Origin of the sequence: Zwartia panacis (assembly GCF_030410395.1) — a bacterium.
GTDB classification, from domain to species: Bacteria; Pseudomonadota; Gammaproteobacteria; order Burkholderiales; family Burkholderiaceae_B; genus Zwartia; species Zwartia panacis.
The window spans coordinates 115,343-172,491 of record NZ_JAUHHF010000006.1; the positions used below are offsets into that span (position 1 = coordinate 115,343).

Here is a 57,149-nt window from a genome sequence, read left to right on the forward strand (position 1 = left end):
TAGACGGGTATTAAGATCACAGTCATCAAAATGACCCCATAGGCAGAGGCGCGGGCAAGATAACCCGAATCGATCTGTCGATACATTTCAATTGGCATCGTTTCCATACCGCCAAAATACAAAACAATGGTAGCTGATATTTCTGATAACGATGTAACCCACATCAGGATGGCAGCCGCCAGAATGGCGGGTTTCATAATGGGCAAAATGACTTTGAAAAAACTTTTGATGGGTGGCACCCCAAGATTGATCGATGCTTCCTCGATCGAGTCTGGGATGCTGTAGAGCGAGGCGGAAGCCGAGCGGATGGAAAAGGGGACTTTGCGGACAAAGTAGGCGGCTGCCATGATCGCCCATGTCCCCGTGAGAATAATCACGCCACTGTTATAAGTTTGAATCAGGGCAATACCCAGTACTGTCCCGGAGATCGCTAGTGGCAACATGACGACATAATCCAGAATGGATACGAGCCACATTCTTTTTTTGACAATCAGGTAACTCACGATCGTGGCGAAGCAGGTACCGATCAGTGTTGCAATGCTTGCAAGTGACAGAGAATTAAAAATGGGACCTGGGGCTTGTCGCAGGGCACGATCCATGTTTTCAAGTGTGAAGGTTCCATATTGCATGACTGGACCACTTGCTTTGGTGAACGCTCCAATCAAAACAATGATGGCGGGAATGAGAGACAAGGCAACAAAAAGCAGCACCATGACTGTTAAGAGCCCTGCGGCAAAGCCTTTGGCCCGTATGGGCTTAGGCGCTCGTCCCTGCTGCATTTGATAGGTTTTCCGCTCCACAATGGTCTTTTGTAAAAAGAGCACCAGACCAACTAGCAGGATAGACAGCACGGCAAGTACGCTTTGCATCGTGGGATCCGAACCCATTTCTGAAAGAAAGGTCGTGTAAGTCAGGGATGACAATACATCGACTGAACCTCCTAAAATCATCGGTATCGAAAAGTTATCAACAGCCAGAGTAAAGACCACCATGGCATTGATCAACAGCGCAGGCGCCAGCACGGGCAAAGTGACAGTCAGTGTGCGTCTAAGCCCGCTTGCACCCAAATTGGTGGCAGCCTCTTCGATTGTGCCATCAATCGCTTTGAGGGCGGCAAGCATGCCAATATAGGCGTAGGTGTAGTCATTCAGAATCAGTGTATAGGTCATGCCAAACCAGCCATAAAAGCTGGGTAGTTCTATCCCAACAAACTCCAGCGCTCGACGCGCCAAACCGTTGTTGCCCAGCAGCATCAGCCAGGCTTGTGAAACGACAATATCTGGTAATACGATGGTCGCAAGTGGCAGAAGCGCGACTATTGATTTCCCTGGGAAATCAAAACGGGTGACAACATAGGCGAGCGGTGCGCCGATGAGCATGCACCCAAGCGTTGCACTCACACCAAGTCGTAAGGTGTTGAAAAAAGCATCAACGTAGCGTGGATTATCCAGAAAAGCTTGAAAGCCGGCCAAACTGAAGTCGCCAGTTTTGATATCCACCACGCTGAAATAAAAAAGTGAGAGCAGTGGCCATACGACAAAAAATGTCAGTACGCCCAGGCATAGGAGTGCAGGCAGGAACCAGGGTGATATGCTTTTTTTAAAAAAGAGGTTCATGTGTGTCGACCTATACCAGAACGAGTCGACATTCAGGAGAGAAGTTCAGAAATACAGCCTCTCCAGCTTGTTTGCGCGGATCGTCAGCCGCAGCAACGTCCGCCATCAGCGTGTTGCCATCCACAAGCTTCACGCAGTAAGTGACTTTGAATCCCAGGTAACGTCTGAATACGACATGCGCAGGCACGGAATGGGTGCTTGTTTTCGAGGCGGTCTGAATGTGAATGTGTTCAGCCCGCACCGCGAGTTGATACGTTGCTTGCAAAGACTTGGCCGATGCTTGCGCATGTGCGGTGATTGTCGGATCGCTATCAATCAACACGACGCCTCCAGCAATCGCAACTTCAGTTTGTGTGCCGCGTGAAGTCCAATCAGTGATGGGAATCAAGTTTGCGCCACCTATAAAGTCCGCTGCATAGGCTGTAAGCGGACGCGAGTATAGGCCTTCGGGTGTGTCGAGCTGATCAATTCTCCCACTGCGTAACAGCGCGATCCGGTCTGACATGGAAAGTGCCTCTTCCTGGTCATGCGTCACGAAAATCGTTGTGATTTTGGCCTCTTGCTGGAGCTCACGGATGACATCGCGCATTTGAATGCGTAATTTCGCATCCAGATTTGAGAGGGGCTCGTCCATCAACAGGATTCTGGGTTCGATCACCAGTGCTCGGGCCAGCGCGACACGCTGACGCTGACCGCCTGACAGTTCTCCGGGGTAGCGTTTTTTGAGATGAGCGAGTTCGACGCGCTGCAAAATACGATCGACTTTCGTGTCAATAAGTTGACTTGAAAATTTTCTTACACGTAAACCGTAGGCAACGTTATCAAAGACAGTTTTATCAGGAAACAAGGCATAGTCTTGAAACACCATGCCTGTTTCTCTTTTGTGCGCGGCAAGGTGGGTGACGTCTTTTTCCCCGATATGAACCTGACCTGCATCAGGGATGATAAAGCCCGCAATCATGCGCAGCAATGTCGTTTTGCCGCAGCCACTCGGACCCAGAAGTGTGAAAAACTCACCATGCGCCACCGCGAGAGAAAGCTGATCAATGATGGTGACATCGCCATATTTTTTGACGACGTTGCTGAGTTTAATTTCTGCCATGTGTGCCGAAGAATAAAAAAATTTGAGCCTCAGGTGACTCGAGACGATTTTCCCTGAGATCTTAATGGTAGCCTATTCGTTTTACGTACGACCTCTCATTGAACATAACGAGAAATAGACATGTCACCTTGGAAAGCCGCGCATCCCGGAGATGCTTTTGAAGATATCGATACGCCCGCCCTGGTTCTGGACCTTGATGCGTTCGAGCGCAATCTTGCTCGCATGACACAGGCGCTCGCTGGCAGCAAAATGCGCCTGCGACCGCATGCGAAAAGCCATAAGTGTCCGGATATTGCACTGCGGCAGATCCAGCAGGGTGCGATCGGGATTTGTTGCCAAAAGGTCAGCGAAGCCGCCCGATTTGTCGAGGCGGGGGTCAAGGATGTCCTGATCACCAATCAAATCGTCGGCGCCAGAAAAGTGGCTCACGCGATGGATCTCGCCGCGCGGGCGACAATCGGTGTGTTGGTCGATCACCCGAGTCAGGTTGCGCAGTTCGACCATGCTAGTCAGGAACGCAAAACGACGATTGATGTCTACATTGAGGTCGATGTGGGGATGGGGCGCTGCGGCGTGAGCTCAGTCCAGGAGGTCACCGACTTGGCGCAGCAAATCACTGCTGCGCCTTATCTGCGTTTCATGGGTCTGCAGTGTTATCACGGGAGTGCACAGCACTATCGCGAGCCCGAGCAGCGTCAGGCTGCGATCCGTCAGGCCAGCGATATTGCCGTGACGATGCGTCATGCCCTCGAAAAGCTCGGGATCAAGGTCGAAAGGATCACTGGAGCTGGAACAGGCTCAGTGGCTTTGGAGCGAGACTCTGGTGTGTTCAATGAAGTGCAATCCGGTTCTTATGTTTTTATGGATGCGGATTACGCAAAAAATCATCAAGGTCCGCAAGACGTCCAGTTCGAACACGCGCTATTTGTGAAAACTGGCGTGATGAGTCGACCAACCGCCGATCGCGCGGTGGTGGACGCGGGTCTCAAAGCTTCAAGCGTGGACTCAGGGCTGCCGGTCGTTTGGAAAAAGCCAGGAGTTCATTACACCAAAGCGAGCGATGAGCATGGCGTATTGCAAACTGAGCAAGCCAATGACCCGGCGCTTGGAGATTTTGTTTTGCTGATCCCGGGACATTGCGATCCAACGGTCAATTTGTATGACGAATTGATTTGTTATCGAGCGGGTAAGGTTGAAGCGGTCTGGCCCATCACCGCACGCGGTGCCGCACTTTAAAGTGAGTATTTAAAACAATATCCAGGAGACAAATGTGTATATAAATAAGACTGTAGTGCGTTTTGCAGGGATGAGAATGGTCATGGCTGCGTCGACAATGATTGTGCTCGGCGCGTCCCAAATTTCAATGGCCCAAAATGCCGCCGCCTATCCCCAGGAACCCGTCAAATTCATCGTGCCTTATCCCGCGGGAGGTGTGAGCGATGTATCTAGTCGTGCGATTGCTTCGGCCCTGGGCAACAAGATTGGCGCCAATATGGTGATCGAGAATAAGGCGGGTGCCGCCTCGACTGTCGCCAGTACGTATGTTGCAGGTCAAAAACCTAACGGATATACGCTCTATGCTGCGCCGGTCTCCATCGTCATTAATCCCGCTTTGCAAGGAGCCGTAAGCTACAAGCCGTATGAGAGTTTTACGCCGATTTCAATGATGATGACGGCACCGTTTGTCTTGCAAACGAATAAAGATTTGCCAGTCAATAACGCCAAAGAATTAGTTGAACTGATCAAGAAGAATCCCGATAAATACGCGATTGGTACCTCTGGAGTGGGATCGATCAATCACCTTGCGGCTGAGTACTTTATCAAGCAGTTCGGTTTGAAAATGGTCGTGGCACATTACAAAGGGGGTATGCCCGCTGCACAGGACATGATTGGCGGACAGGTGCAGATGATGTTCTCGGCCGCAAGCGAGGCCATGCCTTTTATCAGTAGTGGCAAGACCCGAGGTTTGGCTGTGACCTCCATGGAGCGTATGTCGACGCTTCCTGACTTGCCGACTATGAACGAAGCTTTGGGTACCAAAGATTTTGAAGCGACATTCTGGCTGGCATTGGTGTCACCTGCTGTTCTGGACCCAGCGTTGCAAGCGAAATTGTCGAGTGCGATGCAGTCATTGAGTCAGGATGATGAGTTACGCAAGCGTTTGGGTCAGCTTGGCATCGAGCTGAATACTTCAGCCCCCGAAGTCGTCACGGCGAATCTCAAGCGTGACGAGGTGAAGTGGACGACCCTGATTAAAGAACTGAATTTGAAATAAAGAGATCAAAAAAAACTGCGCATCATGCGCAGTTTTTTATTCATGATAGTTTTGAATTCAAGTTCAATTTATTTCGTGGTTTTAAATCGTCTGTACAGACTCGGTGCAACGATGACCACGACTGCCGCGATCCAGAGTCCGATGCTGATTGGGCTCTGGAACAAAATGCCAAGTTCCCCATTGGTAATGGAGAGTGCTCGGCGTAAATTCTGCTCCATCATTTCGCCTAGCACGACCCCTAGAACCAGCGGCGGCATGGGAAGTCCCATTTTGCGCAAAATATAGCCGATCACACCGATTGCCACGACCAGACCCAGATCAAAGGTCGCCGAGTGCAACGCGAAAACACCCACAAAGCTGATCGTCAAAATGCCGGGGACGAGCAGCCACGGCGGTACTTTCAGCATCGAAGCAAACACACGAACCATTGGGATATTCATGAACAACAACATGAGGTTTGCGACGAACAGGGAAGCGATCAAACCCCAGACGAGTTGTGGTTGCTGGTCGAACAATACGGGTCCAGGCGTGATGTTGTAGAGTGAAAGCGCGCCCATCATCACGGCTGTCGTGCCTGAGCCAGGCACACCGAGTGTCAGCATGGGAATGAACGATCCTGTTGCCGCGCTGTTGTTCGCGGCCTCTGGAGCAGCCAGCCCTCGCAAATCGCCGCGTCCGAATTTTGCGTCGGGATCCCTGTTTTCATAATGCTTCTTTTCATAGGCGTATGTCACCGCCGATGCGACGCTTGCCCCTGCTCCAGGCAAAACACCGATAAAGAAACCCATGACTGAGGCTCTCAACGTACTCCACCAGGTAAACACTAGTTCTTTGAAATTGAACATTTTGCGTGTGCTCGGCGGCACATCGATCGAGACACCCGTTAAAGAGTTTTCAAGCATTTGGAGCATTTCGGCAACAGCAAACAAGCCTATCACCACCACGACGAACGCAATGCCATCCGATAAATTGGGGTGATCAAAGGTGTAACGGTAAACCCCGGAGTTGGCGTCCACACCGACTGTTGAAATCGCTAGCCCAATCATTGCGGCCAGCACACCTTTGACAGGTTGATCGCCTAGCAGGCTTGTCAGTGCGCAAAAGGCAAAAACCATTAGCACAAAATATTCGGCCGGACCGAAGGCAAGTGCCCAGTTCGCCAGTACTGGCGCGAAGAATACAATTCCAATCACACCGATCAATGAGCCTACAAAAGAAGACCAGGCTGAGATTGAGAGCGCGACGTTGGCCAGACCTTGACGGGCAAGTGGGTAACCATCGAGCGTCGTCATCACCGCGGCGGCCTCGCCAGGCACATTCAGCAAAATCGAAGTGATCCGGCCGCCATATTCGGCGCCCACATAAACCGCAGCGAGCAAAATCAGAGATGTTTCTGGTGGAAGGTTCATCGCAAAAGCGATCGGGATGAGCATCGCTACGCCATTGATGGGCCCTAGACCCGGCAAGACGCCGACGATCGTCCCGAAAAACGAGCCAATTGCCGCGACCAAAAGATTGAGCGGGGTAAATGCAACACCAAAACCGATACCGAGCTGTTCAAAAATGCCGCTCATAAAAATGCTCCCAGAACACCTGCAGGAAGAACGACATCCAATAATTTGTCGAAAATCACAAAAAACAAAATACCCATTCCAGCGCCACCGATCAGTGCTTTGATCCAGGTGCCGCCAAACAAACGTGCGACCAGCGTTGTCATCAGCGCGGTTGAAATAATGAAACCCAGCAGCTGGAATGTCGCGGCATACGCACTGAGTATCGCGATCATCAGCCAGATTCGGGCGTTTGCCGCGCGACTGTTGGGCTCGACACGGTGACCACCCTTGATCACGAGGATGAGTCCGCACAATGCAATGATTGCCGAGATCCCAAGCGGGAAAGCGCGTGGACCGATTGGCTCGTAAGAGAAGGCCGCCTCAAGGCTGTGTCCGTACCACGCTAGAAAAGCGGCGAGTGCCAGCGCCAGCGCGCCCAGTTTTCGATCATCAAGAGCCATCTTGCACCTCAATTTCTTCAAATAAAAAAGCGCTGAACAGACCTTGTGGTCTGTCCAGCGCATGGACTTCATTTACTTCTTAATTAGACCAAAGGTGTCTGCAAGCTCGGCATACTCTTTGACTTGTTGCTTGACATAGCGGTCAAGCTCGGCACCCGTCATATCGAAAGGAAACAGACCTTGCTGCTCGCGCAGCTTGGCGTACTCGGGGGAAGCCATCGTCTTTTTGAAGGCGTCCACCCACCAGTCGTAGTCTTTATCGGAAACTTTAGGTCCGAGATAAAAGCCACGGATGATCGGCCAGTTGATTTTGTAGCCTTGTTCAGTCGCTGTCGGAATATCGGCGAGTTTGCCTGGCAAACGCTTGTCATGATAAATGGCCAAGACGCGAAGGGGAGCGCCGCTGTCCAGCAATGTTGCGGCCTCGGCTGCATCGCCCATCATGACTTGAATATGACCACCACGCAACGCTGTTGCGGTTTCACCGCCGCCTTCAAAGGCGACAAAGCGCATTTTCTTGTAGTCGACGCCAGCGGCTTTTGCGGTCAAAGCGGCTTTCATCCAGTCCTGGCTGCCCACGGAGCCGCCTGCACCGAACACAACCTTGGTCGGATCCTGCTGAAGAGCCGTCATGACACTCTTGAGATCTTTGAAAGGAGAATCATTGCGCACGATGATCACACCAAAATCGGCACCAATCGCGGCAAGCCAGCGCACATCATTGACGTTGTATTTGCCAAACTTACCTTGCGCGAGGTTCAGCAAGGAGCCACCAGAATAGGCCACAATCGTGCCGCCTTCGGCAGGGCGCTGCGTGACAATGGTGTTGTAAGCGACCGCACCGATACCGCCGGGCATGTAGGAAATGCGCAGAGGGTCCTTGAGCACTTGAGAGTCTTTCAGGGCCGCTTGGGCGAGTCTGCAAGTCAGGTCAAAACCGCCGCCTGGTTTGGCGGGCGCAATACATTCTGGTTTAGCTGGTTGGGCGACTGCGCTGAAAGAAGTCACAGAAAGCGCAGCAGTCAGGGCAAGAGCGCCCATTGATGCCATAGTTTTCATTAGCACGAAGGCCTCCGATTGAAGATGTCTGGACGCCTATTATCTCGCAAGTGTTGACGCTTATGGAAACGGATCCCTAGTGACTTTCCCTTGTTGCGGTGCACCAAATTCTTGATCAAAAAGGGTTTATCCCGGGAGTTGAGGTCGGTCTCTCCTATACTAAGAGCACCCTTAACCGTTTTCAGGTGACCCTTTTGTTTACATCTTTCTCCAAGCGCCGGATTTCTCGCGCAATGACTGTCGCCACGATCACAGTCGCCACTTTTTTAGCTGGTGTCTCTCATGCTCAGCAGGTTCTGCGCGTGACCACCATCCCTGAAGAGGCCGCGACCGAGCAAATGCGTAAGTTTGGTCCGCTGACCAAGTATCTGGAGCAAGCGGTGGGCATGAAGGTCAGCTTCGTGCCAGTCAATGATTATCCGGCCGCTGTCGAAGCTCTGGTTAACAAACAGGTTGATCTGGTGTGGTTTGGAGGGTTCACTTATGTTCAGGCGCAAATCCGCTCTGGTGGAAAAATCGTGCCGATCGCTCAACGCGAAGAGGACACCAAGTTTCGTTCCGTATTCATCACTCAAAAGAATTCCGGCATCACAAGGCTTGCCGACCTGAAAGGCAAACAGGTGAGTTTTGGATCCCAGTCCAGCACCTCGGGTCACTTAATGCCGCGCTCGTTCTTGCTCGAAGCCGGCTTGGACCCCGACCGCGATTTCAAGCGCGTGGCATACTCTGGCGCCCATGATGCGACGATTGCATCAGTCGTAAGCGGCCGGGTGGATGCCGCTGCGCTTGACATCACGGTCTGGCAAAAGTTCGTGAATGAAAAAAAGGTCGACACCAGTAAAGTCGATGTGTTTTACACCACCCCGCCTTATTTCAATTACAACTGGTCAGTCAACGCGGATATGCCGGTTGAATTACGCGACAAAATTACCAAGGCTTTGCTTGCCCTCGATATGAACACGCCGGAGGGTAAAGAGATCCTGACCTTGAACCGCGCCAGCAAATATATCCCTACGACACCAGACAATTACAAAGGTCTTGAGTCCGCTGGTAGAAGCGCAGGTTTGATCAAATAATGTCTGGGTTGCGGATTGAGCTGGAGGACGTCACTGCTCGCCATCCTGCTGCCAGTGCCAACATGCGTGCAGCGATTGATCAATTGTCTCTGACGATCTCTCCGGGTGAACACGTTGCGGTGATTGGTCCTTCAGGCGCGGGTAAAACGACCTTGCTTCAGTTGCTGGGCGCTGCGCTGAAGCCTTCCCATGGGAGAGTGCTGATGGATCGCGACCCGGTCTGGTCGCTCTCCACGAGAAATTTGCAGCGTCAACGTGGACAATTGTTTTATGCGCCCCAGAGCCCTCCATTACCTCCCAGGCAGCGCGTGATTGTCTCTCTTCTGGCCGCAAAGTTGCCAGAGCTATCACTTTGGGGCAGCATCAGGAATCTGATCTATCCGCAACATGTTGACGAAGTCGCGCAGGCTCTTTCCCAGTTTGATTTGAAAGAAAAGTTATGGGAGCGCGTCGATCGTCTCTCGGGCGGGGAGCGGCAGCGCGTGGGGTTGGCGCGAGCTTTGCTTGCGCCTGCAAAACTGTGGCTGGTCGATGAACCTTTGTCCGCACTCGACCCCACTCGCGCTCGCCAGGCTATTGCGACACTTGTACGCGAGGCGCGCGCACGACAAGTGACATTGGTGACCAGCTTGCATCAGGTGAATGTGGCGACTACAGAGTTTCCTCGTGTCCTCGGACTGCGTGATGGTCGTCTGGTATTCGATCTGCTCGGTCCTGAAGTGACACAAGAGCGATTATCTGAACTTTACGCGCAGTTTGAGTACGAACTTGCCCAAGTTGAAACCCCTCACGCCTTGCATGAAGTCCCTGCGGTGAAACGGGAGATTCGCGTTGGTTGCGCTTAAGGCTCCTGAGCTGCGTGACCCCGCGTGGTCGCGACGCGTGTTCTGGTTTGTCGCAGCCTGTTTGCTGATGTGGCCCGCACTCGTGACAACCGAGTTCAGGCCATGGGTTTTTTTCGAAACCGATAATTTAAAAGTTACGGTACGTTTTCTGGCGGATTTTTTTCCACCCGCATTGAATTCTGAGTTTTTACAGTTAGTCGCACGCGAAGCTTGGCGTACCGTTGCGATCGCGACGGCAGGGACTTTTTTGGCGCTTGTGTTGGCGATTCCACTCACGCTGCTTTCAACGACAGTCTTGTCTGTTTCTTCTTTGTCCGGACGCATGCAGGCTTTGCCATTTGTGCTGAGACAGCTGATCAGGTGGATATTGATACTGATGCGCAGTGTCCCTGAGCTCATTTGGGCGCTTGTATTTGTCCGCGTCGTGGGCCTGGGGCCCGCAGCGGGTGTGCTTGCCATTGGCTTGACCTACGCGGGCATGCTGGGCAAGGTATACGGTGAAATTTTAGAAAGTGGTGAACGCGAACCCGCGACTGCGCTCTTGCGTAATGGCGCTGGCAGATTGCAGACATTTTTTTACAGTGTGTTGCCAGGTAATGCGACTGAATTGACGAGTTACACAATTTATCGCTGGGAGTGCGCGATCAGGGCATCGACTGTTTTGGGCTTTGTCGGTGCTGGCGGCCTGGGACAGCAGATGGACAATTCGATGCGAATGTTCAATGGTTCCGAAGTCGCCACCATGTTGATTGTTTTTATTCTGCTGGTCGGGCTTGCCGACTTGTTGAGTACCTGGATGCGAAGGGCGCTCCAATGAGTCAGCAATCGACAGAATCTTCTGCGCGGATGCGCCCGAATAATGTGCCCAAGCGTCCAAAGCATTGGATGCGGCTGAGTTCCCCTGTTTTCTGGGCATTATCTGGTAGTTTCGTTCTCATTTTCCTGAGTTTTTGGTCTCTCGATTTACAGCTTGCACGGGTCTTGTCTGTTGAGAGTATCGCTCGCATGGGTAAATTTTTAGGCGAGTTGCTCTCACCCAATTTTGAGCCGGTATTTCTTCACAAGCTGTGGCGCGCCAGTCTCGAAACTTTGGCTATGTCCGCGGTCGGTACTTTGATCGCGACTATTTTTGGCGTCTTGTTAGCCGTGCCTGCGAGCCGGAGTTATGACGGCGATCCTGCCCGCTGGAGATTTCCGACCCGTTTGCTTCTGAATGCATTGCGCGCCATCCCCGAGTTGGTTTGGGCGGCTTTATTGTTGATTTCCGCTGGTTTGGGTCCATTCGCAGGCACGCTCGCACTTGCCCTGCACACCACGGGCGTGTTGGGTCGGTTATTCGCCGAATCTATCGAAAACGCGCCTCAGCAAGCCGCTGTTGCGCTGAGGGTTCAGGGGGTGGGCGAGGGACGGGTGTTCCTCTATGCAACACTCCCTACGGTTTCTCCACAGTTGATGTCCTATGCGTTGTATCGTTGGGAAAATAATATTCGCGCCGCGGCCGTGCTTGGTGTGGTCGGTGGTGGTGGATTGGGTCAAATGTTGTCTTTTCACATGGGCCTGTTTCAAATGCAGGAAACAAGCAGTGTGCTGGCCGCTATGATTGTGTTGGTCATTCTCGTGGATACGCTGTCCTATTTCGCTAGACGTCTACTGTCTCGCTGAGGTGAATGAGGACTTCCGATATTTTGTTTTGACAAAAAATGGATGAATGAATATGTTTAGTATGCCGAATTCCCTTCGCATGGGTGCAGCTCTTGCGCTCACGGCGCTATGTGCATCAGTTGTCGCCCAGCCGCGTCAATCGCCCGGCGAAACCAGCGTATCTGTGGGTCTCACGGGTTTGAATCAATTCAACACCCGCATCGTGGATGGTGGAAGTTTTAACTGGCAGGATGCGTCAGCCAACGTCAATGTCACCAAACAGTTCACAAGCGCTTTTTCCGCAGGTGTGAGCGCCCGTTACAACTATCAGAACTGGTCATGGAGTGATCCTCAGGCGTTCGGTGGTCAAGCGCCTTGGACAGCGATCAGTACTCCCGCCTTGGGGATGAACTTTGGCTATTCCCCCAGCCCTGAGTGGCGTTTTGGTTTCGCACCGACTGTGGAGTGGTCTGGCGAGACGGGGACCGGTACCGGCGGTACGGCGACTTATGGTGCCGTGATGAGTGTCGCGAGAACATTCTCCAAAGATTTGACGCTTGGAGTTGGAGCTGGAGTATTTCGCCAGATTGACGAGACGAAAGTATTTCCATACCTGTTGGTTAATTGGAATATCACTGATAAATTGCGACTCGGTAACTCCCTGCCTGCCGGTCCTGCCGGTGGCGCGGGCCTCGAGCTCTCTTACGCATTGACGGAACAGTGGAGTATTGCAGGTGGAGGCGCGTATCGTTCCTACCGCTTCCGCCTAAACGAAAACAGTCCTGTGGCCAATGGCATTGGTCAAAACAGTTTCGTCCCCGTCTTTGCAAGACTATCCTACGCGATTGACCGTACGACTCGTATTGACTTGTATGCCGCAGCGACAACTGCGGGTCGTTTGTCCGCGACAGACAGTTCTGGAACGACTCAGTACAGCACCAACTATCAAACCGGTTTTGCGATGGCGCTGTCGCTCTCCAAACGCTTCTGAACGGATTATCCTGCTGAGAAAACCTGTTGAGGATCGGGCATGCCCTTCACCTCAACAGCGTTCCCCGAGAAGTCAAAGACAAGAAAAACCGATTGTTCGCGAGGTGTCCCGATGAAAATTCTGTCGGGAGCCATCGCAAAGTCGACCTTGGCGGCGATCAGGCTTGAGAGCATACGATCGTACACATCAGGTGTGACGATCACACCAAAGTGACGCAAAGGATAGTTTCCACGTCCAATGGTGATTGATTTGTGCGAGGCTTCAAGTTCTGAGAGCTGCGCGACAAGGTGGTGACCAAAGAAATCGATATCGAGTCTGTCGGTCTGTTGTCTCGTGACAGTGCATCCCAAAATATCCCGATAGAAACGCACCGTTGAGGCGATATCTTTGATCGGAATCGAGAGATGAATCATGGCCATGCTCATGGCTGTCCCCTAGGCTGTGGCCGATGCGTTTCTTTTATTTTGGTACCACTGCGTGATCGCTACAAACGCAAGTAGTCCGAAACCGATCGTGTCGGTGATGAGACCGGGCTTGATCAAACAAACCGCTGAAATGAAAAGTAATACGCGCTGGTACATGGTTGCATAACCGACAAGCCACCCAAAAAATCCGCCAGCCAGGGCAATCACACCAATCATCGCAGTCATGACTGACCAGAAAACGGTCAGATAGGACGTGTCGTCTTTGAAAATCAGCAGCAAGGAAGGCTCATACACGAACATAAAAGGGACGATATAGGCGGGCGCGGCCGCCCGCATCGCGGCAAAACCTGACTCCCACATATTTGCCTTTGCCAGGCTGGCTGCCGCGAACACCGCCAGTGCGACCGGTGGAGTGATTGCAGAAAGAATCGCGAAGTAGAGTGCAAACATGTGGGCCGCTGGCACTTCAACGCCGAGCTTGATAATCGCAGGAATCAGCAATGAGACCATGACGATGTAGGCTGGCGTGGTGGGCATGCCCATTCCAAGCACAATGCCCGCGGCGGCAGTCAACAGCAAGGCAAGGAATAAGGAGTTGTTCGCAAGTTCGATCACGACTTGTGTGAAAACAATACCCAGTCCCGTGATGGTGACGCAACCGATTACGATACCTGCGCAAGCGCAGGCCATTGCAACGGACAAAGCGTTACGTGCACCCTCTTCGAGGGCGTTAATCACCGTCATCCATGTGATGCCTTGTCGTGTCAGTTTGCGGGCAAGCGCAACGGGCAGGCAACTGAGCGCTGCAACCAAGGCACACAGTGGCGCCGAGAAGCCCATGAACAGACCAATCAGGATAATCAGAATCGGAATGAACAGGTGACCCCGTTGCATCATGACCTGTCCAAACTTTGGGAGCTCGCTTTCGGGGACACCGCCCAATCCATGGCGTTTAGCTTCGAAGTGAACCGCGAAAAACACGGATGCGTAGTAAAGCAAAGCGGGGATCACGGCCCACAAAGCAACCTGCGCATAGGGAACCGACAAGAATTCAGCCATCACGAAGGCTGCTGCACCCATGACCGGAGGCATGAGCTGTCCGCCTGTGGAGGCAACGGATTCCACAGCTGCTGCAAAAGGGGGTCTGAAGCCTGTACGCTTCATCAGGGGTATCGTGATGGGACCATCCACCATGACGTTGGCCACAGCGCTTCCTGAAACAGTACCAAAGAGTGAGGAGCTCACGACTGCGACTTTTCCAGGACCGCCCGCACTCCGTCCGGTCAGAGCCATGGCAAAGTCCATGAACAATTGCCCCGTGCCGCTCTTTTCCATGAACGCGCCAAAAATCACGAAAAGCATGACGTAGGAGGCAGAGACACCGAGTGTCGAGCCAAAGATACCTTCGGTAGACAGGTAGAGCTGCTCCAGGAGAACCGGAAGCTTGACCTGAGTAAAAAACGCAGCGTAAGCGACGAATAAAATTGCTGTGATCGGCAGTGCCCAGCCAATGACGCGTCGTGTGCCTTCGAGAACGACGACGACCATGACAAAGGAATAAAACACGTCCGCTTTAGAGAGTTCATCGATGTAGATGATTCTGTTCGTGAAGTTTTCGTAATCCACGAAAATATGCCCGATTGCGGCAAGGCCGAGAGCAAGAATCAGCATGTCGTATGACCGCGGAATCAAACCTCCCTCTGCTTTCGACGGGTACAGTAAAAAAACCAGCGCCAACGCAAACATCAAGTGCGTACCGCGGAAAATCACTGCCTCAGGCGGGCCAAATCCAGCGACATACATGTGATACAGAGACATCGTCACAGCGATGACAGTGATCAGTTTTTTGAGTATCTTGGAACTTGGATCTACGGCAATGCTTTCGTCGGAAATTACCTGCATATTGATATCCTTGGGTTTGGGCTGATTCAGTGACCGCTCCATGTCGACTTAAAATTTTCGGAGCAAAGGGATCAGCATTACCGATTAAGGCTCAATGATTCTACACAGGCAACCCGCTGTATTGGAGGTGTTTTCCTCAAATACAGGGTTTTCCTTAAGGTGCAAGTAAGTGGCGTATGGAGATCAATCAGTTTTGATCGGAAAAGGTCACGACGTGATCGACGCCGAGCCGTATGCCAATTTTTTCGCCTAGCGAGTGGTCGTGATGACTGGGAACATAGGCCAAAACTTCCTGCCCTGATTGAAGACGCAAGGTATACAAAAAATCGGCGCCTCGAAAAGTTTTACGGAGGACTTCGGCCTGTTGTAGGCTCGCATCGTCGTGCTGGATATCATCCGCGCGCAGCAGCACATCCACTTCTGTGCCGATCGGATCATGATGATCGTGATCGAGCTGAAGTTGACCCAGTTCGATCTTTACCATGGCATTGGGCTGGATGATGCCTTTGACAAAGACGCCACGGCCGATAAAGTCTGCGACGTAGCGATTGACGGGCTCGTGGTACAGATCATAGGGGGTGTCCCACTGTATGATCCGACCTTCCGACATCACACCAATCTGATCGGCGATCGCGAAGGCTTCGAACTGGTCATGGGTCACGAGCAGCGCGGTGACACCGTTGGCTTTCAAAATATCCCGCATCTCGCTGGCGAGCCTCTCGCGCAGGTCGATATCCAGACTGGAAAAGGGTTCGTCGAGCAAAATCAGGTCAGGCTCGGGCGCCATGGCGCGAGCGAGCGCGACCCGTTGCTGTTGTCCGCCACTCAGTTCGTGCGGGTAGGATCCCGCTTTGTCTGCCAGTGAAACGCGCTCAAGCCACTGGAGACCGACTTCCCGTCGTTTGGCGGGCGCGAGTGCGCGCAAGCCGAACATCACATTTTCCAACACGCTGAGGTGGGGAAACAGGGCGAAATCCTGAAACACCATGCCGACTTTGCGCAGATTCGGCGCGACCTGAATATCTGGTGCGCTGACAACCCTGCCGTGCAAGCTAATGGAGCCTTTCTGCAAGGTTTCAAAGCCACAGATGGCTCTTAGAATCGTGGATTTGCCGCATCCGGAGGGTCCCAGCAAACACGCAATGCTGCCTCGGGCTAGACTGAGGGTTAAATCACGCACGATCGGAACCCATCCTGGACCGTCCAGACGGGGGTATCCGATTTCAACGTGGTCGAGGGAAAGCAAAGGTGCGTTGGTATTCATCTTTATAATTTTCTCATTAACCGCATTTTCATTCCAGAATCCTTTTTATCCTGAGCCGAGCGCATCACGAATGAGTCGAGTCGTTGTTCTGATCGCAGTATTGTTGTCGTTACCGCTGCTGGGCCTCTTTATTCCTTTTTTTACGGAAGGCAGCGGCGAGGCCGCCCAGGAGCTGATCGCCCAGGGTACGTTGCTGCATCTCTGGCAAACCGTGCTAGCAGAGTATGTCACGTCTACCTTGTTGCTGCTGCTAGGAGTAGGGCTGGGCGTCTTTGTGCTCGGGGTGGGTAACGCCTGGCTGGTGGCGAACTATCAGTTTCCTGGCAAAAAGATTTTTGAATGGGCGCTGATTTTGCCGCTGGCCATCCCAACTTATGTCATGGCTTATCTTTTTGTCGATATTCTGCAGTTTTCCGGTCCGATTCAAACAACATTACGCAATATTTTCGGACTCGAGCAATTATGGTTTTTTCCGGATCCGCGCTCTTTAGGTGGCGCGATGTGGTCGTTTTCTTTTTGTCTGTTCCCCTATGTCTATTTAATTGCGCGCACTTCGTTTCTGGACCGAAGCGGTCGCCTTTCCGAGGCGGCTGAAACGCTCGGATACAGCGGTTTCCAGGCTTTTTTTCGCTTGGTTTTACCCATGGCACGACCAGCGATCTTTGCGGGAATGGCCCTCGCCCTGATGGAGGTCATGGCGGATTACGGTGCAGTCGCCTATTTTGGTGTTGAAACTTTCGCAACAGGTATTTTCAGGGCATGGCTGTCCTTTAGCGATCGCCTGGCTGCCGTTCAGCTTTCCCTGGGTCTACTGGTATTTGTGATTCTGATTTTTTATATGGAGCAGACAAATAGAGCCCGGATGCGTTATGCGAGCTCGGGAGTCGTTCAACGCGCTGCATTACCCCGGCTTCTAAAGGGTCGAAAGGCTTTCGGTGCCTTTGCAGTGTGCGGATTGACTTTGCTCTGCGCATTTTTATTGCCCGTGGCGGCTTTGCTCAAGCTGCTTTGGGAGCAGGGCTTGAGTCTAGATGTGCGCTACCTGGACTGGTTACAAAACTCTTTTGGTTTATCGGCGATCACCGCGCTGATTTCCGTGGCTTGCGCTTTATTGCTGGCTTACGGTGCGAGATTGACGAAAAGCGCGACTCTGCAGTGGGTCAATCGTTTGCTTGGTCTGGGATACGCACTGCCTGGCGCGGTGCTGGCGGTCGGTATTTTGTCTGTGTTGGGCCTCTTTCAGGTGGCGTGGATCATGTCTGCCACCGTTTCGGTGCTGATTTATGCCTATCTGATCCGCTTCCTTTCTTCCAGTTTGCAAAGCGTGGAGGCTGGGCTTTCGCGTATCACTCCCTCGATGGATGGTACGGCAGCGCTCTTAGGGGCGACGCCCTGGCAAACGATGCGCGACATTCATTTTCCGCTCCTCAAGCGTAGTGTCATGACAGCAGGGCTTTTTGTATTTGTCGACGTGATGAAGGAACTCCCAGCGACCTTGCTTTTACGCCCCTTCAACTTTGACACGCTGGCCGTAGCGACCTATCAGCTGGCGGCGGACGAGCGTTTATCTGAGCTGGCGTTACCATCGTTGACGATTGTGACCGCCGGGTTGATCCCTGTGATTTTGCTGTCGCGCGCAATGTCTAAATCTAACCGGTATTGATAATGATTCGCATTTAGTGTTAATATGACGTTTCTCGCTATTCGAACAGTTACTGATTAGAAGCACTACTGATTAGAAGCACTACTGATTAGAAGCGCGACTGATTAATCACCCCGGAATACTTTCTGATGAACAAGCAAATGGTACTGAAAGCCCTGGCTGCAGGCGTGTTGTCATTCACCGCGGCTGGCAGCGCATTCTCCCAGCCTGGCCAGACTGGTCAAAGCACTCAGGCTGCCAAAGAGCTCAATGTGTATTCTGCACGTCACTATCAGACTGATGAGGCGTTGTACGGTGGCTTTACCAAGGCGACAGGGATCAAAATCAATCGTATCGAAGCCAGTGACAATGCGCTGATCGAGCGCTTGAAAAGCGAGGGCGCCAAAAGCCCGGCCGACGTGATTTTGCTGGTTGATGCGGCGCGTTTATGGCGTGCGGAAAAGGACGGCATGTTCCAGCCAGTCAAGTCCGCTTATATCGATGAGCGTATCCCTGAAAATCTTAGAGCTCAAGCTCAAGGGGGTGGCAACACTTGGGTGGGTTACTCCACGCGGGCTCGTGTGATTGTGTACAACAAGGCGCGCGTCAAGCCAGAAGATGTCAACACCTATGAAAAGCTGGCAGATCCAATCAACAAGGGCAAGGTCTGCACACGTTCCGGATCACATCCTTACATGCTGTCGCTCGTGGGCGCGATGATCGAGCGTCGCGGTGAGGCTGCGACGGAGAAGTGGGCCAAAGGTATGGTCGCCAACCAGGCGCGCGCACCGCGTGGGGGAGATACCGATCAGATCAAAGCCGTCGCAGCGGGTGAATGTGGTGTCGCGCTCACCAATTCATATTATTTCGTGCGCATGATGCGCTCCACCAAGCCTGAGGATCAGGCAATGATGGCAAAAATTGGTTTCTTGTGGCCCAACCAGGAAACGAGCGGCACGCACATCAACATTGCTGGAGGCGGAATCGCTAAAAATGCGCCGCATCCAGAAGCCGCGACCAAGTTTCTTGAATATCTTGCGACCGATGGTGCGCAAGTCTATTTCGCTGACGGTAACAACGAGTGGCCAGCGGTGGCTTCAGTCAAGGTTGAAAATCCGGGTTTGAAAGAGCTTGGATCGTTTAAGGTTGAAGACGTCTCTGTGGCTGCAATGGGTCGTAATCAAATCGCAGCTCAGAAAATACTGGACCGCGCACGATTTAAATGAAGAAGCAGTGAAGAAGAAGTGAAGAAGCAGTAAACAATTAAAAATCCCGCAAGTTTTCGAAGCTTGCGGGATTTTTATTTCAACTTGATCAGTGCCTGAAGCTTATGCAGTGCCCCAAGGACGGATCGCTGCTTTCAGTTTCTTGTAGCCATCGATATAACGTGGGCGTTCGCCAGCGTAGATTTTGTCGAAGGTGGCGAGCTGAGCGTCCAACCAGTCGGCCAGCTGCTTGTTGCCTGGGTTGGCTGCCTTGTAGGCCTCGTTGATCAGCACAAAGTGAATGCGTGGGTCGTAAGGCTGCTTTTCGCCGCCAACCGTTTCGTCGCCGTCGAGCAAGCGCAACAGCATTGCATCTGCCGAGCCCAATGTCTGTTCATAGATTGGGGCGCCATGCACGCGATACATCACGCTGGTCATGTCTTTACCGTTGGTCATTGTGAAACCCATTTCGGTCCACAATTTCTTCATGTCGACTTTGGCGCCAACTTTGTCAAGAACCATCTGGCCCCAGTCACGCAAAACGTCAGGTGCATCGGCCATCAGGTCGGTCAGGCGGTCACCGTCCAGATCCGTTGCATAAACGATGCAAGGACGCTGGCGGATCATGTCATGCAGCAACAAGCCGAAGTTGGTGTCTGAAATGTGTTCGTAAATATCGCCTGTCCAGTTCTCCATGCCAGCCTTGAAGTCCTTGGGGAGCAGGGCCACGATGGCGTCAACGCTCGCGCGGTGCTCTTCATAGGCGTCCACGGTGTATTGACGCTTGAGCTTGAATTTGGTGCCCTGCATCAGCCAGCGCATGATGCCTGCGTTGATGGCGTCTTCTTGAGCCTGTGTGGGCTTGGTGGCGACACGACCGATTTGACCGGTCTCGTGCACCATTTTCAGGAAGAGACGCGCAGCGTAGGCCATGCGGATGCCGGGGGTATTCATTTCAGAGTGGATCACACCAGTGGCATGATCAACGTTGAATTTCTTTTTGTCCTGGGAATAGGGCAGACCAGGCATAAAACGGATGCTGGTGATGCCGCCATAGGGACGGACGTTGCAATAGACGCCAGCTGCGGTGCGCAGGGGAGCATTGGCGGATTTGCCGTTCACAACAACTTTTTTGCCGCCTTCGTTGACCATGAAGTCACCGGCTGTCGACCACTTCAGTGCTGTGTAGTCCAGCTTGCCAAACCACTCGAGGGATTTGAGTTTGCTGTCATGACGGAACTGAGCCATCATCGGAACGCCGAGGAAAGGCAAACCGAGCACGTCCAGCGCCATCAATGTGCCGTTGAGTGCGAACATATCCGTAAAAGCGTGGGCAACGGGCTTGACGCCACCGTGAAAGTTGCCGCCTTCCCAGATGATTGCGTCAGGGCAACCTTCGGGTTTGACCGATGAGCGTTTGTAAATGCCATCGAGCATTTTGAAAAGATCGCCGTTCTGTTCTTCTTGGGCGATTTTTAGCAAATCCAATTCTTGTGCCATGAGCGTAAAGCCTCAAATTTGAAGTGAGTAAAAGACATCTGTGCAACTAGGGATTATCGCATTAGTGGCGGTTGTCACCAAGTTACCTAGGTAAAGGAATTCATAGGGGGAATAAAGGCTAATACTTTACGCCTTGATATATTGTTCCCCTGTTGTTTGAATGCGTACTCTTAGGTACGCGCACTCTTATCGTGCGGCGTGAAACTCAAAGCCTCGGTAGTTGTCCTGGATGACTTCTTCGCAAATATCGCGATAGTGACTCAATCCTCCGGCGTAAGGCATGAATACTTGCGGTTTACCCGGCACGTTCGCACCCAGGTACCAGGAGTGCTTGACCTTGGGTAGTAACGTGGCGTTGGCGGCCGCATCGACCTCGGCTTGCCACGCGTCACCGGAGGATTCTGGAACCTCGACACAGTCCAGCCCTTTGTCACGCATATGTTTGATGCATCGTGTGATCCATTCAACGTGCTGCTCGATCGCCGGCGGCATGTTGCACAGCACGGAGGGACTACCAGGACCTGTAATGGTGAACATATTAGGAAAGCCCGGGATCTGTAAACCTAGATAGGTGCGTGGACCTGCGTGCCAGTATTCCCGGAGTGTTCTGCCGTTGCGGCCCGTGACATCGAGTTTGACGAGTGAACCTGTCATGGCGTCAAAGCCTGTCGCGAACACAATGATATCCAGCGGGTACTCATGCTCAGTGGTTTTGATGCCATTGGCTGTGATGCACTCGATGGGGGCTTTGCGAATGTCGACAAGCGAGACGTTGTCGCGGTTATAGGTTTCGAAGTAGTGCGAATCAACAGGTGGACGCTTGGCGGCGAATGGGTGGTCGATATCGGCCAATAGTTCGGCGACCTCAGGTTTTTTGACGATTTGTTTAATTTTGTTGCGGATAAACTGAGCCGCAGTTTCATTGGCTTCGGCGCTGGTCAGAATGTCGCGATAGAGCGCGCGAAACTGAAAGCCGCCTTGCTCCCATTTTTTCTCGTAGGCTTTGAGACGTTCGTCCTCGGGCACTTCGAGCGCGGACTTGTCCTCGATATAAAAACCATGACCATTGGTATTGGTTGTCATGATTTTACGGATGTCATCCGCATGTTCTTTGGCGTACTTTTTAAATTCGGGTGTGAGTGGCGCGTTGCGAGCGGGCAGACTGTAATTAGGAGTACGTTGGAACACGGTCAAGTGCGCCGCGCTTGCCGCGATGACAGGGATGGCCTGAATGCCCGTTGAGCCTGTGCCGATTACACCCACCCGTTTACCCTTGAAATCCACGCCTTCGTGTGGCCACTGACCCGTGTGGTACCACTTGCCTTTAAAGTCGGACAGGCCTTTGATTTTGGGCATATTGGCCGAAGATAGACAGCCAACGGCGGTAATCAGGTATTGGGCGTTGTATTCCTTGCCGTTTTCTGTTTTGACGTGCCAGCGATTGGTCGCTTCGTCAAAATGCGCTTGGGACATGCGTGTATCAAGCTCGATATCGGAGCGCAGTTTCAGTTTGTCCGCGACAAAATTCAAATAGCGCAAAATTTCCGGCTGTTGGGGGTAGCGTTCCGACCACTCCCATTCCTGGATGATTTCTTTTGAAAAATAATACATATAGGTGTGACTTTCCGAGTCACAGCGAGCGCCTGGATAGCGATTCCAAAACCAGGTCCCTCCAACACCGCTACCTGCTTCGAGAACCTTGGCGGTCATGCCAAGCTTGTCCCGCAAGCTGTAGAGTTGATACATGCCCGAAAAGCCTGAGCCTATGATGATGGCGTCTAGTGTTTGCATAAAAATTTAGGTTGTCTCGTGTATTTGAATGGATCAAATGATTCTTATTATTTTGCAGAAATAGTACATCAATCCATGCGTATGACTGAATGCTTCCTGTTGATTTCCCTCAAACATTAAAGTCATCGTTCCGAGGTATGCTGATCGACAGCTGGAAAATCACAACGAATCATCAAATAAGGGGAAACCATGACAAAAGAACTCGGAAAAGGGACTGTTTTGTGCGACGTCGACGCGCGTGGGGTTGTCACAGTGACGTTGAATCGTCCTCAAGTCAACAACGCCTACAACGGCGATATGATCGAAGGCTTGCATGAGGCGCTCGATCTGCTGGGTCCCAAGCCCGATGCTCGGGTCGTGGTGATTAAAGGCAATGGCCGACATTTTCAGGCGGGTGCTGATCTGGCCTGGATCTCCAGCGTGTCGCACACCTCGCCGGCTGAAAACGAACGGGTGTCGCGCCTGACCGCCGAAGCGGTTCGCCGTCTGGATATCGTGCCCATCCCGACTGTGGCGTTGATTCATGGTGGATGTTTCGGCGGCGGGACGGGCATTGCCTCAGTGTGCGACATCGTGGTGGCTGCCGACAACGCCGTTTTTGCCATTACTGAGGCGCGCTGGGGCTTGATCGCAGGAATTATTTTGCCGCAGCTTTGCCAGGCCATGGGCGTCAGAAACGTGCGGCGCTACGCCTTATCTTCAGAGCGTTTTGGCCCAGATGTGGCGTTGCGTATTGGTTTTGCGCACGAGGTCTGCAAGCTCGAGGAGCTTGAGGCGACGGGCGCACGTATTGTCGATGCCTTGCTCATGAATGCCCCGGGCGCTGTGTCAGCCACCAAGATGCGTACGATGGAAGTCGCCGGTTCCTTCCTGGATGATGCCCTATTCGACGACTTGATCAAGCAGCACTCGGATATGCGCCAGCAGTCTGAGGCGGCGGAAGGCACAGCGTCTTTCATCGAAAAACGCTTGCCGAAGTGGTATCCCGGTCAATAAGGGATTCACGGGGTCAAGTGGATTGAAGCGACTGAGAGACAAGCGACTGATAGACAGTCGTCTCGAAGTCTGTAAACAACTTGAGCGCGGATGTATCGACGAAAGGCAATATTTGCATCATCAGGACACCTGCGATCTGGCGAACGGGATCAATCCAGAAGTAGGCATTAGGCAAACCCGCCCAGGCCAGGCTGCCGGCGGATCGACCTGTGGGGGCTGTCGCTTCATTAATCATGAAGGTCAGCCCCCATGTTTTTTCGATGCCAGGAAAAAACTCGGCATCCAGGGACATATTTGGATTGACCGTATGCAGCATCTTGACGCGCAATGGGCCCATCGCATTCTTTGACATCAGAGCAACAGTTTCGGGCTTGAGGATTTGTTGGCCGTTGCCATACCCATCGTTGAGCATCATGCGGGTAAAACGCAGATAATCGCTTGCGGTGGAGTACATTCCGCCACCACCCGGGTCGACCTCGGGCTCTTGTGGGACTTCGAAATCCAGCAGACTCAGTGATTGATCAGCGGCATTGCGCAGGTGGACCTTGGCCACTCGCGCGCGCATGTCAGGTGTGATTTTGAAACCCGTGCTGTGCATCCCCAAGGGGCCGGTGATGTGTTTCTGCAGGTATTCACCTAAACGCATGCCAGTGACCGCTGAGATCGCAAGGCCAATCCAGTCAATGTTGATTCCGTACTCCCAACGCTCACCCGGATCGAAGGACAGGGGGATGTTGAGTGCGCTGCGTTGTCCGGATCCCGCGCGCGGGAGCTTATTGAGTTTAAGAAAGCGCGCCGAGTTTTCACTCCAGATATCCGAGGTAAAGCCGGCGGTGTGCGTCATGAGGTGGCGCAATGTGATGGGTGTTTTTGGCGCACGCAACAAAGGCTGTCCCTGCGCATCCCATCCCGTGATGACCTGGATCGCCTCGATATCGGGTAGCACGCGGGCGATTGGATCATCAAGCTTGAGTTTGCCCTGCTCAACAAGTTGCATGGCCGCCGCACCCACCAGGGGTTTGGTCATGGATGCAATCCACATGACCGTGTCCAGAGACATTGGCGCAGGTTGGCCTTGTGCGCGCAGACCAAAGGCGCCTTCGTAAAGCGTTTCTGAGGCATTTGTCACTGCGGCGGCAACGCCGGGGATTCTGCCCGATGACGTGGCTTCGTTCAGCACACTGTCAGCTCGAGCACTCAGGCGTTGGCGCTGCGTCTGGTTCAGCGAAGGGGTGACAGTTGTAGGTTGGTTCATCGTCGAGGCAGTGGAAAACAGTGGAAAAGCAAGAGTGCGGTGAAAGACATGTTAGGGATTTATACACGAAGGCCTAATCGAACGGTCAAGTTGTTTCGGCGATAGAATCTGAGCATGAGACATTCTGCCCGCCGTTCGACCGAATTTGTAAACGATCCGCATCGCCCGCAAGGCCCGCGTCAGCGCAGCGACTGGCGAATCATTGGCGACTTGCTCCCATACCTGATGCAGTACAAAGCGCGTGTGGCGCTTGCGATGGCCTGTTTGCTGGCCGCGAAATTTTCCAACCTGGGTATCCCGGTGATGCTCAAGCACATGGTGGATGCCCTGGATGTGCGCAACAATACGGCGGGTGCACTCTTGGTCGTACCGCTCGCGCTGATCATCGGTTACGGACTGCTTAGATTTGCTTCCTCACTGTTTACCGAACTGCGCGAGTTGTTTTTCGCGCGAGTCACGCAGCATGCTGTGAGACAGATTGCGCTCGAAGTATTTCAGCATTTGCATGCACTCTCGCTCAGATTCCATCTGGCCAGACAGACTGGGGGCGTGAGTCGGGATATTGAGCGCGGCACCCGCGCCATTCAGTCGCTGGTGTCGTATTCGCTCTACAGCATCGTTCCCACGCTACTCGAGTTTTTGCTGGTGCTGGGGTATTTTGCCTACAACTACGATATCTGGTTTGCTGGGATCACGCTGGGTGCGTTGATCATCTATATCGTCTTTACGATTTATGTCACCGAGTGGCGCACTCACTTGCGCCGGACAATGAACGATATGGATTCTCGGGCCAATCAGAAAGCCATCGATTCGTTACTCAACTTTGAAACAGTCAAGTATTTCGGAAACGAGGCTTTTGAGGCTAAACGTTACGACGAAAATCTGTTGCGCTATCAGGCCGCTGCAATCAAGTCTCAAAAATCATTATCGTTTTTGAATGTCGGTCAGCAGGCGATCATCGCCATTGGTCTGGTTTTGATTTTATGGCGCGCGACGCTGGGCGTCTCGGATGGTTCGATGACCTTGGGTGATCTCGTGTTGGTCAATACCTTGATGATTCAGCTCTACATTCCGCTGAATTTTCTCGGTGTGATTTATCGTGAAATCAAACAGTCCCTGACCGATCTGGATCGAATGTTTACTTTACTCGAGTCTGACCGCGAGATCGCGGACGCGCCGAATGCGCCCGCTTTGCGTATCGCGGATCAAAAGAACGGTCCCGAGGTCAGGTTTGAACATGTCTCGTTTCATTACGAACCAAACCGCGAAATTTTGCATGATGTGAGTTTTGTGATTCCTGCGGGCACGACGACCGCGGTGGTCGGGCGTAGCGGAGCGGGCAAAAGCACCTTGGCGCGTCTGTTGTTCCGCTTTTACGATGTGCAGCATGGACGTATTTTGCTGGACGGACAGGATCTGCGTGCCGTACAGCAAAGCAGTTTGCGGCAAGCCTTGGGGATCGTGCCTCAGGACACGGTTTTGTTCAACGACACGATTGGCTACAACATTGCCTATGGTCGTCCGGGTGCGACTGAACAAGAGGTCCAGGCTGCAGCGCGTGCCGCTCAGATGGATCAGTTTATCGAGCATCTGCCAGAGGGTTACAAGACTCAGGTGGGTGAGCGCGGCCTCAAACTTTCTGGCGGGGAAAAGCAGCGCGTCGCGATCGCGCGCACTTTACTGAAAAAACCTGCCATGCTGATTTTTGATGAGGCGACTTCTGCACTTGATTCGAAGACTGAGCGGGCGCTACAGGACGAATTATCGAGTCTGGCGCGAAACCATACGACGCTGATTATTGCCCACCGCTTATCGACGATTGTCCACGCCGACCAGATCCTGGTGATGGATCAAGGTCGTGTGATCGAGCGCGGCACGCATCAGGATTTGATCGCTGCGAACGGCGCGTACGCGCAAATGTGGCAGATGCAGAAAAGAGAAGAAGGAGAGGGCTGATGCCCTCCCTCAGTTAGCGCATATCAAAGCCGAGTTTTTTCAGCGCATCAACGAGTAGGTCGCGTCCGGCCATTGCCTCTGGACCGCGCACGCGGTGCAGGGATTGGATATGCCATGGACCAAGCGGCTTCATCGACTGTTCAGCGTAAAACTTTTCCATGGTCGCGTTGTAGGCATCCACCGCTTCTTTGTGCGCGGTTGGGTGATAGGTTTCTTTGTGGAGCACGGCGCGTTGTGGCAGGCGTGGCTTGACAACATTTTTGGCCGTGGCGGCTGGGTCGATATGACCCACGCACATGCCAAAAGTCGCAAAGCTCATGGGAGGTAAACCCAGCTCTTTGGCCACGTCCAGAGGTTTGTTGCGGATGCCTCCAATGTAGACAATGCCAAGATCAAGCGATTCAGCAGCAATCGCTGCATTCTGGGCAGCCAAGGCGGCATCGATCGTACCCATCAGCAGCATTTCCATGTAGTTCAGGCTTTCATGCTCGAGCTTGTGTTCGTCGCCAAGCGCTTTCAGGCGAGCGAGGTCGGCAATCCACACCAGAAAAAGAGGACAGGCATTGATCCACTTTTGATTGCCGGCCATCGCGGCGAGGCGATCTTTGCGACCCTGATCTTCAACGGCCACTACGCTCCAGGTTTGCAGGTTGGAGGATGTCGAGGCTGACTGGGCTGCGGCAACAAGAAGCTCGGCTGTGTTGGGCGCAAGAGGCTCATTGGTGAAGCCGCGTACGGACTTGTGCTGAAAGATTGTTTCGAGGGTCGGGTTTAAAACATCAAGGACTTGAGGGCCTTGTCCATAGCGTGCTTTGAGAAGCGTGTCGAGGTCTTTTGTTGTTTGGGTGCTCATTTTTTTGGCGATCCGTCATATCGTAAAGATGGCATAGCATACATTGGGTTACAGTCAACGCCAAAATATCGAGGAACACATGTTGACATTAGTTGAGCAAAAGAACCGTCGACGCGCGATTTTTCTGTTGGTGCTACTGGTGCTTTCCTGGGGCTTTAACTGGATTTTTGCCAAGATGACCTTAGAGTATGTCAGCCCTGTGTGGGTGACAACGCTGAGACTCTTGCCTGCGTGTGCGCTTTTCTTTGCGTTGTGCTTGGCGACCGGGCGCGTTCGCGTTCCGGTCAAAGCAGATCTGCCAGTGGTGTTCAGTATCGGTTTGCTGCACATGGTGGGCTTCTCGGTATTGGTCAGTATCGGCTTGCAATACCTCCCTGCCGGCAAGTCGATCGTCTTGGCCTACACCTCGCCACTCTGGGTCGTTCCCGCTGCCTGGTTTTTTCTCCGCGAACCCCTAACCGTCAGAAGACTGCTTGGGTTGCTGATCGGGCTCTCGGGTGTCGTGCTGATCATGCAGCCCGGACAAATGGACTGGAGTGACCCGAACATCGTGCTCGGTCATGTTTTCATGTTGACCGGCGCACTTTGCTGGGCGATTTCAATTGTGTATGGACGCGTTCATAAATGGGTGACACCTCCTTTTTCCTTGCTGCCTTGGCAAATGCTCGTTGGGGGCGTGGTGCAGCTGGTGCTGGCTTTGGTGATCGAAGGAATTCCGCATATCAACTGGACGCTTGAGCTCTGGCTGCTGCTTGGTTTTAATTGCTTGATAGGCAACGGGCTGGCTTACTGGATGATGAATCTGGTTAGCCGGGATTTGCCCGCAGGCGTGGTTTCGATGGGATTGTTGGGTGTGCCTGTGATCGGTTTGGTTTGTTCCAGCTTGTTTTTAGGTGAAACTCTTGGCTTGCCCCTGGTGATTGCTGCGGTACTGATCATCTTAGGAATCGTGCTCGGTACGGTAGCTGGACATAAAAAGCAGTAAAGTCAAAGAGACCCTCGCTTTGTCATCGTCATCCAAGGAATGTGAAAAGATGAGTCAAATAGAAACAGATCTCGGTTTTGCCTCTGACGAGGATGTCCCGATTCCCTACATGACGCGCACGCGTGACTGGTATCTTGCGTTGGGCTATGGCAATCCTTATCGCTGGGCGCATTACGCCGAAGTACCCTTTACGCCACTTGCCAAACCGCTCGCTGAAATGACTGTCGCGTTATTGACCACGGCATCACCCTACGACCCTTCCAAGGGTGAGCAGGGTGTTGGCGCGCCCTACAACGCCGAGGCAAAGTTTTACAAGGTTTATTCTGGTGACGTGACGATCGATCATGATGTGCGGATTTCCCACGTGGCGATCGATCGCAAGAACACCACCATGGAAGACAGCAACACCTGGTTTCCTCTGCCCGCGATGAGAGCGGCTGCGGCAGCGCGACGGATCGGTCGTCTGGCTCCGCGTTTTCATGGGATCCCCACCAACCGCAGTCAGCGTCATACGATTGAAGTGGATTGCCCTGAGGTACTCAGACGTTGCAAGGAGGATGGTGTCGAGGCGGCAGTGCTCGTACCCAATTGTCCGGTTTGTCATCAGACGCTGAGTCTCGTATCCCGATATCTTGAATCAGCAGGTATCCCGACGATACTGCTCGCATGCGCCAAGGACATTGTCGAACACTGCGGAGTGCCGCGTGTGATGTTTAGTGATTTTCCATTGGGCAATGCCGCAGGTAAACCGAATGACCCCGCTTCGCAGGCCGCAACGCTCGAACTGGCATTTCGAACCCTCGAGACGGCACCTGCGGCGCGTACGACGGTTCAGTCCCCTCAGCGCTGGAGCTCGTCACATGCGTGGAAACAGGATTATTCAAATGTCGCTCGAGTGAGCGCAGAAGAATTGGCCCGGTTGCGTTCTGAGAACGACCGGGCCAAAGAAGCTGCGAAAGCGCTACGTGCGAATCAGTTAGCCTGAACGCCGGCGTTTTTCAGCAAGGGACCAAGCGTATCGATTTCCTTTTTCAGATGCTCGGCAAGTTTTGCGGGCGTTGCCAGGTCAGGCGTGACAGGCGAGGTGCCCATGTTTTCCAGACGCGCCTTGACATCAGGATCCAGTACGGCTTTGGCCAACGAAGCGGACAGTTTGTCGATCACGGGCTTGGGTGTGCCCTTAGGGGCATAGATTCCAAACCAAATGCTCAGATCAAAGCCTTTGACGCCTGCTTCGCTGATTGCTGGCAGGTCAGGTAAGGAGTCGATTCGTTGTGTGCCTGCAATTGCGTAGGCTTTGATGCGATTACCCTTGATATGACCCACGGTGCTGGTTGTCTGGTCGCACAAGATGTCGATCTGACCACCCATCAAGTCGTTCATAGCAGGTGCAGTTCCCTTGTAAGGAATGTTGTTGAGTTTGACGCCCAGCGCTTCCATAAACATCAGGCTGCACATATGCGAGGCAGAGCCGACGCCTGCGTTGCCAATACTGATTTTGTCCTGATTCTTTTTAACGTAGTCGACAAATTCTTTGGTGTTCGCTGGAGGAAAGTCCTTGCGCGCCACGACAACCATTGGACCCACCGTGGCTAACCCGACTGGCTCGAAATCCGTGACTGGGCTGTAGGACAGGTTTTTGATCAGCATCGGGTTGGTGGCATGACTGATATGCGTCATCAGAAGCGTATAGCCGTCAGGTGCCGAGCGTGCAACGCGCGCGGTCCCGATGCTGCCACTCGCGCCTGCGGGATTGTCAACGATGATTTGCTGACCGAGGTTCTTTTGCATTGCGGCTGCAAAGAGTCGGGTGATGGTATCGCCTGGACCGCCCGGCGCGTAAGGCATGACCATGGTGATGGTTTTATTGGGATAGTCTTGAGCGATCGCGGCAAAAGAGGCTGCGCTCATGACCAAAGACGCGCAGAGTGTGCGCAGTAATGCTTTTTTCATACTGTAAGTCTCCCGATTTACTTGAATCTCCGACCAATTAAGACCGAACCTTGAGATCGATCATACTATGGCGACGATTTGACGGAGCATAGGGGCAGCCCTAATATTTGCGCTTGCTAACTTACATTTTGAGTCCTTTCATGCCAATCTCAATGCTCGAATCCTCCATTTTCAAAGATATGTTCGGCACGGCAGCGATGCGTGAAGTGTTTGACGACACTGCCACGTTGCGCCGCTACACCGACACTGAAATCGCATTGGCAAAAGTTCAGGGCGAACTTGGAGTGATCCCGAAAGCGGCCGCAGCTGCGATTGTCGCGCGCGCCGATTCGAGCAAACTCGATATGGCCGAACTCAAGCGTGAAACAGAGATCGTGGGTTACCCGATTCTGCCTTTGGTCCATCAGATTTCAAAGATGTGCGGTCCCGAGGGCGAGTATCTGCATTGGGGCGCGACCACGCAAGACATCATGGATACTGCGACGGTGCTCCAGGTGCGTGATGGTCTGGCGATCATTGAAAAAGACCTGAATGAGCTCGATGCGATTCTGGATCAAATGTCATTGCAATACCGGGATGCGCCAATGGCGGGACGCACACACTTGCAGCACGCACTGCCGATTACTTTTGGCTATAAAGCGGCGGTCTGGTTGTTAATGGTGCGTCGCCACCGCGAGCGTTTGGCGCAACTCAAACCGCGTGTCTTGATCGGACAGTTTGGTGGCGCGGCAGGTACGCTCGCCTCATTGGGTGAGCAGGGACTCGCGGTCCAGGAAGCGCTGATGAAAGAGCTTGGCCTGGGCGCAGCCCCCGTGACTTGGCATGTTGCGCGAGACGGTCTGGTTGAAGCCATCCAGTTTTTAGCACTTGTCACGGGTTCTCTTGGCAAGATCGCGCTCGACATCATGTTGATGATGACCAACGAGCTTGGCGAGGCGTTTGAGCCTTTCGTCAAAGGCCGTGGCGCCTCGAGCACAATGCCACAAAAGCGCAATCCGATTTCCTGTGAGTTGATGCTCAGCGCTTCGAAAGCCGTGCGTCAACACGCCGGTCTGGCACTTGACGCAATGGTGCAAGACTTTGAGCGTGCGACAGGACCTTGGCATATCGAGTGGTCTGCGATTCCCGAGTCTTTTATTTTGACTGCGGGTGCGCTCAAGCAAGCTAAGTTCATGCTCGCGGGCCTCGAGGTCGATACCAAGCGGATGCTGAAAAATCTTGACTTGACCGGTGGCTTGATTGTCGCTGAAGCCGTCATGATGGGCTTGGCGCCCTACATTGGTCGCCAGACAGCGCATGATGTGGTGTATGACGCATGCAGGGCTGCTTCGATACAGGGTAAAAAACTCGCCGACGTCCTCTACCAGGACAAGGCCGTGAGCGAAAAACTCGATCGCGCCCAGATTGATCGTCTCTGCGATCCCGCCAATTATTTGGGAGCCGCACCACAGATGGTGGATCGCATGCGCGCCTGGAAGAAAAACTGATGGTGCGTGAGATTCATGCGCGGGACATCGTCACTAGCATTGCGGATGCATTGCAATATGTGAGTTACTACCATCCGGCTGATTTTGTTCAGGCCCTCAAGGCCGCTCATCAAAAAGAGAGCAGTGCGCCCGCTCGCAATGCGCTGCTGCAGTTGCTGGTGAACAGCAAACTCAGTGCCCAAGCCCAACGTCCTGTTTGCCAGGACACGGGTGTGGCACATGTTTTTTTCAAACTCGGGATGGACGTCCGCATTGTTGCGCCTGAGCGCTCCAGCACGCCGAGTTTGCAAGCACTGGCGAATGAGGGCGTCGCTCAGGCCTATATGTTCGCCGAGAATCCGTTGCGCGCTTCGATGATTCGCGACCCTCTCGGGCAGCGTAAAAATACAGGCGACAACACACCGGCAATCGTGCATGTCGAGTTAGTCGAGGGCGATCGCCTTGAGATCATCGCTGTCGCTAAAGGCGGCGGTGGCGATGTTAAAGCGCGTTATGCCATGCTCAACCCAAGTGATTCGATCGCGGACTGGGTGGTCAGTCAGCTACCCGGCATGGGTGCAGGCTGGTGTCCGCCTGGAGTGCTGGGGCTTGGAGTTGGCGGCACGCCTGAGCAGGCCATGCTGATGGCCAAGCGCGCATTGTTCGCACCGATCGATATTCAGTCGATAAGAGACAAGTCTGCGCACGATGCAGTCGAAAAGCTTCGCCTCGAGGTATTTGACCGTGTCAACGCTCTGGGTATTGGTGCGCAAGGCCTAGGCGGAGATTCCACGATCCTGGATGTCAAAATCGAGACTGCTCCGTCGCATGCGGCGTTATTGCCTGTCGCGCTCATGCCGAATTGCGCGGCGACGCGTTTTATTTCGTTTTCTCTCGATGGCTCGGGTCCGGCATCATTTGCTCCGCCTGATCCCTCTGTGTGGGAAGGGATTCCTGGTGCCATGCCGACCACCGATGGCCGACGTGTAAATCTGGATACGTTGACGCATGAAGAAGTGCGGAGTTGGAAAGCTGGCGAGTTGCTCTTGCTATCCGGTAAGCTCTTGACCGGTCGGGATGCCGCGCATAAACGCATGGTCGATACGCTCGCGCGTGGTGAGGCGTTACCCGTGCCTTTGAAAAATCGTGCCATTTACTACGTCGGCCCAGTTGATCCGGTCAAAGGAGAGGCGGTTGGGCCCGCCGGCCCAACGACGTCAACGCGAATGGATAAATTCATGCCTGTCTTGCTCGAACAAACGGGTCTGCTTGTGTCCGTTGGCAAGGCTGAGCGAGGACCCGTTGCGATCGAAGCGATCAAGAAAGCCGGTGCCGCATACCTGGTCGCTGTGGGCGGGGCTGCTTATCTCGTATCCAAAGCGATCGAGTCGGCTCGTATCTTGGCCTATGAGGATCTTGGTATGGAAGCAATCTATGAATTTGTGGTGCGCGATATGCCGGTGACAGTCGGTGTTGACGCCCGCGGTCAGACCATTCACTGGATCAGCTCAGCTCGTACCAGTCGCGAATAGCGCTCCACGCCTCTTGAGCAGTTTCGACGATCTTGACGATGTTGAGGTCGTCATGTTCGATTAATCCGGACTCGATCAAAAGATCAAAGCGAATCATGCTGTTCCAAAAGGTATGACCCACTAACACGATGGGCATGGGGTCGACTTTTTTTGTTTGAACGAGTGTCAGGACCTCGAAGAGTTCATCGAACGAGCCAAAGCCTCCCGGAAACACAACAATGGCGCGCGCGCGAAGCATGAAGTGCATTTTGCGCAGGGCAAAGTAATGAAACCTGAAACAAAAATCGGGTGTGATGTAGGGGTTGGGAACTTGTTCGCGAGGCAGGCTGATGTTCAGGCCTATCGATACATCGCCAGCTTCTGAGGCACCCCGGTTGGCCGCCTCCATGATGCCGGGTCCGCCTCCCGTGCAGATATGCAAGCGAAAATTTTTGGCGGCCTGATGACGATTGTATTCACCCACCAAGCGTCCAAAGTCTCGCGCTGACTCGTAATGCACACAAGTGTTGAGCGCGATTTTCGCTTTGGCACGCTCTGCATCGCTCGTCGCGGTTTTTTCTTTCAATAGCGCATCCTCACGGCTGACAAAGCGCGCGGAGCCGAATACAACGATCGTGTGATCGATCCCGTGCTCTCTCAGAATTAAATCTGGTTTGAGGAGTTCGAGTTGAAAACGGATGCCGCGGACCTCCGGACTATTGAGAAAGTCTTGATCCGCAAAGGCAAGCTTGTAAGCAGTGCCTTTTTCAGAAGGTGAAAACTTTTCTTCGAGTTCAACAGTCAGTTCGCCGGCGGTTTTGGCGTTATCAATGGGTAGTTTGGGTGTCATGCAGGTACCTGATGGAAGTTTCTAGCCTAATATATTCCAAAAGCACAGAATCGATTCTCATAAGGACACAAGCATGAAGTTGGTCAGTTATATCCATCAAGGCAAGAATACCTACGGCGTTTTGCTTCCCGACGGCGGGATTGTGGATCTAGCGTCCCGTATCGGGCATGAGTACCCCACGCTTTTGGAGCTGGTACGGAAAAACGGTTATGCGGCTGCTCAGCAAGTCCTCAACAATGCGAAGAGTGGCGATGTAAGAGAGTCGGATATCCGTTATTTGCCCCTTTTCCTTGAGCCTGTCACGATTCATTGTGTGGGTTTGAATTACGCCGCGCATGCGGCCGAGGCGGGTCACAAGCTCCCAGAATTTCCCCGGACTTTTGTCAAAATACCCGCCGCACTCGTCGCGCACAATGAGGACTTTGACAAGCCGACGCTTTCCCCGGAGTTTGATTTTGAAGGGGAAATCGCCGTGGTCATCAGCCAGACCGCTCGCAAGGTCAAAGCCGAAGATGCTGCAAAATACATCGCAGGCTATACCTGTTTCATGGACGGTTCTGTGCGTGATTATCAATTTCAGCGCACCCTCGATCAAGGCAAAAACTTTTACCGCTCCAGCTCGATCGGCCCCGCGCTCGTGACGCCCGACGAGGTGGGTGTGCTAGATCATTTGACGCTGACGACGATCGTGTCGGGTGAAACCATGCAGCACACAGCCTTCGACAACATGATCTTCACGATTCCGAAATTGATTGAGTACATTTCGGACTTTACAGAGCTCCACGCAGGGGATGTGATTGCCACGGGTACTCCGGAAGGGGTGGGTTTTAGCCGCACCCCGCCCAGATTTCTGCAAAAGGGGGATGTTGTCGAGGTCATCATTGATAAAATAGGAACATTGTGTAACAAGGTTTCTTAGCAAAATGACTATTAGCGATCCACAGTACTCACAGTCAAGCATCCTCGAACCGGTTGCACTGACTGCGGGTCCGGTGGGACACGGCTCGACACAGGCCTTGATGCTTGCGGCCATCGGCGTAGTGTTCGGCGATATTGGCACGAGCCCTCTCTACGCGTTGAAAGAATGTTTTAGCCCTGAGCACGGGATTCCCTATTCGCCAGAGGCTGTGTTCGGTATTTTGTCGATGCTGTTTTGGGCAGTGTTGTTGATCGTGACACTCAAATATGTCGTGATCGTGATGCGCGCGGACAACCGGGGCGAGGGTGGGGTCTTGTCACTGATGGCCTTGGCGATGCGCTCACTCAAAGGCAAAGGCAAGCCTCATCTGGCGGTGATGATGCTCGGTATGTTCGGGGCATGCATGCTGGTGGGCGAGTCAGTGATCACTCCGGCGATTTCTGTCTTGTCGGCTGTTGAGGGTCTGGAGATCATCACGCCGGAACTCAAAAGTTTCATCATTCCGATCACACTGACCATTCTGGTTGTTTTGTTTGTGATTCAAAAGCATGGCACTGCCGCAGTCGGCAAGCTGTTCGGGCCGATCACACTACTCTGGTTTCTGACCTTGGCTGCCCTGGGTGTACTCAACATTCTCAAGCAGCCAGATATTTTCATGGCGATTAATCCCATGTATGCGATCGACTTCATTTATGCGCATACATTTTTAGCGTTTATCGTGCTGGGTTCAGTTGTGCTGGTTGTCACGGGTGTCGAGGCACTCTATCTGGACATGGGGCATTTTGGTAAAAAACCTGTGCGCTATGCCTGGTTGTTCGTGGTGATGCCGAGTCTGTTGTTGTGCTATTTCGGTCAGGGCGCCTTGCTCATGACGGATCCTGACGCGATCCGCAACCCTTTTTATCTGATGGCGCCAAGCTGGGCGCTGATTCCTCTGGTGGTGCTGGCAACTTGCGCGACTGTGATTGCCTCTCAAGCGGTGATCTCTGGCGCGTACTCTCTCGCGAATCAGGCGACTCTGCTGGGATTTTTGCCTCGCATGAGTATCAATCACACTTCCGAAGCTGAGCGTGGCCAGATTTACATTCCGGTTGTGAACTGGGCATTATTGGTCATGGTGTTGTTCACGGTGATCGAGTTCAGAGAGTCGAGCAACCTGGCGGCAGCCTACGGGATTTCGGTCACGACAACGATGCTGATTACAACGTTGTTGGTGGCTGTGGTGATGATTCGCGAGTGGAAACTGAATCCGCTACTGGTCGCGGTATTTTTAGTAGTGTTTTTGTTGATTGATGTGTCTTTTTGGGCGGCAAACCTCATCAAGGTCAAGGATGGCGGGTGGTACCCACTTTTCCTGGGTCTCGCTTGCTTTACCTGCTTGATGACCTGGTATACCGGTCGACGTCTGCTCCGGGAAAAACTGATTGATGGCTCGATTCCCTTGGCGGATTTTGTCACCAGCATTCTGGCGTACCCGCCTCACCGGGTGGACGGTACAGCTGTATTTTTGACTGCGCACGTCGACCATACTCCCTCGACAATGTTGCACAATCTCAAACACAACAAGGTTTTGCATAAGCGTGTGTTTTTCATCAAGTTAAGCACTTGGGATGTCCCGTATGTGAATGATGATGAAAGGCTGCAGCTCAAAGAGCTTGGCAAAGACATTTATGTCGTGCGCGCGGTGCATGGTTTTAAAGAAACACCCGACATCAATTCCGTGCTGGCCCTGATTACAGCCAAGCATGGGCTCGAGTTTGACGAGATGGACACTTCGTTCTTTCTGGCGCGCGATACGATTGTGCCAAGCAAGCTGCCTGGTATGGCGCTCTGGCGTGAAAAGCTATTTTCCTGGATGTATCAGAACGCAGCCAAACCTTCGGATTTTTTCCAAATCCCACCTAACCGCGTCGTAGAACTTGGCGCGAAGATAGAGATCTAAGTTCGACGCCTGTCATGTTTACCGTGACAGGCAAGGGTCATATGTTTAAAACTGGCGAGGGCGTGCATACAAATCCGTGTGGCCGATCTCGCATGTCTCTGCCTGGACTCTTTTCAGCTTCCAAGCGTTGACGGTTTCAACGGATACCAGCCCCGTTTCCAATACCGCTCCCGCACTGCCGAGTGCAAGTTGCTCGATCAGCAGACGGTCCTTGCTATCGAGTTTCCAGGGACTCTGGGCTGTGGAAACCGCAAAGCCGCGAGTCTCCAGCAGCTTTTGCATGACGAGTGCTGCGGTAGGTCCCGCCGCTGCGCCAAAACCTTTGTCAGTCTGTTGATGTGCGTGAAAAGCGTTGAGCATCTCGGCATCTGTTGGTTCTGAGGGACGCCAGGTTTCTTGTCCGTTATAGGTCAGCACCGTATAGAGCGGCTTGGAAAGCAAATGACAAAATTTTTCCAGCCAGCCAACTGCCACGAGGTCAAAAAACGCGGCGGCTGTGATCAAGTCCGCAGGCTTTTCAAGCACGGCTTGAATATTGCTGGAGAGATCTTCACAGAGAAAATCAACCGAGATGTGTTTGTTGTGTTTGATCAGAGAGAGCGTCGTATTGTCCGAGCGCACTTCATCGGCCCATTGCAGTAGTGCGATGCGAGCAGCGTCGAGTAACGCTGGGTCATAATCGACGAGAGTCCAGTGCTGGTGGTCGGGTAGGTGAGCAGCCAAGGCGCGCAGGTTTGAACCAGAGCCAGACCCGAGATCCACTAGTTTGATCACACCAGGGCGAGCCCGCGCAAGATGTTCGAGATCCTGTACGACCCGTTCGCGCAAGGAAATGTCGCGGGCGCGATGATCTGCGGGTTCACGAAGTGCGAGCCATTGTGCGGAAAAACCTGTCATCTCTGTTCCATTGTTTGATGAGTTTGTGACGGCTGTTCAACGGGCGCATTGAATTGCTGTTTCACGATTTCGGTGAAGCGTCCACCTTGTGCGTAAAGCGCGTCAAAAGTGCCGGCTTCGATCACCTGTCCTGCATCCATCACAAGAATCATATCGGCTTGTCTGATGGTGCTGAGGCGGTGAGCAATCACCAGTGTGCTGCGTTGACGCGTGACTTCGTCCATTGCTTTGAGCAGGCTTGTTTCGGTCGTACTGTCGAGTGCGCTTGTCGCCTCGTCCAAAATCAGCATCGGCGGGTCTTTCAAGAGGACACGAGCGATCGAAAGTCGTTGACGTTCGCCACCGGAGAGACTGCGGCCACGTTCACCGATGATGGTGTCAAAACCTTCCGGCTGTCTGAGGATAAAGTCCAGCGCCTGGGCTCGCGCGCAAGCTTCGCGCATGTCCGCCTCGGTGGCCTCTGGAGAGCCTACCCGAAGATTCTCCGCAATCGAGCGGTTGAACAACAGAGGCTCCTGAAACACGACACCGATATTTCGACGCAACGCAGTCAATTGAAATTCCCGTATGTTGCGACCGTCGATCGTGATCGCGCCTGATTGCGGATCAAAGGCGCGATAAAGCAGGCTGAGTGCCGTCGACTTGCCGGCACCTGACGTGCCCACCAGGGCCAGTGTTTGTCCGGGCGCAACCGAAAAGCTCAAGTTTTGTACGGCAGGTCTTTTGCCATCGTAGGAGAACGTGACGTGATGAAACTCGATATGACCCTGGCAGCGACCAGGATCAATCGCGTGAGGCAAGTCTTGAATTTCGGGGTCGGTATCGAGCACTCCGAAAAACTCTTTCAGACGAGGTGCGTCCATGGCGAGCTTGTTCGCAAATGCCACGATCTGTTCGAGTCGACCAATCACCATTCCGGCAAACGCGATGAAGGTCACGATCTCACCAATGGTGATCAGAGACTTGGTGTAGAGCCAGGCACCCAGAATGACGATGCATAAAATGCTCAGCGTCGTGGCGGAGCGTGTGAGAACCGTCACGATTGCCCACCAGGACAATACAGGTAACTGGGCGCCGAGTACGCGCTGACTGATGTTGCGCAGGGCGTTGACCTCGGTCTGGATGCGCGAGAAACTTTGGACAAGAGCAATATTGCCAAGCGTGTCCGAGGCGAGTTCTGCCAAGTCCGAATGATGGCTTTCGACTTGCTGTTGCAGTTTTTGGGTTTTACGCAAAATGAAATTGGTCAGTATTCCAAAAAGCAAACACAAGACAATCAGCACTAGAGCAAGTCGCCAATTGATATAGAGCGCAAGAGGGACCAGCACCACTAGGGAAACGAACGCGGCCAGATGTTCGCGAAAAAAACTCAGCCACAACCACCACAGCGTGTCAGTCCCTTGCAGCATGATTTTCATCAGTCGGCCAGAATGCGTGCGGGACTGTTGAGCGAGTGGCAGGTGCAGGACGTGTTCGAAATATTCACCAAAGACGGCGTGGCGGCGTCTATGTGCCAGGCGATCGGAAAAAAGCGCCACAAGTGTCGAGCACAGGATTGTGAACAAACCAAAACCCGTCCAGAGCAAAAGCAAGGGCCAGACTCCTGCCCAGATCGCTGCAGGCTGATCGCTGGGGATTTTGGACAGCGTATCGATCACGCGTCCAAATAGCACAGGCTCAGCGAACAGTGCCATCGCCAGCGCAACGTTGGCAAACGCCAACATCCAGCCGAGTCGGCGATCCGAACCCAGTTTGTCGAGCACGCGCAGATAGAGACGAAGAAATTTCATATGTGCTCAGAGAGTATTGCGCTCAGCTGTGATTCGATGGCCTGACAGTCTGTAGAACATTCAATGCCTTTAAATCGAGCGCCAGCAATGCTTCGGGTGGATTGATTTCTTCGGGTAAGGATAGCAATCTGTGCGTCATCATCCAGCGACCCAGCCAAGGTTGCGAGGTCAGGACCGCCAGAGGAATCGCAAGCAGCAGACCGCTGAAAAAAATCAGCGCATAGGGGAGCACAGCAGGGTGGGTGGCGAGCAGCAGACCAGATAGCACCAAGCCCAGGAGCGTGTGAGGCCAAAACTGCTTGAGGGCGTCAGATAAAGCGATCGTGTGGTCGTCACGCGTCTGCGCAGTCCAACCTGCTTTTTTTCCAAACACGAGACCCACGATAAAGATCGTGTGGTTCAGCCAGGTAATGGGTGTCATGAGGATAGAAAAAAGCATTTCAAGCGTCAGGCTCAGGCCAAAGCGCCAGCCTCCACCAAAACGGGTGCGTTCCTCTTTGCGCAGCAATACATCCAAGGCGCCTGCTATTTTTGGCAGGTACCACATGAGCAGTGCGAATACGAGGAGGGTAATGGACTCAGAGGCTTGAGCAAAGTCAGACGCGTTTGGAGTCAGGCTCAGTGCGAGCGTTGCCAACACCAGCATGGCGATCCAGGCGGGCGAGCCCAAAAACATGAAAATCGCCAAAGTCAGTTGATAGCGATTCATCAGCTTTAAGCCCGGCAAGGTCAGCAAATGGACGTATTGCAAGTTACCTTCGCACCAGCGCAGATCGCGACGAATATATTCACTCAACGTCGGCGGGTTTTCCTCCCAGCTTTCATCTTCCTGCGGAAACACCCGAACCTCAAAGCCAGCGCGCCGCATCAACACCGCTTCGACTTGGTCGTGGCTCAAAATATGGCGTGTCGAGCCATCGCGGCTGGTCAGCGCGGGGAGTTCGCAGTGTTCGATAAAAGGGGCTAGGCGAATGACAGCGTTGTGTCCCCAGTATGGACCACAGTCCGACTGCCACCAGGCCGAGCCCATCGTGTAGGACCTCATGCCCAAGCGCATACCGTATTGAAATAAGCGGGTAAAGGCACTTGTCGAGGGTAGTCCCACCACCAAGCCTTGCAAAATACCCAGCCGCGGATTCGCCTGCATCATGCGCACTAAGCGAACAATCGCTGCGCTGGTCATGAAACTGTCGACATCCAAAGTGAGGGCGAAATCGTGCTGAGCACCCCAGCGTTTGCAAAAGTCAGCGATGTTGCCAGCTTTGTAACCGGTATTGTCCGTGCGGCACCGGTAGGTGATCGCGACGCGCTGGCTCCAACGTTGTTGCATGGAATCAAAACAGGATTGCTCTTGTGCGGCAATGACGCGGTCGTTCGTATCACTCAATACATAGAGATGAAAATGTTCGCCTATGCCCGGGGCTGAGAGACCTTTGAGCATCGTTTCCAGGTTGCGCTCGATACGCTCCGGCGTCTCATTACGGATACACAACAAAATCGCAGTCGATGTTGTGAGCGGTTCGGAGTCTGTGATGTCCATTTCACGAGGTAAAACAGAAGCTGTGGGTTCGGTTGAAAGCTGACAAAGCAGCAGACCGATCACAGCATTCCAGAATCCAACCACCATCCAGGGGAGCGTCAAACCCAGTAGTACCATCAATATGACGTACAGGGCAGTGGGAGTTTGAGGTGCAAGCGCCTGATCCATCAGCCAAAGCATGAAAATGCCAGTGCTGAGCGAGAGCAGACAAAAAAGGATGCGACGCGCGGCGATCGCACGCGCAGAGGGGTTATTCATGAAGGTATTCAAGGGGATGGCCTCTGACTCACTTATACTCTGTGAAATGCTTTAGCAGTATAGGTCAGAGCGGATCGTTTAAATTTAAAAACCCAGGACTCATTCGTGGCAAGAGATCAGAACCTTCCTTTGGAGCCCCAGCTGACTCAGGGGCTTTGGTACGTCGCGCCCGAGCGGACGGAGATACGCGAGGAGCCCTTGCCTGCCATGACTAGCGAAGCGGTCCAGGTGCGTTCTGTGTTCAGTGCGCTGAGTCGTGGAACCGAATCTCTGGTTTTTAGAGGGCAAGTTCCTGAGTCTGAGTATTCGCGCATGCGCGCACCCTTTATGGGCGGTGCATTCCCCTTTCCCGTTAAATACGGCTATTCGAATGTCGGACGCGTTGAACAGGGACCCGACGCCTTGAGGGATCAGCTGGTTTTCAGCTTGATGCCTCACCAGACGGTTTTTCGGGCTGAAGCTTCCTCGGTGATTGCCATTCCCGCCGGTATCGATGCTTCACGCGCCGTATTGGCCGCCAACATGGAAACGGCCTTGAACGCAGTCTGGGATGCATCCCCCGGTCCGGGCGATCGCATCGCGGTCGTGGGCGCCGGTGTGGTGGGAGCTTTAGTCGCTTACCTGTGTGGACATCTGCCTGGTGCCGAAGTCACCTTGGTGGATGTGAATCCTGAGCGTGCCAAAATCGCAAAGGCTTTCGGAGTGCATTTTTCCACCCCCGATGCTGCACCCAAGGAATGCGATGTCGTCATTCACTGCAGTGCCAATGCAGCCGGACTGGCGACTGCCATTGCTTGTGCTGGCGAAGAAGCGACAGTGCTGGAGTTGAGCTGGTATGGCTCGGGTGTTGTCGCCGCCCCCTTGGGAGGCGCTTTTCATAGCCGTCAGATCAGGTTGCAATCAAGTCAGGTCGGTCATATTTCCGCGTCGCGCCGGCCGCGCTGGACCTATCGCCGAAGGCTGACCGCAGCACTGAACATGCTGCAAGATTCGCGTCTCGATGTGTTGTTGGCGCCAGCAGTTGATTTCAACGATCTACCCGCGCGTTTACCTGAAATTTTGAGCCGCCAAAGTACAGTACTTTGCCAGCTGATTCGTTATCCTAAACCTTAAGGAGTTGCCGTGTTTACAGTCGAAGTCCGTGACCACATTATGATTGCCCACTCGTTTCGAGGTGAGGTCTTTGGACCTGCTCAGGCGCTGCATGGCGCGACCTTCGTGGTCGATGCTGCGTTCATTTCCAAAGAGCTCGATCCCAATGGCATTGTCGTCGATATCGGGCGCGCGCTTGATGTGCTCAAGGCCACGCTTAAGCCTTTGAATTACAGCAATCTGGACGAGCGTCCTGAGTTTAAAGGTGTCAATACCACGACCGAGTTTCTGACCAAATACATTTTCGATCAGCTCGCAGCTGCGGCGCGCACGGGTGGACTCGGGCGCGATGGCAAGGAGCTGCATTCGATCCGCGTGACCATCTCCGAGTCTCATGTCGCGCGCGCCTGGTACGAGGCGGCTATTCATTGAAACCGATGATGGCACAACGAATCGTTTTTGCCTTTCCCGGCGAGCTTGATACACCGACTGGTGGCTATATCTACGATCGTCGCATCATCGGGGGTTTAAGAGAGCGAGGCTGGCAGGTCGACTTGCTCAGTCTGGGGGCTGGTTTTCCTTTCCCCAGCCATGAAACTGTCTCTCAGGCAAACGAGTTGTTGAAGGCCATCCCGATCGGCAGGCTGGTCGTCATGGATGGGCTGGCTCTGGGCGTATTGCCCGAAGCGGTCGCGACTTTGGCGCATGACCATACCGTTGTCGCCCTGATTCATCATCCTTTGGCCTTCGAATCGGGTCTGAGCGCAGGGCAGGCTGAGGCTTTCAGATTAAGCGAATCCCGGGCACTGACTCACGCGAGCCATGTGATTGTGACAGGACCGTCCACAGCGAGAGACTTGGTGCGCACCTTTGGTGTGCCTGCCGAGTCAATCGATGTCGTGTGCCCGGGCACCGCTCGTGCGCCTTTGTCCCAAGGCAGCGGATCGGAAACATTGCATCTTTTATCCGTTGGCTCGGTCACCCCCCGTAAGGGTTTTGATGTATTGCTCGCGGCTTTGCAACCTTTGGCAGAGCTGCCTTGGACCCTGACGATCGCGGGAGACCTCACCCGCGATGAACGATCGGGTGCACAGCTTAAACAGGACATCGTACGTTTCGGTTTCCAGAAGCGCGTGCATGCCCTGGGTGTGGTCGATGAAGATCAGCTCGACAGGCTTTATCAGTCTGCCGATGTTTTTGTTCTGGCTTCGCTGTTTGAGGGTTACGGCATGGCCTATGCAGAGGCTTTGGCACGCGGTTTGCCCGTCATCGGCACGACGGGCGGTGCGATCCCCGATACTGTGCCAGAGGGGGCAGGCTTACTGGTGCCTCCCGGCGATGTCGGAAGTTTGACGACTGCGTTGCGCAAAGTGATACAAGATGGCGATTGCCGCATGCGCTTATCTCAGGGGGCCAGAGTAGCCGCTGAACAACAACCGACCTGGGAGCAGTCGGTTGAGCGCTTTCAGGCAATTCTGACTCGCTGCATGTCGAGATCGCAGTCAAACAACACTTCGTTGCCGAGCAGGTGAGTCTGCACATCCAAACGCATAGCCTGATCCATGTGCTCGATGGCCGGCAGACTCAGGCTTGCGCGTCCTGAGCCCATCAGGATTGGTGCAACAATCAAGTGCAATCGATCCAGACAGCCGGCCTGAAGAAAGCGCGATACGGTGTCAGCGCCCCCTTCGATCAAAATGCGATTGAGCCCTGCATGATGCAGAGATAGTAAAATATCCTTAGGTTCGATGCGTCCGTTGTTGGCAGGCAAAGCGATGACTTCGACTCCCTCAGGGGCTTGAACCTCAACACCCTCGGTCACGATCCATAAGCGTCTGGCACCATCTCGCCCCCAGATCCTGGCATGAGGCGTCAATTTCCCTCTGGGATCGATGACAACGCGTGCAGGATGCTTGCCAGCAACCAATCTGACATTGAGAAGCGGATCGTCCGCCAGCACTGTTCCAACCCCGACCACGACTGCATCCAACAAGGCACGCAGCTGGTGCAAATGCGTCAAACCAGGTTGGCCATTGATGTATTTGGACTGACCCGTGACGGTAGCGATCCTGCCATCCATGGTTTGACCGAGCTGCCCAACCACCATCATGGCATCGGTTTTACCCGCGCGAAGGGGTTCGAAAATGGCTTGAAGTGACGATTTCGCCAGGCTTTCAGGACTAAAAAATTCCGCTAGAAACGTTTCCCAGCGTTTTTCAGCTTCAGGAGAGGAAAAGTCTTCCTGAGGGAGTGGTTGTTGTATAGATGAAACCAAAGCTTGAAAGGCCTCAATACAGATTGTGAAGTAAGTGTTTTCCATTAGGGAATTACCTTAAGCTGTCATAATATTCGAATGTGTGACGATTTACGTAAGCTTTTATTTTTAAAGCCCTATTCACCTTCACCTTTAATTTATCTTGTCGACTCCTGATCCCCTCATCGAAGTAGACCGTGCCATTTCCGAATTGCGTCGCGGTGCGATTGTGCGTGTGCACGATGGTGACGCCAGCCTATTGATGCTGGCAGCCGAAGCGTTGACTCCCGAACATCTGGGCTTGCTCACGCGTACCGGCAACAGCGCGCCCCGGCTTGTAGTGACCGGTACACGCGCGAATGTGCTTGGCATAGATAAAACTGACCGCACAGCGTGTGTGGTGACGCATCCTCAGGGACTCGATCTGGCAGCGATTGAGTTTTTGGCGAATCCTCTGGCTGCGTTGATGCAGCGTCCGGATCTTTCCGGACTCGTTTTGTCAGATGCTGATCCGCTTGCGCGCGCCTGTGTGACGCTCTCGAAGTTGTCCCGATTGTTGCCTGCGGCACTGATTGTCGAAGGCGCGGGTACGCCGGACATTTTGTCTGTCAAAGCGAGTCTCATTCAAGACTACATGCAAAACGCCGCCAAGGCCCTGACTCTGGTGAGTCAGGCGCGCGTTCCTCTGGAAAACGCTGAAAACGCGCGTGTTGTGGCGTTTCGTCCACGCGATGGTGGAATCGAGCACCTCGCCGTCATGATCGGCGATGTGGATACGACCAAACCCGTTCTGGTGCGCTTGCACTCTGAGTGTTTCACTGGAGATCTGATCGGTTCCCTGCGTTGCGATTGTGGGAACCAGTTGCGTGGCGCCATCGCAGAAATGTCCAAAGCGGGAAGTGGTATTCTGTTGTACCTCGCTCAAGAAGGACGAGGGATCGGCCTAGTGAACAAGCTGCGCGCCTATCAGCTGCAGGACTCCGGTTTTGACACCGTCGATGCCAACCTGCATCTCGGATTCGATTCGGACGAGCGCAATTATTTACCTGCGGCACAGATGTTACGTTTGCTGGGTGTGAGCCGCGTCAAACTGATGACCAACAATCCAACCAAGGTCGCTGCGCTCGCGCAACACGACATCGAGGTTGTTGAACGTGTGCCGCATATTTATCCCTCAAACGAGCACAACGATGGATATCTTCGCACCAAGGCCGCCAAGAGCGGCCATATGTTCGAGTTTTAGGATTCGCGTGTGAAAAAAACCTCTTTGATCTTAACGGCTTTCGCAGCGCTCATACTTTCGGGTTGCGCACAAGTTTCCAGCGTGAAGCCAGGCACGCCGATCGCAGATGTGATCAAGCAATACGGCAGTCCCGACATCACTTGCCCATCACGAGATGGTGGCAGAAGAATGGTCTGGACTCAACAGCCCGAGGGCGAAACCGCTTATGCCTTGAGTGTTTCCAAGCAAGGCATTGTGGGCGCGCCTCAACAAGTTCTGACAGAACAAAGCTTCAGCATTCTTGGCAATGGCGAAGTCTGGACGCGTGAGCGCGTGCATTGCGAGTTTGGTCCGCCTGCCAACATCACGCGCGATGACTGGGGCGACGATCAGCAGTGGATCTGGGCCTATCGTTACATGCGTGGTCAGGGCGACGCGGAAATCATGTATGTGTACCTTGGCAACGATGGTGCCAAGGTGACCAAGTATCGCTCTCTGCCCGACCAGACGCGCAACGACGACATCGCGGGCGGGATTACCTTATACCGCTGGTGAGGTTGGATGATCCGTCACGAGCCCCTCATACACGGGGGGATGCGTGACGATTGATTTGAGTTCCGGGTGAGGTTCCAGAAGCTGATTCATATCCGGTTTTGCGCGCTTGAGTTGTGAGTCGTGGCTAAATGCCTCTTCAAGCGCGTGCGCTGCGGCCATCAACCGACCATCTTCAAACAGTTTTCCAGTGACTTGCAGACCAAATGGCATGCCATGTTCGTCACGTCCGCAAGGCAGTGCGATCGTAGGATGAGTGGCCAACGTCACGACATAGGTCAGTGCGAGCCAGTGATAATAATTTTTCATTTTTTGACCATCAACCTCTGGTGCATAAAGTTGCGTCCATGGAAAGGGCGTAACCGGCACGACAGGTGACAAAATCAAATCGTATTTTGCAGTCGCTGCGGCAAACTGACGCGAAATGCGTGTCTGCTCAAGATGCGCGCGGGCACGATCTTCGAGCGTGATGGTGACAGCCATTTCCATGTTGGCGCAGATATTCGGTCCGAGTGTTTCGGGTTTGTTGCGCCAGGTTTCAGAAAAACCTGCAACGAAATTTTCCGCGCGCAAGACATCAAAAGCGCGGTCCGCTTCGGTGCAACGCAGATCAACAGGTTCGCAGACCTGAACAAGCGGTGCGATCGCGGCCATGCGCTGACGAAACACTCTGCGGGTTTCCTGGTCAACAATACAAACGCCGAAATCTTCGGTGTATCCGATCCGCAAAGTTGAAAGATCGATGTGGCGCATGGGCCAGAAGCTACCAGGATCGACAGGGTAGGCGAGTGGATCAAGCGGATCGCGACCGACACAGCCTGCCATCATAAAGGCTGCATCCGCGACCGTGCGTCCCATCGGCCCCAAAACTGAGATCACTGACCACCCCAGGGCGCGTGTATCGTTCCCGACTGTACCTGGAGAAGGACGCATGCCAACTACGCCACAGATCGCTGCAGGTATGCGCAAAGAGCCACCTGTGTCCGAGCCTGTGCAGATGGGCAGCATGTCGGTCGCAAGTGCCGCGGCTGATCCTCCTGAAGAGCCGCCGGCATTCAGAGTGGGATTGAACGGGTTGCCCGTTGCGCCCCAGACTGCGTTGCGCGTATTGGCTCCCGCGCCCATATCGGGTGTGTTGGTTTTGGCGGTCACGATCGCACCAGCCTGGCGCAAGCGTGACACTAGACTGTTATCGCGCGCAGGGATATTGCCGCGCAATCCAACGTTGCCATAGGTCGTCAGCAAGCCGGCAGTATCTTGCAGATCTTTGACACCCAAGGGCAGTCCGTGCAGCAATCCAAGAGGTTCGCCACGCATGACGGTAGTTTCGGCATTTTTAGCTGCCGCGCGCGCGCGATCAAAATCAGTCGCGGCAATTGCGTTGATTGCCGGATTGTACTTTTCGATCTGTGCGATGCAGGCCTCCATCAACTCTACCGGGGAAATCTGTCTGGTGCCAATTAAACGGCGTAACTCAAGGGCAGAAAGTTCTGGAAGATTCATGGCGCCTGCAATCCTTTGGTCAGTGGATTAGTGGATACTCATCAGCGTCTTTTGCAGTTCGTTGATGGCCATGTGAGTATAGTCCTTGCTGATTTCGCTGACGACGACCTTGGATACGCTGGCGGGCAAATGCTTGCGCAATTCGCCCAGGGCGTGCGGGGGCGCAATCAACACGAGCTCTTTGCACTGACCGCTCTGAACATCATGTGCCAGATGCTCCACGACTGCTTTCAAAAATTTGTCTTCCGCGACCTGATGTAAATCGGTCGATTCAAGTGAAGATTTGGCATGTCCGGAGTTACCGCTCAACCGGCCGGGCTGATCGCGGCCGAGCTCGTGGGTGTGCTCGGTATGTTGATTGGTGCTGCGCACAAGAGCGAGTTTGACCTCGCCGATTTCGCCAACGTTTTTGTAAACATTCGCACGTCCGCCATCCGCCACCACAATCCACGCTTGTCTGCTGATAATCATATGCTTGCTCCTTGAGTAGTCGATTAATGCTAAACCATTCTAAAAGGCTGTTGACTCATTTGGACATCATCAGAGCGATTACCGAGCAATTGACTTGAGATAGATCAAGAGTCGGACACATACCCCTATAATCGACTGGCCTGTTAAGCGCTGCTACTGACAAGCCGGTCTGCGGCAGCCACACCCATATATCCATTGCAGCCGCATTTATGATTGCTTTAGTAGAAGGGTATCGCGCCGGACTGTTTGCCCGCAACCAGTGGTGGCCCAATATTTTGGCGGGGCTGATCGTCGGTATTGTCGCGCTTCCTCTTTCGATGGCGTTTGCGATTGCGTCGGGCGCCAGGCCCGAGCAGGGCATCTATACAGCAATCGTGGGCGGGGGCTTGGTCACGCTTCTGGGAGGCAGTCGGCTGCAGATCTCGGGACCGACTGGCGCGTTTATCGTGATCCTTGCCGGGATTACCGCCAAATATGGCATTCCCGGCTTGCAGATCGCCACGCTCATGGCGGGTGTGATTTTGCTGATGATGGGACTTGCGAAAATGGGGGGGCTGATCAAGTTTATCCCTACCCCTGTGATTATTGGTTTTACAACGGGGATCGGCGTCATTATTTTTGTCGGGCAGTGGGCATATTTCCTGGGGCTCCCCAAGCCCGAAGGCGAGCACTTCCATGAGAAAGTCTGGGCTTTGCTTCAGTCGCTCGGTCAGACGCATTGGCCGACGCTGCTCATTGCATTATTGAGCCTGGTGATCGTACTGTTCGCCAGCAAAATCAAAATATTCAGGCGTATACCCGGCCCCTTGCTCGCAATGGTGGTCGCGACGATTTTGCAGGCAGCATTGCAATTGCCGGGAGTCGCCACGATTGGCTCGATGTTCGGAGGCGTGCCTCAAGGTCTGCCTGCTTTCGCTTGGCCTGAAATGACTGTTTCACAAGTCCTGAGTCTGGTCGGCCCCGCTTTTACGATCGCGATGCTAGGTGCGATTGAGTCCCTGCTGTCGGCAGTTGTCGCTGACCGAATGGCGGGTACGCGACACAACTCCAACCAGGAGTTAGTGGGTCAGGGCGTGGCCAATATTGTGACGCCTTTATTCGGTGGATTCGCCGCCACTGGCGCGATCGCACGCACGGCGACCAACATCAGAAACGGTGGAACAGGACCGCTTGCCGGCATCGTTCATGTACTCACTCTTGTGCTGATTTTGTTGGTACTCGCACCGCTTGCCTCAAGCATTCCTCTGGCAGCTTTGGCCGCGATTTTGTTTGTGGTGGCCTGGAACATGAGTGAACTGCCGAATTTTGGCAGAATGCTGATGCGGGCACCAACGGCTGATCGCATTGTATTGGTCGTGACATTTTTGCTGACTGTTTTTGTGGATCTGGTTGTGGCTGTCAACGTTGGTGTGATGTTGGCGATTTTTCATTTTCTCAGACGCATGGCGGCCTCGGTTGAGACACGCGAGGTTGCCGAGGACGCGCTGGAGCGTGAGTTTGCCGACCAGGTAGGCCACAAGCGTCCCGAGGGCGCGATGGTCTATGAAATCGATGGCCCGATGTTTTTTGCGGCAATCGAGAGTTTTGAACGTGCACTCAAACATACTGCGACGGATCCTGAGTCTCTTGTCATTCGCTTGCGTCGCGTGCCTTTTATCGATGCGACAGGCTTGCAGTCTATCGAGGAGGTCGTCACTGACTTGCATCAACGCGGCGTGCAGGTGTTACTGTGCGAAGCCAACGCAAAAGTGCTGGAAAAAATGCGTCGATCCGGCTTGGTGAGTTCTGACTCTCAGGCTCAGTATTGCGACACACTCGAGCAAGCATTCGACCGCGCGCGACTGAATACAGAAGCGACCTAACAATAAACAAATAGCCAAAACATATACTAGATGAAAACTGATACGAAACTTGATAAAAAAATCACTAACCGAGAGTTCAAGTTGTTACTCAAGCCAGAGGGGCTTGATCGTCACAGCCGGATCATTCATCTTAGCCATTTGATCGTCGCGTTTTGTCAAAGGGAGGGTGTGGATTTTTTCCACCTTGACAATGCGAATACGGGACTTCGGAGTGTTTATTTTTACGACACGCCGAACAACGATTTCCGTAAAAATAATTTGATTTTGCGTGTGCGCGAGTCGAGACAAAACGTCTGGGTTGATGATTGGTGCGAGGTGACCTTAAAGTGCCGGGCCAAGTCGCTACAAGGCTCGCTTGCCCATGACCCGACTCCTGACGCGCCTTATAAGATCAGGATGCGTTTGAAAGAGGAAATATTGCGTGGCGAGACCTTAGGCAGTACCCGCATGATCTATTCCAACAATTCAATCATGGATTCAGTCCCTGTGGATCAGATTTTTGAACGCACGATGGGCGGCATTGTGCGGGCCTTTCCTGATCTCGGTCGCTTGGAGATTAAGCCAGATATACCTGTCTCTGTTGTCGGAGGCGTCACCAACAAGATACTCGAGGCCTGTTTGCCTTTGGGGAATATCGTGTTTGGTCCAAATGTCAGTGCCCATTGTGATGTTGCGATCTGGATGCGTAGCGTCGGTGAGCCTATTGTGGGCGAACTGGCTTTTTCCTATCGAGTCAATAAAACCAATCGCGAGGATACGGCCGCGCATCAACTTGCGGATAAGTTTTTCAAAAATTTGCAACGGGCGATCCCGGATTGGCTCGTATCGGGCAGCACCAAAACCGCGCTGGTTTATGGAGTCGAGGAATGAGCGATGTCAGCGACACTGTCCCCGTTACGCCACCCTCGCTCTGGGAAATATTCAGAGAGTTCCTGTTGATTGGTGCGGTGAGTTTCGGGGGCGGAATCGTGGCTTACGAGAGATTGCTTTTAATCGATAAGCGCAAATGGCTGACGCCCGATGCGTTCATGGCAACGCTTGCGATCAGTCAAACTTTACCGGGCCTGAATTCAGTCAATCTCGCGCTCCTCGCGGGCGATCGCATACGTGGATTTTGGGGTGCATGCTGTGCCGCCGCGGGCTTGATGTTGCCGGGCGGATTGTTCGTTTTGCTGGCTGGCGTGGCCTACAGCCAGGGTGAGGATCATCCGATTTTGAATATTTTGTTAGCGGGTGTGGCGGCGGGCGCAACCGGACTGTTAGCCTCGATCACCTATAAGATCGGCGATCAGCATTTCCGGCATTTCCGCTCGCTTGCGATGATTATCGCGACCTTTGTACTCATGAGCGTGCTGAAATTTTCACTCATTACAGTACTGCTGATTATGGTGCCAATTGGTCTCTTTCTCTATCGACCGCGTGCGCATGATCAAACGGAGTCATTGACACGCAACGAGGAGAAATCCCCATGAGCGCCTTGTTGCAACTTGCGATGACCTTTGGCATGTTGTCAGTGCTGGCGGTCGGGGGCGGTACTGCCGTTTTGCCGGAAATGCAGACCATTTTGGATCAACGGTTCTCGATCGATCACACTGCGTTTGTGCACATTTATAGTTTGGGGCAACTCGCGCCGGGCCCTAACATGATGATGGTGCTGGTGTTCGGTTTTCAGATCGCCGGCCTGCTCGGTGCTGGAGTGGTCCTGCTTTCGTTTTTTTTGCCCTCCAGTATCTTGTGTCTTGCTGTGGGACGTTTGTGGAACAAAATCGGCGAGCGACCCTGGCGGCGCGCGGTGCAAAGCGCGTTGGAGCCGATCGCGATTGGGTTGATGTGTTCAGGTGTCTATGCCGTTGCAAAGGCTGCATTTGTCGGACCGCTCACGGTTGGGCTGGGTCTGATCGTGTTTGGTCTGCTGCTGCGCACGCGAATCAATCCTGTATATCTGATTCTGGGTGCGGGCGGCTTGGGTGCTCTGATCATGCATTTAACGGGAGTACGATGAGCTGGCTCACCGAACAGGCAACGGGTGTAGCACTTTTATTGCATTGTCAGCCTGGCGCAAAAGTGTCCAAGGTTGTAGGAGAGCATGACGGGCGCTTGAAAATCGCACTGAATGCCCCGGCGGTTGAAAATCGGGCTAACGAAGTGCTCGTTGCCTGGTTGGCGGAGCGGCTGAGTGTGCCGCGCAAACACATTCAACTTGTTTCCGGACAGACCAGCCGCAAAAAACGCGTGCTGGTCGAGGGTGTGACGATGTCAGAAGCGCGCAAGGCGCTTGATTGCAATTGATTGCGCTTGATTCGGGAGAGGCTTAAAAAGCCTTACTCGATCAAGCCGGCAATGACATTGGAAAAGCCTGAATCTACGTGAATGATTTCACCGGTGACGCCAGCGGATAATTCAGATAACAAAAAGGCCGCCACGTTACCGACCTGCTCAATCGTCACGTTGCGACGCAGTGGCGCGTTGTTCTCGACGACTTTCAGGATGCTTGAGAAATCCTTGATGCCACTGGCGGCCAGTGTTTTGATTGGGCCGGCCGAAATGCCGTTTGAGCGAATGCCCTCAGGGCCGAGGTTGGCCGCCAGGTAGCGCACCGATGCCTCAAGTGAGGCTTTGGCCAGACCCATGGTGTTGTAATTGGCCATCGCTTTTTCGGCACCCAGATAGGTCAGCGTCAACAGCGCCCCGTTACGCCCTTGCATCATGGGGCGAGCAGCTTTGGCGAGCGCGGGAAAACTGTAGGCTGAAATGTCATGGGCAATGCGAAAAGCTTCGCGCGAGAGTCCGTCGAGAAACTGGCCAGAGATGGCTTCGCGTGGCGCGAAACCAATCGAGTGCACTAAGCCATCGAGACCGTCCCAGTGTTTGGCGAGCTCGGTAAAGGTGGATTCGATCTGGCCGTCATCGCCCACATCACAGGGCAGCACGATTGAGCTACCAAAGTCTGCGGCGTATTCGGTGACGCGTTCCTGAAAGCGTTCACCAACGTAAGTAAAGGCGAGTTGAGCACCTTGATCGTGACACGCTTTGGCGATGCCATAGGCGATCGAGCGATTGGAGATCACGCCAGTAATCAGGATACGTTTGCCGGAAAGAAAGCCCATGGACCAGTCCTAAAGATGAAGATTAGTAAAGTAAAAATATGATTGAATCAGCTTCGGTTGCTTGTACCCGGTACCCGCAACTTCGCGCCTGCTCGCAGAGTATCCGATTTTAAGTTGTTCAGCGCGCGAAGCGAAGCTGCAGTGGTGCCATATTGCTGGGCAATGCTGCTGAGCGTTTCGCCGGAACGCACGGTGTGGGTGCGAACGGTTGCGCGCGCGGGCGCAGCGCTAGTGGTGGTGGTGCTGGTGACGCTCGCGGGTCTGGCAGTGGCACGATTTGATGATGTTGTTGTTCGGCGGGATGTCTCTGGAGATGCACGACCTGCCTGAGCCAGAGAGGTCTTGTCGGCTGGATTCAAACGAATCCCTTCGCCGCTTGGACCCGGAATAATCAGTGTTTCATCGCTGGCCAGACGGACATTGCTCGGGATGCGATTCGCTTGACGCAAGCGGCTTTCCGGGACGCCGAACTTGCTGGCGATGGCGGAGATGCTCTCGCCTTCCTTTGCCTCATAGGTTTGCCAGGATGTCAGGTCCCCGCGGTATTGGGCAAGATTTTTGTTGTAAATGGCCACGCGATCTCGCGGCAAAATAATCGAATGGTTTTCTTTGACAGAGATAACTGGCTGATTGAACGAAGGATTCAGCGCCTGAAAATCTTCAAGGGGCATTTCAGCGAACTTTGCGGCAAGCGTGTAGTCGATGTTGACGGTTTTCTTGATTGCGACAAAATAAGGAGAGTTATCCACGTCCGGGAGTACGACCGAGTATTTTTTCGGATCAGCAACGATGTTTTTGATGGCCTGCAGCTTGGGTAGATAGTTGCGTGTCTCGGCTGGCATGTTGAGCGAGAGGTAGTCGGTCGGTTTACCCGCAGCCGCATTTTGTTTGACCGCTCGCTGGACAGCACCTTCACCCCAGTTATAAGAAGCAAGCGCCAGATACCAGTCCCCCTGGAATTCGAACAAATATTCCAGATAGTCGAGCGCGGCATTGGTCGAGGCGATCGGGTCGCGGCGCTGATCATGCCACCAGTCTTGTTTGAGCTTGAATTGTGTGCCCGTGCTCGGGATGAACTGCCACAAGCCGGAAGCGTTGGCATGCGAATATGCAATCGGGTTGTAGGCGCTTTCAACAAAAGGTAACAAGGCGAGCTCGGTTGGCAGACCCCGGCGATTGATTTCCTCGACGATGTAGTAAAGATATTTGCCTGCGCGGTTTGCCATCCGGTTCATCGACTCCGGGTGGGCGGCATAGTAGGCCGTCCATTTGTCGACAAGAGGAGTATTGAGATTGGGAATGGCATATCCACGACGAATCCGCTCCCAAGCATCAGGTGCGGGAACGGTCAGGTCGATCGTGAGCGAAGTGTCCTGCGCGCCCCCCCGGTTTCCGGAACCGGACATACCGGCACAGCCGGCCAGTAATAGGACGCAAGCTAAAGTAACCAGACGGGTAAAGAGAGCTTGAATATTAGGCATCAACATCAACGAAAATTGTTTTTCCACTCTCTGAGCACGGCAAAAACCTCAACCGGCGAGACGAGGGGGCGCTCTGCCCAGACTGCCGCCGCTTGGGCAACGCTGGCTTGTCGAGCGCGTAAAAACGGATTGCAGGAGAGCTCTTGCCCGATGGAGCTGGGCAAAGTCGGTTGACCTTCGATGCGCTGCTGTTCAGCGCGGGCTTGCCAGGCCAGAAGGTTGTGATTGGCTGGCTCGACTGTGCGGGCCCAGCGCATATTGGAGAGTGTGTATTCGTGGGCGCAATAGACCGCTGTTTCGGTGGGCAGGGCGGCAAGCTTGGCCAGGGACGCGTCCATTTGCTCCGGCGTGCCTTCAAATAAACGACCGCAGCCCGCGGCAAATAAAGTATCGCCGCAAAACAAGACAGGTTGACCTGCGATTTGACCTGTGTAGGCAATGTGCCCAGCTGTGTGCCCCGGCACATCAAGAACGGAAAGGGAAAGTTGCATGCCGGTATCAGTCACTTCATCCCCTTCGACCAGGGCGATATCGCAGACAGGTAACACTTCGCTTGCCGGACCATAGACCATGGCGCCAGTTTGGGAAACCAGCTCGGCAACTCCACCAACATGGTCTTGATGATGATGGGTGAGTAAAATAGCGGTGAGCTTCAAGGCCCGCTTGTCGAGCGCTTGCAAAACCGGAGTTGCCTGACCGGGGTCGACCACGATGGCATCTGCGCCATTGGTGATCAGCCAGATATAGTTGTCGCTAAACGCGCTCAGGGGAAAAATCCCTGTCGATTGACGAGGCGTTGTGCTGTGGTTGGCAGGGCAATGCAGGTTTGAGTAAGCAGGCATTTATATTTTTTTCAGGAACAGCGTGTCTACACAAGAATCTGCCATTGTAAGTCTGAGTGCGTGGTTAAGTACTGATCCGGGTCAATATGCCCGAAATTGGGAACAAACGCGCTTCGACACCATGGTTGACGATGTGTTTGGTTATCGGGCGCTTCAGGTTGGATTACCCGAGCTGGATTTGTTACGCGCGAATCGGATGCCCTTCAAAGCGTTTGTCGGCCCGACTTTACCCCAGCCAGAGCAAACATTCGACTGGGCTGGTACTGTGCGTGCCGAACCTGAATTCCTGCCTTTTGACAGAGAAAGCATGGATTTAGTGGTTTTACCGCACATTTTAGAGACATCAGACAATCCGCATCAGGTTCTGCGCGAAGTCGATCGTATCCTTGTACCGGAAGGGCGGGTCGTGATTTCTGGTTTCAATCCCTGGAGTTTATGGGGCCTGAGGCAACGTACGCCCTTTCTCAAACCGTGGTTTCCCACCGAAGTCGGACATCAGGTTTCCTTGTCCAGACTCAAGGACTGGTTGAAACTCCTTTCATTTGAGATCGAATTTGGTCACTTCGGCTGCTATGTTCCGTCATTTTCCACAAAAAAGTGGCTTGATCGAACTGCCTTTTTCGAGCCTGCCGGAGATCGTTGGTGGCCAGCTTGTGGTGCGGTCTATGTCGTTTCGGCTGTCAAGCGTGTGCATGGTATGACTTTGCTCAAACCCAACTGGAAAACCAAACCTGTCAAACAGGCCGCACGGCGCGCCGCTGGCGTCGCCATGCAGCAACAATCCATTCCAACAAAAAAGTAAACGATGCAAACTGAAGAAAATGTAGAAATCTGGACAGATGGCGCTTGCAAAGGCAATCCCGGACCGGGTGGCTGGGGTGTTTTGCTCAAACTCGGCCAAGTGGAGAAAACACTTCATGGTGGCGAACCCCTCACCACCAACAACCGCATGGAAATGATGGCCGTGATCGAAGCCTTGCGTGCGCTGAAGCGGCCTTGTTCCGTCACGCTCCATGTTGATTCGCAATATGTGATGAAGGGCATGACCGAGTGGATTCATGGCTGGAAACAGCGAGGCTGGAAAACCGCCGATAAGAAACCCGTCAAAAACGCAGATCTTTGGCAGTTGATGTCAGATGAGGTCGCGAAGCACGATATTCAGTGGCATTGGGTGAAAGGCCATGCCGGCGATCCAGGTAATGAGCGCGCCGACTTGCTCGCCAATCGTGGCGTAGAAGAAGCCC

Annotated in this window: 52 protein-coding genes (2 of these 52 running past the window's edge); 29 read left to right on the top strand and 23 right to left on the bottom strand. The window is 53.5% G+C overall.

Translation table 11 applies throughout. The features are described 5' to 3' along the window. Together QWY30_RS10095 and QWY30_RS10100 are read right to left on the bottom strand one after the other, a co-directional pair. On the bottom strand, positions 1-1,616 hold the 5' portion of the coding sequence (locus QWY30_RS10095) for an ABC transporter permease (RefSeq protein WP_290240645.1). It extends 52 nt beyond the left edge of the window; 1,616 of the gene's 1,668 nt are visible here — the first part of the coding sequence; the start codon lies at positions 1,614-1,616; the stop codon falls past the left edge of the window. 10 nt (positions 1,617-1,626) lie between these two features. Next, entirely contained in the window at positions 1,627-2,718 is a 1,092-nt protein-coding gene (locus QWY30_RS10100) for an ABC transporter ATP-binding protein (protein WP_290240648.1), read from the bottom strand. Positions 2,719-2,838: 120 nt separating this feature from the next. Here QWY30_RS10100 and QWY30_RS10105 point away from each other — a divergent pair, with 120 nt between their 5' ends. Then, complete coding sequence (locus QWY30_RS10105) at positions 2,839-3,954, top strand: DSD1 family PLP-dependent enzyme (protein ID WP_290240650.1); 1,116 nt, start codon at positions 2,839-2,841, stop codon at positions 3,952-3,954. An 82-nt stretch (positions 3,955-4,036) separates the two neighbouring features. Then, positions 4,037-4,993: a Bug family tripartite tricarboxylate transporter substrate binding protein gene (locus tag QWY30_RS10110; protein WP_290240652.1), complete on the top strand. Its 957-nt coding sequence runs from the start codon at positions 4,037-4,039 to the stop codon at positions 4,991-4,993. A gap of 68 nt (positions 4,994-5,061) precedes the next feature. Here the strand turns inward: QWY30_RS10110 and QWY30_RS10115 are convergent, their stop codons facing one another. From QWY30_RS10115 to QWY30_RS10125, 3 genes are all read right to left on the bottom strand, one after another. Continuing rightward, positions 5,062-6,567, bottom strand: coding sequence for a tripartite tricarboxylate transporter permease (locus QWY30_RS10115; RefSeq protein WP_290240654.1), 1,506 nt, complete (start codon positions 6,565-6,567; stop codon positions 5,062-5,064). Further along, a complete protein-coding gene (locus QWY30_RS10120) occupies positions 6,564-7,007 on the bottom strand; it encodes a tripartite tricarboxylate transporter TctB family protein (RefSeq protein ID WP_290240655.1) in 444 nt (147 codons plus the stop codon). The genes QWY30_RS10115 and QWY30_RS10120 overlap by 4 nt, the downstream gene beginning before the upstream one ends. A gap of 72 nt (positions 7,008-7,079) precedes the next feature. After that, positions 7,080-8,048: a Bug family tripartite tricarboxylate transporter substrate binding protein gene (locus QWY30_RS10125; RefSeq protein ID WP_435433391.1), complete on the bottom strand. Its 969-nt coding sequence runs from the start codon at positions 8,046-8,048 to the stop codon at positions 7,080-7,082. A 251-nt stretch (positions 8,049-8,299) separates the two neighbouring features. Here QWY30_RS10125 and QWY30_RS10130 point away from each other — a divergent pair, with 251 nt between their 5' ends. From QWY30_RS10130 to QWY30_RS10150, 5 genes are all read left to right on the top strand, one after another. Then, positions 8,300-9,142 carry a putative selenate ABC transporter substrate-binding protein gene (locus QWY30_RS10130; RefSeq protein WP_290240736.1) on the top strand — a complete coding sequence of 281 codons (843 nt, stop codon included), beginning with the start codon at positions 8,300-8,302 and terminating at the stop codon, positions 9,140-9,142. An 8-nt stretch (positions 9,143-9,150) separates the two neighbouring features. Next, on the top strand, positions 9,151-9,987 hold the full coding sequence (locus tag QWY30_RS10135) for a phosphonate ABC transporter ATP-binding protein (protein ID WP_435433392.1): 837 nt from the start codon (positions 9,151-9,153) through the stop codon (positions 9,985-9,987). Next, a complete protein-coding gene (locus QWY30_RS10140) occupies positions 9,974-10,804 on the top strand; it encodes a PhnE/PtxC family ABC transporter permease (protein WP_435433387.1) in 831 nt (276 codons plus the stop codon). The genes QWY30_RS10135 and QWY30_RS10140 overlap by 14 nt, the downstream gene beginning before the upstream one ends. Before the next feature lie 68 nt (positions 10,805-10,872). Then, the gene (phnE, locus tag QWY30_RS10145) at positions 10,873-11,649 is read left to right on the top strand and encodes a phosphonate ABC transporter, permease protein PhnE (protein WP_290240740.1); all 777 of its coding nucleotides are present in this window, start codon (positions 10,873-10,875) and stop codon (positions 11,647-11,649) included. A 61-nt stretch (positions 11,650-11,710) separates the two neighbouring features. Next, on the top strand, positions 11,711-12,619 hold the full coding sequence (locus QWY30_RS10150; RefSeq protein ID WP_290240659.1) for a DUF6268 family outer membrane beta-barrel protein: 909 nt from the start codon (positions 11,711-11,713) through the stop codon (positions 12,617-12,619). A 5-nt stretch (positions 12,620-12,624) separates the two neighbouring features. On the opposite strand, the gene QWY30_RS10155 is transcribed toward QWY30_RS10150, so the two are convergent. From QWY30_RS10155 to QWY30_RS10165, 3 genes are all read right to left on the bottom strand, one after another. Beyond that, positions 12,625-13,044 carry a VOC family protein gene (locus tag QWY30_RS10155; protein ID WP_290240661.1) on the bottom strand — a complete coding sequence of 140 codons (420 nt, stop codon included), beginning with the start codon at positions 13,042-13,044 and terminating at the stop codon, positions 12,625-12,627. 9 nt (positions 13,045-13,053) lie between these two features. Next, positions 13,054-14,946, bottom strand: coding sequence for a TRAP transporter permease (locus tag QWY30_RS10160; protein WP_290240662.1), 1,893 nt, complete (start codon positions 14,944-14,946; stop codon positions 13,054-13,056). Positions 14,947-15,133: 187 nt separating this feature from the next. Then, positions 15,134-16,210 carry an ABC transporter ATP-binding protein gene (locus tag QWY30_RS10165; RefSeq protein WP_290240664.1) on the bottom strand — a complete coding sequence of 359 codons (1,077 nt, stop codon included), beginning with the start codon at positions 16,208-16,210 and terminating at the stop codon, positions 15,134-15,136. A gap of 70 nt (positions 16,211-16,280) precedes the next feature. Between QWY30_RS10165 and QWY30_RS10170 the strand changes: the two genes are divergently transcribed. Beyond that, positions 16,281-17,873: an ABC transporter permease gene (locus QWY30_RS10170; RefSeq protein WP_290240666.1), complete on the top strand. Its 1,593-nt coding sequence runs from the start codon at positions 16,281-16,283 to the stop codon at positions 17,871-17,873. Positions 17,874-18,013: 140 nt separating this feature from the next. Next, a complete protein-coding gene (locus QWY30_RS10175) occupies positions 18,014-19,078 on the top strand; it encodes an extracellular solute-binding protein (RefSeq protein WP_435433393.1) in 1,065 nt (354 codons plus the stop codon). 102 nt (positions 19,079-19,180) lie between these two features. Here the strand turns inward: QWY30_RS10175 and QWY30_RS10180 are convergent, their stop codons facing one another. Both QWY30_RS10180 and QWY30_RS10185 read right to left on the bottom strand, forming a co-directional pair. Beyond that, complete coding sequence (locus tag QWY30_RS10180; RefSeq protein ID WP_290240669.1) at positions 19,181-20,557, bottom strand: hypothetical protein; 1,377 nt, start codon at positions 20,555-20,557, stop codon at positions 19,181-19,183. A gap of 186 nt (positions 20,558-20,743) precedes the next feature. Beyond that, positions 20,744-22,348, bottom strand: coding sequence for a flavin-containing monooxygenase (locus QWY30_RS10185; RefSeq protein WP_290240671.1), 1,605 nt, complete (start codon positions 22,346-22,348; stop codon positions 20,744-20,746). Between the two features lie 189 nt (positions 22,349-22,537). On the opposite strand from QWY30_RS10185, the gene QWY30_RS10190 reads away from it, so the two are divergent. Further along, positions 22,538-23,344: an enoyl-CoA hydratase-related protein gene (locus QWY30_RS10190; RefSeq protein WP_290240672.1), complete on the top strand. Its 807-nt coding sequence runs from the start codon at positions 22,538-22,540 to the stop codon at positions 23,342-23,344. 13 nt (positions 23,345-23,357) lie between these two features. Here QWY30_RS10190 and QWY30_RS10195 read toward each other — a convergent pair whose 3' ends face one another. Further along, positions 23,358-24,599 (bottom strand): serine hydrolase domain-containing protein, encoded by a 1,242-nt coding sequence (locus QWY30_RS10195; protein ID WP_290240674.1) that lies wholly within the window; start codon positions 24,597-24,599, stop codon positions 23,358-23,360. Between the two features lie 114 nt (positions 24,600-24,713). Between QWY30_RS10195 and QWY30_RS10200 the strand changes: the two genes are divergently transcribed. Further along, positions 24,714-26,555, top strand: a complete 1,842-nt coding sequence (locus tag QWY30_RS10200) for an ABCB family ABC transporter ATP-binding protein/permease (RefSeq protein ID WP_435433388.1) — start codon at positions 24,714-24,716, stop codon at positions 26,553-26,555. Between the two features lie 13 nt (positions 26,556-26,568). On the opposite strand, the gene QWY30_RS10205 is transcribed toward QWY30_RS10200, so the two are convergent. Continuing rightward, the gene (locus tag QWY30_RS10205) at positions 26,569-27,408 is read right to left on the bottom strand and encodes a nitroreductase family protein (RefSeq protein WP_290240675.1); all 840 of its coding nucleotides are present in this window, start codon (positions 27,406-27,408) and stop codon (positions 26,569-26,571) included. Positions 27,409-27,487: 79 nt separating this feature from the next. Here QWY30_RS10205 and QWY30_RS10210 point away from each other — a divergent pair, with 79 nt between their 5' ends. Beyond that, complete coding sequence (locus QWY30_RS10210) at positions 27,488-28,393, top strand: DMT family transporter (protein ID WP_290240678.1); 906 nt, start codon at positions 27,488-27,490, stop codon at positions 28,391-28,393. A gap of 49 nt (positions 28,394-28,442) precedes the next feature. Then, a complete protein-coding gene (locus QWY30_RS10215; RefSeq protein ID WP_290240679.1) occupies positions 28,443-29,378 on the top strand; it encodes a reductase in 936 nt (311 codons plus the stop codon). Here QWY30_RS10215 and QWY30_RS10220 read toward each other — a convergent pair. Beyond that, positions 29,366-30,346 carry a tripartite tricarboxylate transporter substrate-binding protein gene (locus QWY30_RS10220; RefSeq protein WP_290240682.1) on the bottom strand — a complete coding sequence of 327 codons (981 nt, stop codon included), beginning with the start codon at positions 30,344-30,346 and terminating at the stop codon, positions 29,366-29,368. The two genes, QWY30_RS10215 and QWY30_RS10220, sit on opposite strands and share 13 nt — an antisense overlap. A 140-nt stretch (positions 30,347-30,486) precedes the next feature. Here QWY30_RS10220 and QWY30_RS10225 point away from each other — a divergent pair, with 140 nt between their 5' ends. Together QWY30_RS10225 and QWY30_RS10230 are read left to right on the top strand one after the other, a co-directional pair. Continuing rightward, entirely contained in the window at positions 30,487-31,833 is a 1,347-nt protein-coding gene (locus QWY30_RS10225) for a class-II fumarase/aspartase family protein (protein ID WP_290240684.1), read from the top strand. Between the two features lie 2 nt (positions 31,834-31,835). Next, complete coding sequence (locus QWY30_RS10230; RefSeq protein WP_435433394.1) at positions 31,836-33,344, top strand: fumarate hydratase; 1,509 nt, start codon at positions 31,836-31,838, stop codon at positions 33,342-33,344. On the opposite strand, the gene QWY30_RS10235 is transcribed toward QWY30_RS10230, so the two are convergent. Beyond that, a complete protein-coding gene (locus QWY30_RS10235) occupies positions 33,316-34,173 on the bottom strand; it encodes an LOG family protein (RefSeq protein ID WP_290240688.1) in 858 nt (285 codons plus the stop codon). The two genes, QWY30_RS10230 and QWY30_RS10235, sit on opposite strands and share 29 nt — an antisense overlap. 73 nt (positions 34,174-34,246) lie before the next feature. On the opposite strand from QWY30_RS10235, the gene QWY30_RS10240 reads away from it, so the two are divergent. Both QWY30_RS10240 and QWY30_RS10245 read left to right on the top strand, forming a co-directional pair. After that, entirely contained in the window at positions 34,247-35,092 is an 846-nt protein-coding gene (locus QWY30_RS10240) for a fumarylacetoacetate hydrolase family protein (RefSeq protein WP_290240690.1), read from the top strand. A gap of 100 nt (positions 35,093-35,192) precedes the next feature. Continuing rightward, a complete protein-coding gene (locus tag QWY30_RS10245) occupies positions 35,193-37,034 on the top strand; it encodes a potassium transporter Kup (RefSeq protein ID WP_290240743.1) in 1,842 nt (613 codons plus the stop codon). Positions 37,035-37,079: 45 nt separating this feature from the next. Here QWY30_RS10245 and QWY30_RS10250 read toward each other — a convergent pair whose 3' ends face one another. The 3 genes from QWY30_RS10250 to mdoH are packed head-to-tail and all read right to left on the bottom strand — an operon-like array spanning position 37,080 to position 41,519. Further along, positions 37,080-37,931: a class I SAM-dependent methyltransferase gene (locus QWY30_RS10250; protein ID WP_290240692.1), complete on the bottom strand. Its 852-nt coding sequence runs from the start codon at positions 37,929-37,931 to the stop codon at positions 37,080-37,082. Next, positions 37,928-39,721, bottom strand: a complete 1,794-nt coding sequence (locus QWY30_RS10255; protein ID WP_290240694.1) for a glucan ABC transporter ATP-binding protein/ permease — start codon at positions 39,719-39,721, stop codon at positions 37,928-37,930. The genes QWY30_RS10250 and QWY30_RS10255 overlap by 4 nt, the downstream gene beginning before the upstream one ends. A 22-nt stretch (positions 39,722-39,743) precedes the next feature. Next, entirely contained in the window at positions 39,744-41,519 is a 1,776-nt protein-coding gene (mdoH, locus tag QWY30_RS10260) for a glucans biosynthesis glucosyltransferase MdoH (RefSeq protein WP_290240695.1), read from the bottom strand. Between the two features lie 105 nt (positions 41,520-41,624). Between mdoH and QWY30_RS10265 the strand changes: the two genes are divergently transcribed. From QWY30_RS10265 to QWY30_RS10275, 3 genes are read left to right on the top strand one after another with little or no spacing between them, the layout of a single operon-like run. After that, positions 41,625-42,632: a zinc-dependent alcohol dehydrogenase gene (locus QWY30_RS10265; RefSeq protein WP_290240696.1), complete on the top strand. Its 1,008-nt coding sequence runs from the start codon at positions 41,625-41,627 to the stop codon at positions 42,630-42,632. Between the two features lie 9 nt (positions 42,633-42,641). Next, positions 42,642-43,043: a 6-pyruvoyl trahydropterin synthase family protein gene (locus QWY30_RS10270; RefSeq protein WP_290240697.1), complete on the top strand. Its 402-nt coding sequence runs from the start codon at positions 42,642-42,644 to the stop codon at positions 43,041-43,043. 8 nt (positions 43,044-43,051) lie between these two features. Beyond that, a complete protein-coding gene (locus tag QWY30_RS10275; RefSeq protein WP_290240698.1) occupies positions 43,052-44,143 on the top strand; it encodes a glycosyltransferase family 4 protein in 1,092 nt (363 codons plus the stop codon). On the opposite strand, the gene QWY30_RS10280 is transcribed toward QWY30_RS10275, so the two are convergent. After that, positions 44,077-44,931 carry a RibD family protein gene (locus tag QWY30_RS10280; RefSeq protein ID WP_290240699.1) on the bottom strand — a complete coding sequence of 285 codons (855 nt, stop codon included), beginning with the start codon at positions 44,929-44,931 and terminating at the stop codon, positions 44,077-44,079. The two genes, QWY30_RS10275 and QWY30_RS10280, sit on opposite strands and share 67 nt — an antisense overlap. 97 nt (positions 44,932-45,028) lie before the next feature. On the opposite strand from QWY30_RS10280, the gene ribA reads away from it, so the two are divergent. Beyond that, complete coding sequence (ribA, locus tag QWY30_RS10285) at positions 45,029-46,108, top strand: GTP cyclohydrolase II (protein WP_290240700.1); 1,080 nt, start codon at positions 45,029-45,031, stop codon at positions 46,106-46,108. A gap of 9 nt (positions 46,109-46,117) precedes the next feature. Further along, on the top strand, positions 46,118-46,642 hold the full coding sequence (locus QWY30_RS10290; RefSeq protein WP_290240701.1) for a hypothetical protein: 525 nt from the start codon (positions 46,118-46,120) through the stop codon (positions 46,640-46,642). On the opposite strand, the gene QWY30_RS10295 is transcribed toward QWY30_RS10290, so the two are convergent. Both QWY30_RS10295 and QWY30_RS10300 read right to left on the bottom strand, forming a co-directional pair. Beyond that, the gene (locus QWY30_RS10295; protein WP_290240702.1) at positions 46,628-48,142 is read right to left on the bottom strand and encodes an amidase; all 1,515 of its coding nucleotides are present in this window, start codon (positions 48,140-48,142) and stop codon (positions 46,628-46,630) included. The two genes, QWY30_RS10290 and QWY30_RS10295, sit on opposite strands and share 15 nt — an antisense overlap. Positions 48,143-48,169: 27 nt before the next feature. Next, positions 48,170-48,613: a host attachment protein gene (locus QWY30_RS10300; RefSeq protein WP_290240703.1), complete on the bottom strand. Its 444-nt coding sequence runs from the start codon at positions 48,611-48,613 to the stop codon at positions 48,170-48,172. A 209-nt stretch (positions 48,614-48,822) separates the two neighbouring features. Here QWY30_RS10300 and QWY30_RS10305 point away from each other — a divergent pair, with 209 nt between their 5' ends. From QWY30_RS10305 to QWY30_RS10325, 5 genes are read left to right on the top strand one after another with little or no spacing between them, the layout of a single operon-like run. After that, positions 48,823-50,475, top strand: coding sequence for a SulP family inorganic anion transporter (locus QWY30_RS10305; RefSeq protein ID WP_290240704.1), 1,653 nt, complete (start codon positions 48,823-48,825; stop codon positions 50,473-50,475). 30 nt (positions 50,476-50,505) lie between these two features. Next, the gene (locus QWY30_RS10310; RefSeq protein WP_290240705.1) at positions 50,506-51,345 is read left to right on the top strand and encodes a CYTH domain-containing protein; all 840 of its coding nucleotides are present in this window, start codon (positions 50,506-50,508) and stop codon (positions 51,343-51,345) included. Beyond that, positions 51,342-51,947, top strand: coding sequence for a chromate transporter (locus tag QWY30_RS10315; RefSeq protein ID WP_290240706.1), 606 nt, complete (start codon positions 51,342-51,344; stop codon positions 51,945-51,947). Before QWY30_RS10310 ends, QWY30_RS10315 begins: the two co-directional genes overlap by 4 nt. Continuing rightward, positions 51,944-52,477 (top strand): chromate transporter, encoded by a 534-nt coding sequence (locus QWY30_RS10320; protein WP_290240707.1) that lies wholly within the window; start codon positions 51,944-51,946, stop codon positions 52,475-52,477. Before QWY30_RS10315 ends, QWY30_RS10320 begins: the two co-directional genes overlap by 4 nt. Further along, on the top strand, positions 52,474-52,764 hold the full coding sequence (locus tag QWY30_RS10325) for a DUF167 domain-containing protein (RefSeq protein WP_290240708.1): 291 nt from the start codon (positions 52,474-52,476) through the stop codon (positions 52,762-52,764). Before QWY30_RS10320 ends, QWY30_RS10325 begins: the two co-directional genes overlap by 4 nt. Before the next feature lie 32 nt (positions 52,765-52,796). Here QWY30_RS10325 and fabI read toward each other — a convergent pair whose 3' ends face one another. Genes fabI through gloB form a run of 3 tightly spaced genes read right to left on the bottom strand, consistent with a single transcriptional unit; the run spans position 52,797 to position 55,905 of the window. Beyond that, complete coding sequence (fabI, locus tag QWY30_RS10330; protein ID WP_290240710.1) at positions 52,797-53,582, bottom strand: enoyl-ACP reductase FabI; 786 nt, start codon at positions 53,580-53,582, stop codon at positions 52,797-52,799. Positions 53,583-53,629: 47 nt separating this feature from the next. Next, the gene (locus QWY30_RS10335; RefSeq protein WP_435433389.1) at positions 53,630-55,063 is read right to left on the bottom strand and encodes a LysM peptidoglycan-binding domain-containing protein; all 1,434 of its coding nucleotides are present in this window, start codon (positions 55,061-55,063) and stop codon (positions 53,630-53,632) included. Positions 55,064-55,068: 5 nt separating this feature from the next. Beyond that, the gene (gene gloB / locus QWY30_RS10340; RefSeq protein ID WP_290240712.1) at positions 55,069-55,905 is read right to left on the bottom strand and encodes a hydroxyacylglutathione hydrolase; all 837 of its coding nucleotides are present in this window, start codon (positions 55,903-55,905) and stop codon (positions 55,069-55,071) included. Positions 55,906-55,927: 22 nt separating this feature from the next. Between gloB and QWY30_RS10345 the strand changes: the two genes are divergently transcribed. Together QWY30_RS10345 and rnhA are read left to right on the top strand one after the other, a co-directional pair. After that, positions 55,928-56,707 (top strand): class I SAM-dependent methyltransferase, encoded by a 780-nt coding sequence (locus tag QWY30_RS10345; RefSeq protein ID WP_290240714.1) that lies wholly within the window; start codon positions 55,928-55,930, stop codon positions 56,705-56,707. Between the two features lie 3 nt (positions 56,708-56,710). Continuing rightward, on the top strand, positions 56,711-57,149 hold the 5' portion of the coding sequence (rnhA, locus tag QWY30_RS10350) for a ribonuclease HI (RefSeq protein ID WP_290240716.1). The gene runs 20 nt beyond the window's last position; 439 of the gene's 459 nt are visible here — the first part of the coding sequence; the start codon lies at positions 56,711-56,713; the stop codon falls past the right edge of the window.

Coding starts and splice junctions, on each gene's coding strand:
- QWY30_RS10100 (WP_290240648.1), bottom strand. CDS start 2,718: ATGGCAGAAATTAAACTCAGCAACGTCGTCAAAAAATATGGCGATGTC.
- QWY30_RS10105 (WP_290240650.1), top strand. CDS start 2,839: ATGTCACCTTGGAAAGCCGCGCATCCCGGAGATGCTTTTGAAGATATC.
- QWY30_RS10110 (WP_290240652.1), top strand. CDS start 4,037: ATGGCTGCGTCGACAATGATTGTGCTCGGCGCGTCCCAAATTTCAATG.
- QWY30_RS10115 (WP_290240654.1), bottom strand. CDS start 6,567: ATGAGCGGCATTTTTGAACAGCTCGGTATCGGTTTTGGTGTTGCATTT.
- QWY30_RS10120 (WP_290240655.1), bottom strand. CDS start 7,007: ATGGCTCTTGATGATCGAAAACTGGGCGCGCTGGCGCTGGCACTCGCC.
- QWY30_RS10125 (WP_435433391.1), bottom strand. CDS start 8,048: ATGGGCGCTCTTGCCCTGACTGCTGCGCTTTCTGTGACTTCTTTCAGC.
- QWY30_RS10130 (WP_290240736.1), top strand. CDS start 8,300: ATGACTGTCGCCACGATCACAGTCGCCACTTTTTTAGCTGGTGTCTCT.
- phnE (WP_290240740.1), top strand. CDS start 10,873: ATGCGGCTGAGTTCCCCTGTTTTCTGGGCATTATCTGGTAGTTTCGTT.
- QWY30_RS10150 (WP_290240659.1), top strand. CDS start 11,711: ATGCCGAATTCCCTTCGCATGGGTGCAGCTCTTGCGCTCACGGCGCTA.
- QWY30_RS10155 (WP_290240661.1), bottom strand. CDS start 13,044: ATGAGCATGGCCATGATTCATCTCTCGATTCCGATCAAAGATATCGCC.
- QWY30_RS10160 (WP_290240662.1), bottom strand. CDS start 14,946: ATGCAGGTAATTTCCGACGAAAGCATTGCCGTAGATCCAAGTTCCAAG.
- QWY30_RS10165 (WP_290240664.1), bottom strand. CDS start 16,210: ATGAATACCAACGCACCTTTGCTTTCCCTCGACCACGTTGAAATCGGA.
- QWY30_RS10170 (WP_290240666.1), top strand. CDS start 16,281: ATGAGTCGAGTCGTTGTTCTGATCGCAGTATTGTTGTCGTTACCGCTG.
- QWY30_RS10175 (WP_435433393.1), top strand. CDS start 18,014: ATGGTACTGAAAGCCCTGGCTGCAGGCGTGTTGTCATTCACCGCGGCT.
- QWY30_RS10180 (WP_290240669.1), bottom strand. CDS start 20,557: ATGGCACAAGAATTGGATTTGCTAAAAATCGCCCAAGAAGAACAGAAC.
- QWY30_RS10185 (WP_290240671.1), bottom strand. CDS start 22,348: ATGCAAACACTAGACGCCATCATCATAGGCTCAGGCTTTTCGGGCATG.
- QWY30_RS10190 (WP_290240672.1), top strand. CDS start 22,538: ATGACAAAAGAACTCGGAAAAGGGACTGTTTTGTGCGACGTCGACGCG.
- QWY30_RS10195 (WP_290240674.1), bottom strand. CDS start 24,599: ATGAACCAACCTACAACTGTCACCCCTTCGCTGAACCAGACGCAGCGC.
- QWY30_RS10200 (WP_435433388.1), top strand. CDS start 24,714: ATGAGACATTCTGCCCGCCGTTCGACCGAATTTGTAAACGATCCGCAT.
- QWY30_RS10205 (WP_290240675.1), bottom strand. CDS start 27,408: ATGAGCACCCAAACAACAAAAGACCTCGACACGCTTCTCAAAGCACGC.
- QWY30_RS10210 (WP_290240678.1), top strand. CDS start 27,488: ATGTTGACATTAGTTGAGCAAAAGAACCGTCGACGCGCGATTTTTCTG.
- QWY30_RS10215 (WP_290240679.1), top strand. CDS start 28,443: ATGAGTCAAATAGAAACAGATCTCGGTTTTGCCTCTGACGAGGATGTC.
- QWY30_RS10220 (WP_290240682.1), bottom strand. CDS start 30,346: ATGAAAAAAGCATTACTGCGCACACTCTGCGCGTCTTTGGTCATGAGC.
- QWY30_RS10225 (WP_290240684.1), top strand. CDS start 30,487: ATGCCAATCTCAATGCTCGAATCCTCCATTTTCAAAGATATGTTCGGC.
- QWY30_RS10235 (WP_290240688.1), bottom strand. CDS start 34,173: ATGACACCCAAACTACCCATTGATAACGCCAAAACCGCCGGCGAACTG.
- QWY30_RS10240 (WP_290240690.1), top strand. CDS start 34,247: ATGAAGTTGGTCAGTTATATCCATCAAGGCAAGAATACCTACGGCGTT.
- QWY30_RS10245 (WP_290240743.1), top strand. CDS start 35,193: ATGCTTGCGGCCATCGGCGTAGTGTTCGGCGATATTGGCACGAGCCCT.
- QWY30_RS10250 (WP_290240692.1), bottom strand. CDS start 37,931: ATGACAGGTTTTTCCGCACAATGGCTCGCACTTCGTGAACCCGCAGAT.
- QWY30_RS10255 (WP_290240694.1), bottom strand. CDS start 39,721: ATGAAATTTCTTCGTCTCTATCTGCGCGTGCTCGACAAACTGGGTTCG.
- mdoH (WP_290240695.1), bottom strand. CDS start 41,519: ATGAATAACCCCTCTGCGCGTGCGATCGCCGCGCGTCGCATCCTTTTT.
- QWY30_RS10275 (WP_290240698.1), top strand. CDS start 43,052: ATGGCACAACGAATCGTTTTTGCCTTTCCCGGCGAGCTTGATACACCG.
- QWY30_RS10280 (WP_290240699.1), bottom strand. CDS start 44,931: ATGGAAAACACTTACTTCACAATCTGTATTGAGGCCTTTCAAGCTTTG.
- QWY30_RS10295 (WP_290240702.1), bottom strand. CDS start 48,142: ATGAATCTTCCAGAACTTTCTGCCCTTGAGTTACGCCGTTTAATTGGC.
- QWY30_RS10300 (WP_290240703.1), bottom strand. CDS start 48,613: ATGATTATCAGCAGACAAGCGTGGATTGTGGTGGCGGATGGCGGACGT.
- QWY30_RS10305 (WP_290240704.1), top strand. CDS start 48,823: ATGATTGCTTTAGTAGAAGGGTATCGCGCCGGACTGTTTGCCCGCAAC.
- QWY30_RS10310 (WP_290240705.1), top strand. CDS start 50,506: ATGAAAACTGATACGAAACTTGATAAAAAAATCACTAACCGAGAGTTC.
- QWY30_RS10315 (WP_290240706.1), top strand. CDS start 51,342: ATGAGCGATGTCAGCGACACTGTCCCCGTTACGCCACCCTCGCTCTGG.
- QWY30_RS10320 (WP_290240707.1), top strand. CDS start 51,944: ATGAGCGCCTTGTTGCAACTTGCGATGACCTTTGGCATGTTGTCAGTG.
- QWY30_RS10325 (WP_290240708.1), top strand. CDS start 52,474: ATGAGCTGGCTCACCGAACAGGCAACGGGTGTAGCACTTTTATTGCAT.
- fabI (WP_290240710.1), bottom strand. CDS start 53,582: ATGGGCTTTCTTTCCGGCAAACGTATCCTGATTACTGGCGTGATCTCC.
- QWY30_RS10335 (WP_435433389.1), bottom strand. CDS start 55,063: ATGCCTAATATTCAAGCTCTCTTTACCCGTCTGGTTACTTTAGCTTGC.
- gloB (WP_290240712.1), bottom strand. CDS start 55,905: ATGCCTGCTTACTCAAACCTGCATTGCCCTGCCAACCACAGCACAACG.